Annotated in this window: 50 protein-coding genes, 2 tRNA genes and 1 pseudogene (2 of these 53 only partly in view); 23 read left to right on the top strand and 30 right to left on the bottom strand. The window is 64.0% G+C overall.

The window, feature by feature from the left end; genetic code table 11:
* Window positions 1-237 carry the 3' portion of a methyltransferase domain-containing protein gene (locus V4R08_RS09915; protein ID WP_335579202.1) on the top strand. The gene continues 504 nt to the left of window position 1, outside the view, so 237 of the gene's 741 nt are visible here — the last part of the coding sequence; the start codon falls outside the window, past its left edge; the stop codon is at window positions 235-237.
* A 57-nt stretch (window positions 238-294) separates the two neighbouring features.
* Here the strand turns inward: V4R08_RS09915 and V4R08_RS09910 are convergent, their stop codons facing one another.
* The 5 genes from V4R08_RS09910 to V4R08_RS09890 all read right to left on the bottom strand — a co-directional run bounded on the left by V4R08_RS09910 (window position 295) and on the right by V4R08_RS09890 (window position 7,538).
* Complete coding sequence (locus tag V4R08_RS09910) at window positions 295-1,023, bottom strand: DUF4167 domain-containing protein (RefSeq protein WP_335579201.1); 729 nt, start codon at window positions 1,021-1,023, stop codon at window positions 295-297.
* Between the two features lie 505 nt (window positions 1,024-1,528).
* Window positions 1,529-2,413, bottom strand: coding sequence for a peptide chain release factor N(5)-glutamine methyltransferase (gene prmC / locus V4R08_RS09905; RefSeq protein ID WP_335579200.1), 885 nt, complete (start codon window positions 2,411-2,413; stop codon window positions 1,529-1,531).
* A gap of 172 nt (window positions 2,414-2,585) precedes the next feature.
* The gene (gene prfA, locus V4R08_RS09900) at window positions 2,586-3,671 is read right to left on the bottom strand and encodes a peptide chain release factor 1 (RefSeq protein ID WP_335579199.1); all 1,086 of its coding nucleotides are present in this window, start codon (window positions 3,669-3,671) and stop codon (window positions 2,586-2,588) included.
* A gap of 48 nt (window positions 3,672-3,719) precedes the next feature.
* Entirely contained in the window at window positions 3,720-5,987 is a 2,268-nt protein-coding gene (gene ptsP, locus V4R08_RS09895; protein ID WP_335579198.1) for a phosphoenolpyruvate--protein phosphotransferase, read from the bottom strand.
* Window positions 5,988-6,284: 297 nt separating this feature from the next.
* Window positions 6,285-7,538: an aspartate kinase gene (locus V4R08_RS09890; RefSeq protein WP_335579197.1), complete on the bottom strand. Its 1,254-nt coding sequence runs from the start codon at window positions 7,536-7,538 to the stop codon at window positions 6,285-6,287.
* Between the two features lie 203 nt (window positions 7,539-7,741).
* On the opposite strand from V4R08_RS09890, the gene V4R08_RS09885 reads away from it, so the two are divergent.
* From V4R08_RS09885 to V4R08_RS09875, 3 genes are read left to right on the top strand one after another with little or no spacing between them, the layout of a single operon-like run.
* Window positions 7,742-8,209, top strand: coding sequence for a PH domain-containing protein (locus V4R08_RS09885; RefSeq protein WP_335579196.1), 468 nt, complete (start codon window positions 7,742-7,744; stop codon window positions 8,207-8,209).
* A 15-nt stretch (window positions 8,210-8,224) separates the two neighbouring features.
* Window positions 8,225-8,998 (top strand): bifunctional 2-polyprenyl-6-hydroxyphenol methylase/3-demethylubiquinol 3-O-methyltransferase UbiG, encoded by a 774-nt coding sequence (ubiG, locus tag V4R08_RS09880; RefSeq protein ID WP_335579195.1) that lies wholly within the window; start codon window positions 8,225-8,227, stop codon window positions 8,996-8,998.
* 47 nt (window positions 8,999-9,045) lie between these two features.
* Window positions 9,046-9,945 carry an EamA family transporter gene (locus V4R08_RS09875; RefSeq protein WP_335579194.1) on the top strand — a complete coding sequence of 300 codons (900 nt, stop codon included), beginning with the start codon at window positions 9,046-9,048 and terminating at the stop codon, window positions 9,943-9,945.
* A 102-nt stretch (window positions 9,946-10,047) separates the two neighbouring features.
* On the opposite strand, the gene V4R08_RS09870 is transcribed toward V4R08_RS09875, so the two are convergent.
* From V4R08_RS09870 to V4R08_RS09850, 5 genes and pseudogenes are all read right to left on the bottom strand, one after another.
* Window positions 10,048-10,488 (bottom strand): EamA family transporter, encoded by a 441-nt coding sequence (locus tag V4R08_RS09870; RefSeq protein ID WP_335579193.1) that lies wholly within the window; start codon window positions 10,486-10,488, stop codon window positions 10,048-10,050.
* Between the two features lie 6 nt (window positions 10,489-10,494).
* Window positions 10,495-10,938 (bottom strand): DUF1178 family protein, encoded by a 444-nt coding sequence (locus V4R08_RS09865; protein WP_335579192.1) that lies wholly within the window; start codon window positions 10,936-10,938, stop codon window positions 10,495-10,497.
* 47 nt (window positions 10,939-10,985) lie between these two features.
* Window positions 10,986-11,177 (bottom strand): annotated as a pseudogene (locus V4R08_RS09860) (DUF1178 family protein); the annotation flags it as partial.
* Window positions 11,174-12,055, bottom strand: coding sequence for a carbon-nitrogen hydrolase family protein (locus V4R08_RS09855; protein WP_335579191.1), 882 nt, complete (start codon window positions 12,053-12,055; stop codon window positions 11,174-11,176). The pseudogene V4R08_RS09860 and the gene V4R08_RS09855, both read right to left, overlap by 4 nt.
* Window positions 12,056-12,106: 51 nt before the next feature.
* Window positions 12,107-12,916, bottom strand: a complete 810-nt coding sequence (locus V4R08_RS09850) for a ComF family protein (protein ID WP_335579190.1) — start codon at window positions 12,914-12,916, stop codon at window positions 12,107-12,109.
* A gap of 245 nt (window positions 12,917-13,161) precedes the next feature.
* Between V4R08_RS09850 and V4R08_RS09845 the strand changes: the two genes are divergently transcribed.
* Window positions 13,162-14,010: a methyltransferase domain-containing protein gene (locus V4R08_RS09845; RefSeq protein ID WP_335580235.1), complete on the top strand. Its 849-nt coding sequence runs from the start codon at window positions 13,162-13,164 to the stop codon at window positions 14,008-14,010.
* 121 nt (window positions 14,011-14,131) lie between these two features.
* Here V4R08_RS09845 and mutT read toward each other — a convergent pair whose 3' ends face one another.
* The 3 genes from mutT to V4R08_RS09830 all read right to left on the bottom strand — a co-directional run bounded on the left by mutT (window position 14,132) and on the right by V4R08_RS09830 (window position 16,978).
* Complete coding sequence (mutT, locus tag V4R08_RS09840; RefSeq protein ID WP_335579189.1) at window positions 14,132-14,533, bottom strand: 8-oxo-dGTP diphosphatase MutT; 402 nt, start codon at window positions 14,531-14,533, stop codon at window positions 14,132-14,134.
* Window positions 14,534-14,720: 187 nt separating this feature from the next.
* Window positions 14,721-15,962: a bifunctional glutamate N-acetyltransferase/amino-acid acetyltransferase ArgJ gene (gene argJ / locus V4R08_RS09835; RefSeq protein ID WP_335579188.1), complete on the bottom strand. Its 1,242-nt coding sequence runs from the start codon at window positions 15,960-15,962 to the stop codon at window positions 14,721-14,723.
* A gap of 89 nt (window positions 15,963-16,051) precedes the next feature.
* Complete coding sequence (locus V4R08_RS09830; RefSeq protein WP_335579187.1) at window positions 16,052-16,978, bottom strand: peptidylprolyl isomerase; 927 nt, start codon at window positions 16,976-16,978, stop codon at window positions 16,052-16,054.
* 414 nt (window positions 16,979-17,392) lie between these two features.
* On the opposite strand from V4R08_RS09830, the gene secA reads away from it, so the two are divergent.
* Entirely contained in the window at window positions 17,393-20,248 is a 2,856-nt protein-coding gene (gene secA / locus V4R08_RS09825; protein ID WP_335579186.1) for a preprotein translocase subunit SecA, read from the top strand.
* Window positions 20,249-20,461: 213 nt separating this feature from the next.
* On the opposite strand, the gene V4R08_RS09820 is transcribed toward secA, so the two are convergent.
* From V4R08_RS09820 to V4R08_RS09805, 4 genes are all read right to left on the bottom strand, one after another.
* On the bottom strand, window positions 20,462-21,913 hold the full coding sequence (locus V4R08_RS09820; protein ID WP_335579185.1) for a L,D-transpeptidase family protein: 1,452 nt from the start codon (window positions 21,911-21,913) through the stop codon (window positions 20,462-20,464).
* Window positions 21,914-22,171: 258 nt separating this feature from the next.
* A complete protein-coding gene (locus tag V4R08_RS09815) occupies window positions 22,172-23,134 on the bottom strand; it encodes an acetyl-CoA carboxylase carboxyltransferase subunit alpha (protein WP_335579184.1) in 963 nt (320 codons plus the stop codon).
* Between the two features lie 211 nt (window positions 23,135-23,345).
* Window positions 23,346-24,305: a site-specific tyrosine recombinase XerD gene (gene xerD, locus V4R08_RS09810; protein ID WP_335579183.1), complete on the bottom strand. Its 960-nt coding sequence runs from the start codon at window positions 24,303-24,305 to the stop codon at window positions 23,346-23,348.
* A gap of 208 nt (window positions 24,306-24,513) precedes the next feature.
* Window positions 24,514-24,660, bottom strand: coding sequence for a histidine kinase (locus tag V4R08_RS09805; protein WP_335579182.1), 147 nt, complete (start codon window positions 24,658-24,660; stop codon window positions 24,514-24,516).
* Between the two features lie 149 nt (window positions 24,661-24,809).
* Between V4R08_RS09805 and V4R08_RS09800 the strand changes: the two genes are divergently transcribed.
* From V4R08_RS09800 to V4R08_RS09790, 3 genes are read left to right on the top strand one after another with little or no spacing between them, the layout of a single operon-like run.
* Window positions 24,810-25,484 carry a shikimate kinase gene (locus V4R08_RS09800; protein ID WP_335579181.1) on the top strand — a complete coding sequence of 225 codons (675 nt, stop codon included), beginning with the start codon at window positions 24,810-24,812 and terminating at the stop codon, window positions 25,482-25,484.
* On the top strand, window positions 25,481-26,632 hold the full coding sequence (aroB, locus tag V4R08_RS09795; RefSeq protein WP_335579180.1) for a 3-dehydroquinate synthase: 1,152 nt from the start codon (window positions 25,481-25,483) through the stop codon (window positions 26,630-26,632). Before V4R08_RS09800 ends, aroB begins: the two co-directional genes overlap by 4 nt.
* 49 nt (window positions 26,633-26,681) lie before the next feature.
* Window positions 26,682-28,034, top strand: a complete 1,353-nt coding sequence (locus V4R08_RS09790; protein WP_335579179.1) for a hemolysin family protein — start codon at window positions 26,682-26,684, stop codon at window positions 28,032-28,034.
* A 66-nt stretch (window positions 28,035-28,100) separates the two neighbouring features.
* Here V4R08_RS09790 and V4R08_RS09785 read toward each other — a convergent pair whose 3' ends face one another.
* From V4R08_RS09785 to V4R08_RS09775, 3 genes are all read right to left on the bottom strand, one after another.
* Entirely contained in the window at window positions 28,101-28,418 is a 318-nt protein-coding gene (locus tag V4R08_RS09785) for a PilZ domain-containing protein (RefSeq protein WP_335579178.1), read from the bottom strand.
* 3 nt (window positions 28,419-28,421) lie between these two features.
* On the bottom strand, window positions 28,422-29,555 hold the full coding sequence (locus V4R08_RS09780; RefSeq protein ID WP_335579177.1) for a DUF2336 domain-containing protein: 1,134 nt from the start codon (window positions 29,553-29,555) through the stop codon (window positions 28,422-28,424).
* A 249-nt stretch (window positions 29,556-29,804) separates the two neighbouring features.
* Complete coding sequence (locus tag V4R08_RS09775; protein WP_335580234.1) at window positions 29,805-30,080, bottom strand: BolA family protein; 276 nt, start codon at window positions 30,078-30,080, stop codon at window positions 29,805-29,807.
* Between the two features lie 111 nt (window positions 30,081-30,191).
* Here V4R08_RS09775 and V4R08_RS09770 point away from each other — a divergent pair, with 111 nt between their 5' ends.
* The gene (locus V4R08_RS09770) at window positions 30,192-30,842 is read left to right on the top strand and encodes a J domain-containing protein (RefSeq protein WP_335579176.1); all 651 of its coding nucleotides are present in this window, start codon (window positions 30,192-30,194) and stop codon (window positions 30,840-30,842) included.
* 10 nt (window positions 30,843-30,852) lie between these two features.
* Here V4R08_RS09770 and V4R08_RS09765 read toward each other — a convergent pair whose 3' ends face one another.
* Window positions 30,853-31,509, bottom strand: coding sequence for a DedA family protein (locus V4R08_RS09765; protein WP_335579175.1), 657 nt, complete (start codon window positions 31,507-31,509; stop codon window positions 30,853-30,855).
* Window positions 31,510-31,791: 282 nt separating this feature from the next.
* On the opposite strand from V4R08_RS09765, the gene cobS reads away from it, so the two are divergent.
* From cobS to V4R08_RS09750, 3 genes are all read left to right on the top strand, one after another.
* Window positions 31,792-32,790, top strand: coding sequence for a cobaltochelatase subunit CobS (gene cobS / locus V4R08_RS09760; RefSeq protein WP_335579174.1), 999 nt, complete (start codon window positions 31,792-31,794; stop codon window positions 32,788-32,790).
* An 84-nt stretch (window positions 32,791-32,874) separates the two neighbouring features.
* Window positions 32,875-34,782 (top strand): cobaltochelatase subunit CobT, encoded by a 1,908-nt coding sequence (gene cobT / locus V4R08_RS09755; RefSeq protein ID WP_335579173.1) that lies wholly within the window; start codon window positions 32,875-32,877, stop codon window positions 34,780-34,782.
* A 236-nt stretch (window positions 34,783-35,018) separates the two neighbouring features.
* Window positions 35,019-36,110 carry an esterase-like activity of phytase family protein gene (locus V4R08_RS09750; protein ID WP_335579172.1) on the top strand — a complete coding sequence of 364 codons (1,092 nt, stop codon included), beginning with the start codon at window positions 35,019-35,021 and terminating at the stop codon, window positions 36,108-36,110.
* Window positions 36,111-36,143: 33 nt separating this feature from the next.
* On the opposite strand, the gene V4R08_RS09745 is transcribed toward V4R08_RS09750, so the two are convergent.
* Both V4R08_RS09745 and V4R08_RS09740 read right to left on the bottom strand, forming a co-directional pair.
* On the bottom strand, window positions 36,144-38,258 hold the full coding sequence (locus tag V4R08_RS09745; protein WP_335579171.1) for a putative bifunctional diguanylate cyclase/phosphodiesterase: 2,115 nt from the start codon (window positions 38,256-38,258) through the stop codon (window positions 36,144-36,146).
* Window positions 38,246-38,785: a heme NO-binding domain-containing protein gene (locus V4R08_RS09740; RefSeq protein ID WP_335579170.1), complete on the bottom strand. Its 540-nt coding sequence runs from the start codon at window positions 38,783-38,785 to the stop codon at window positions 38,246-38,248. The genes V4R08_RS09745 and V4R08_RS09740 overlap by 13 nt, the downstream gene beginning before the upstream one ends.
* Before the next feature lie 486 nt (window positions 38,786-39,271).
* Here V4R08_RS09740 and V4R08_RS09735 point away from each other — a divergent pair, with 486 nt between their 5' ends.
* The gene (locus tag V4R08_RS09735; RefSeq protein WP_335580233.1) at window positions 39,272-40,141 is read left to right on the top strand and encodes a patatin-like phospholipase family protein; all 870 of its coding nucleotides are present in this window, start codon (window positions 39,272-39,274) and stop codon (window positions 40,139-40,141) included.
* A gap of 121 nt (window positions 40,142-40,262) precedes the next feature.
* On the opposite strand, the gene rpmB is transcribed toward V4R08_RS09735, so the two are convergent.
* Window positions 40,263-40,556 (bottom strand): 50S ribosomal protein L28, encoded by a 294-nt coding sequence (rpmB, locus tag V4R08_RS09730; RefSeq protein WP_335579169.1) that lies wholly within the window; start codon window positions 40,554-40,556, stop codon window positions 40,263-40,265.
* A 508-nt stretch (window positions 40,557-41,064) separates the two neighbouring features.
* Between rpmB and V4R08_RS09725 the strand changes: the two genes are divergently transcribed.
* The 5 genes from V4R08_RS09725 to V4R08_RS09705 all read left to right on the top strand — a co-directional run bounded on the left by V4R08_RS09725 (window position 41,065) and on the right by V4R08_RS09705 (window position 47,860).
* The gene (locus V4R08_RS09725; RefSeq protein WP_335579168.1) at window positions 41,065-41,907 is read left to right on the top strand and encodes a DUF3108 domain-containing protein; all 843 of its coding nucleotides are present in this window, start codon (window positions 41,065-41,067) and stop codon (window positions 41,905-41,907) included.
* A 375-nt stretch (window positions 41,908-42,282) separates the two neighbouring features.
* The gene (locus V4R08_RS09720) at window positions 42,283-45,840 is read left to right on the top strand and encodes a helicase-related protein (RefSeq protein ID WP_335579167.1); all 3,558 of its coding nucleotides are present in this window, start codon (window positions 42,283-42,285) and stop codon (window positions 45,838-45,840) included.
* A gap of 78 nt (window positions 45,841-45,918) precedes the next feature.
* Window positions 45,919-46,194: an RNA-binding S4 domain-containing protein gene (locus V4R08_RS09715; RefSeq protein ID WP_335580232.1), complete on the top strand. Its 276-nt coding sequence runs from the start codon at window positions 45,919-45,921 to the stop codon at window positions 46,192-46,194.
* A gap of 88 nt (window positions 46,195-46,282) precedes the next feature.
* Window positions 46,283-46,621, top strand: a complete 339-nt coding sequence (gene fdxA, locus V4R08_RS09710) for a ferredoxin FdxA (RefSeq protein WP_335580231.1) — start codon at window positions 46,283-46,285, stop codon at window positions 46,619-46,621.
* Window positions 46,622-47,020: 399 nt separating this feature from the next.
* Complete coding sequence (locus V4R08_RS09705; protein WP_335579166.1) at window positions 47,021-47,860, top strand: CarD family transcriptional regulator; 840 nt, start codon at window positions 47,021-47,023, stop codon at window positions 47,858-47,860.
* Between the two features lie 201 nt (window positions 47,861-48,061).
* On the opposite strand, the gene V4R08_RS09700 is transcribed toward V4R08_RS09705, so the two are convergent.
* From V4R08_RS09700 to V4R08_RS09685, 4 genes are all read right to left on the bottom strand, one after another.
* Window positions 48,062-49,555, bottom strand: a complete 1,494-nt coding sequence (locus V4R08_RS09700) for a M48 family metalloprotease (RefSeq protein ID WP_335579165.1) — start codon at window positions 49,553-49,555, stop codon at window positions 48,062-48,064.
* Window positions 49,556-49,675: 120 nt separating this feature from the next.
* Complete coding sequence (locus tag V4R08_RS09695) at window positions 49,676-50,332, bottom strand: thermonuclease family protein (protein WP_335579164.1); 657 nt, start codon at window positions 50,330-50,332, stop codon at window positions 49,676-49,678.
* Between the two features lie 164 nt (window positions 50,333-50,496).
* A complete protein-coding gene (locus V4R08_RS09690; RefSeq protein WP_335579163.1) occupies window positions 50,497-50,775 on the bottom strand; it encodes a GlsB/YeaQ/YmgE family stress response membrane protein in 279 nt (92 codons plus the stop codon).
* Between the two features lie 91 nt (window positions 50,776-50,866).
* Window positions 50,867-51,448 carry a YidB family protein gene (locus tag V4R08_RS09685; RefSeq protein WP_335579162.1) on the bottom strand — a complete coding sequence of 194 codons (582 nt, stop codon included), beginning with the start codon at window positions 51,446-51,448 and terminating at the stop codon, window positions 50,867-50,869.
* 384 nt (window positions 51,449-51,832) lie between these two features.
* On the opposite strand from V4R08_RS09685, the gene V4R08_RS09680 reads away from it, so the two are divergent.
* Window positions 51,833-51,909 (top strand) — tRNA-Arg (locus V4R08_RS09680).
* Window positions 51,910-52,220: 311 nt separating this feature from the next.
* Here the strand turns inward: V4R08_RS09680 and V4R08_RS09675 are convergent.
* Both V4R08_RS09675 and V4R08_RS09670 read right to left on the bottom strand, forming a co-directional pair.
* Window positions 52,221-52,310 (bottom strand) — tRNA-Ser (locus tag V4R08_RS09675).
* Between the two features lie 570 nt (window positions 52,311-52,880).
* Window positions 52,881-54,020: an ROK family protein gene (locus tag V4R08_RS09670; RefSeq protein ID WP_335579161.1), complete on the bottom strand. Its 1,140-nt coding sequence runs from the start codon at window positions 54,018-54,020 to the stop codon at window positions 52,881-52,883.
* A 393-nt stretch (window positions 54,021-54,413) separates the two neighbouring features.
* Here V4R08_RS09670 and rplU point away from each other — a divergent pair, with 393 nt between their 5' ends.
* The 3 genes from rplU to V4R08_RS09655 form a co-directional block, all read left to right on the top strand.
* On the top strand, window positions 54,414-54,821 hold the full coding sequence (gene rplU, locus V4R08_RS09665) for a 50S ribosomal protein L21 (RefSeq protein ID WP_335579160.1): 408 nt from the start codon (window positions 54,414-54,416) through the stop codon (window positions 54,819-54,821).
* A gap of 85 nt (window positions 54,822-54,906) precedes the next feature.
* Window positions 54,907-55,179 (top strand): 50S ribosomal protein L27, encoded by a 273-nt coding sequence (gene rpmA, locus V4R08_RS09660; RefSeq protein WP_011509109.1) that lies wholly within the window; start codon window positions 54,907-54,909, stop codon window positions 55,177-55,179.
* 142 nt (window positions 55,180-55,321) lie between these two features.
* Window positions 55,322-55,527, top strand: partial view of a GNAT family N-acetyltransferase gene (locus tag V4R08_RS09655; protein WP_335579159.1) — the start only. The gene runs 397 nt beyond the window's last position; 206 of the gene's 603 nt are visible here — the first part of the coding sequence; the start codon lies at window positions 55,322-55,324; its stop codon lies beyond the right edge, outside the window.

Genomic DNA, 55,527 nt, shown 5'->3' with positions numbered 1-55,527 from the left:
CCGTCGGCCTGGGGCGAGGCGCTGTTCGTCCCGCCGATCAATGGCGGCTGGTTCCTGCGCTCGGCCGTGGCGTGGGAGCGTGTCGGCGCGGCGCTGTCGCTGCCATTCGCCGGCGTTCATATTGTGGAGGCGACCAAGCAGGTCTATCGCCCCATTGCCGCAAAGCGGGCGCACAGCCGGTTGATCCCGGCCTTGCCGCCTGCGCTCGCGCCGTCGTCATGCAGTGCCGAGGAGTGATATCCGGTCGCGGGTTCCGACGCTTTCACCCCATCCGGAAGAGGGTGAAACGCACTGCTATTCGTTGCCGGAGTTGAAGTCCTCGCCGGGGACGGGCGGTTGCACCATGCCGTCCGGGCGCGGACCATGCGGGCGACGGCGACGGCGCGGGGGGAAGCGGTCGGTGCGCTCACTGCCCTGATGGCCGTTGCCTTCGAACCGGCCGCCGCTCACCTGAGGTTGCGATCCCGTGATGAACGACGGCAGGCGATCGACGCCGCCATCGTCGGCGGGCTGGATTGCCGGTTGCGGCTGATATTGCGGTTGCGGTTGACGGTGCTCGCGAGGCTGCTGCTGGTCGCGCTGTAAGGGTTGCTGGTCGCGCTGATGATTGTCGCGCGGCTGCTGAACCGGAACGAAGCCGGGCTCCGCCCCGAAATTCGAGTAGCTTTCGCTGTCGTCGTCGCCGCCCGCATCGTCCGGCGTGTCGACGTCGATCCGCGGCTGTTGCTGCGGCTGACTCTGGCGAAACTGTTCCTGCGCCGCGGCGATCAGGCGGAAATAATGCTCGGCGTGCTGATAGTAGTTCTCGGCGGCCACCGGATCGCCGGATGAGCGAGCGTCGCGGGCGAGCTGGACGTATTTCTCGGCGACGTGGGAGGCGGTGCCGCGGATCTTGATGTCGGGGCCGCTGGATTCGAAAACCCGCGTCATCGGATTCTGGCCGCGCCGGTTGTTATTGTTATTATTATTATTGTTGTTGTTCCGGCTACGCATCCGCTTGTTGTTATTCTGACCGTTTCTCATGTCCCGCCTTCGGTTATCAGCCTTGAAGTTTCCAGCCTTGACGTTTTCAGCTTGACGTTTTCAGCCTTGGGAATCGTCTTGACGTTTCGTCGTAATGGCCGCCGCCGACACGGCCTGCGCAATGCGCATCGGCGCCGCTCATCTCCATGACGGATTCGTCGTTCGTTGCGCTCAGCAAAGACGCGTTCCCAAGTCGCCGGCAGGCGCATCACGCCCGCACGGCCAGATCATTCAGCCAGAGACACCAAACTCAGGTTTTCTCGCGTGAGTCTTCAAGCGCAATATAGGCTTTCGTTCGCTTCGCGGTCGCAAGCAGCGCAGCTCTCGCCCATCGCGCTTGATGACCTGCCCTTAAGAACCGTTCACTCGGGCCGGTTCTCGTCCCAGAACTTTAGGCTCACCTGCAACAATGCTGCGGGGCCAGCAACCCGGGACCGATGTTATGTCTGAAACGTAATCGCTCCCGAGGGATATTCCAAGTGGTTTTTTATGGCTCAATCGGGCTTTAAAAGGGCAATTTCCGGGCTGCGACGGCCCGGCCGATGCCCGCGAGGTCGGCCCTTGCAGGCTCCGCGACCGTTAACCCTGCGGCGGCCACCAGTCGGACGACGTCGCCGTCCTGACCCTGCCCGACCTCCAGCACGAGGAGGCCGCGGGGCGATAGCAGCCCCGCCGCTTGCGTCGCGATCCGGCGATAGGCATCGAGCCCGTCGCGGCCGCCATCCAGCGCGAGATGCGGATCGTGGTCGCGCACCTCCGGCGCGAGAGACGCGATATCGGCCGAGCGGATATAGGGTGGGTTCGAGACGATCAGGTCGAACGGATCGGACAGGCCCCACGCATAGTCGCTGACCATGAAGTCTGCGCGCGGCGCGAGACCGAGGTGTTGCGCATTGGCTTTCGCAGTGTCGAGCGCCGCTGCGCTCAGATCGGTGCCGACGCCGGTGGCCTCCCGCAGTTCGCTCAGCAGCGCGAGCAGGATCGCACCGCTGCCGGTGCCGAGATCGGCGATGCGCAGCGGAGCCCTGGTCCGGCCTTCGGCACGGAGAATTTCGAGTGCGGCCTCGACCACGGTTTCGGTATCCGGCCGCGGCACCAGCGTGTCCGCCGACAGCTTGAGCGGCAGCCCCCAGAATTCCTTCGTTCCGAGAATGCGCGCCACCGGCTCGCCCGCGAGACGGCGTCGCGCGAAAGCGTCAAGGCGCGTCACGTCATCCGCGGTGAGCTGGCGCGGGCCTTGCGCGATCAGCCCGGTGAGATCGAGGTGCAGCGCCGCGCCGGTCAGCATTCGAGCGTCGAGTGCGGCGCTGTCGATCCCGGCGGCCTCGAAGCGCGCCGCCAGCGATCGTCGCGCGGTCTCTATGGTCTGTGCGGCGAATGATTCGGCCACATGCACCTCTTTTCCCCTCTCCCCTTGCGGGAGAGGGTGGCTGCGAAGCGGCCGGGTGAGGGGGTATTTCCGTGAGGAAACCCTTCACCCAGCTCGCATTTAACGATGCTCGCCATCCTAAGAGCGAGCTTCGCTCGTCTCGGCTCCTACAAGGGGAGAGGGAAGTAAGTACTCACGCGCCGCCGCCTTCGGTTGCGAGCTGCGCCGCCTGATGTTCGGTGGTCAGCGCATCGATCAGTTCATGCAATGCGTCGCCGGCGATCACCTGCGGCAGCTTGTACAGCGTCAGGTTGATGCGGTGATCGGTGACGCGGCCTTGCGGAAAATTGTAGGTGCGGATGCGCTCGGAACGGTCGCCCGATCCGACCTGATCCTTGCGGTCGGCCGAGCGCGCGGCATTGATGCGCTGGCGCTCGGCGTCGTAGATGCGGGAACGCAGGATGTTCATCGCGGAGGCGCGGTTCTTGTGCTGCGAGCGGCTGTCCTGCATCATGACGACGATGCCGGTCGGGATGTGGGTGATGCGGATCGCCGATTCCGTCTTGTTGACGTGCTGGCCCCCCGCGCCCTGCGCGCGCATGGTTTCGATGCGCAGATCGTCGGTCTTGATCTCGACGTCGACCTCCTCGGCTTCCGGCAGCACCGCCACCGTCGCCGCAGAGGTGTGGACGCGTCCCTGCGTCTCGGTATCGGGCACGCGCTGCACCCGGTGCACGCCGGATTCGAACTTCAGCTTGGCGTAGGCGCCCCGGCCCCGCACTTCGGCGACGATTTCCTTGTAGCCGCCCATGGTGCCTTCGCTCGCCGATACCGCCTCCACCTTCCAGCCCTGCAAGCCTGCGAAGCGCTCGTACATCCGGAACAGATCGCCGGCGAACAGCGAGGCTTCGTCGCCTCCGGTGCCGGCGCGGATTTCGAGCATCACGTTGCGCTCATCCATCGCGTCTTTCGGCAGCAACGCGACGCGGATCTTCTGCGCGAGCTCGTCGCCGCGCGCCTCCAGCGCCGGACGCTCGGCTTCCGCCATCGCCCGCATCTCTGCGTCCGTGGCCGGATCGGCGATCATCGCGTCGATGCCGGAGATTTCGGTCCCGACGGCGCGCCAGTTCTTCACGGCCTCCACGACGGGATTGAGCTCGGCCAGTTCGCGCGTCATCTGCACGTACCGCTCGGCACTGACCTGACTCAGCAGTTCGGCTTCGAGCGTGGCGTGACGGGCGAGAAGGATATCGAGTTTGGCTTCGGGCAGGGAGGACATGGCTGAAATTCCGGGATGCAAAGGGGATGGCGCGCGGCAAAAGGCTCGCTACAACGCAAGGCCCTCGGCTTCGGCGAATTCCTTAAGCTTGTCGCGGATCGAAATGCTGCCGGAGGGCGCGTCGAGCAGCGGCATGATCGTCGCTTCCGCCTTTTTCGCGTCGAGATCGAGAATCATGGCCTTGACGGGACCGTGCGCGGTGGCCGACAGCGAAAGCGAGCGGTAGCCGAGCGCGATCAGCACCAGCGCGCCCAGCGGCTGCGACGCCATTTCCCCGCACAGCGAGGCGCTTTTCCCCGCTGCCTTGGCCTTGGTCACGATGTCGCGCAATGCCCGCAGGATCGGCGCCGAGAGCGTATCGAAGCGGTTCGACACCTTACTGTTGCCGCGATCGACCGCGAACATGAACTGAAACAGGTCGTTCGACCCGACCGAGACGAAATCGACCTTCCTGAGCAATTCGTCGAGCTGGTACAAGAGCGCGGGCACCTCGACCATGGTGCCGACATCCACGCGCTCCGGCAGCGCGTGGCCGTGCTGGCGCAGATATGTGAGTTCGCGCTCGATGATCGCCTTGGCCTGATCGAATTCGGCGACTTCCGAGATCATCGGGAACATGATGCGCAACGCGCGTCCGCCGCCGGCGCGCAGCAGCGCGCGGATCTGGCCGCGCAGCAGACCGGGACGGTCGAGCCCGAGCCGGATCGCGCGCCAGCCCAGCGCGGGATTTTCTTCCGCCACGGTTTCCATGTAGGGCACCGCCTTGTCGCCGCCGATGTCGAGGGTGCGGAAGGTCACCGGCTTGTCGCCGGCGGCGTCCAGCACCGCGCGGTACAGCGCAAGCTGCTCGCTCGTGCGCGGCAGGTTTTGTCCGACCATGAATTGCAGCTCGGTCCGGAACAGGCCGATGCCCGAGCAATTGGTGTCCTCGATATGCGGCAGGTCGATCAGGAGGCCGGCATTGATCATGAGGTCGACCGGCTGGCCATCCCTGGTGATGCAGGGCTTGTCGCGCAGCGCGATGTACTGCGCCTGCCGCCTTGCGCGAAAGCGCACGCGCTCGGCGTAAGCCGATTCGACTTCCGCCGATGGCCGCACGTAGATCGCGCCCGAGGTGCCGTCGACGATGATGGCGTCGCCGGGGTCGGCGATTCCAGGCGCGTTCGGCACCTCGCCGACGGCGGGGATGCCCAGCGCGCGCGCGATGATGGAGACGTGCGAATTCGCGGTCCCCTCCTCCAGCACCAGCCCGCGCAGCCGCTTGCGGTCGTAGTCCAGCAAGGCCGCCGGCCCCATGGCGCGCGCGATCAGGATCGCATTCTCCGGGAGCTGCTCGCGGGAAGGTGCGTGGTCCTGTCCGACCAGTTGCCGCATCAGGCGGTGGCCGAGATCCTCGAGGTCATGCAGGCGATCGCGCAGATAAGGGTCGGTCGAGCGCAGCATCCGCGCGCGGGTGTCCGATTGCACGCGCTCGACGGCGGCCTCGGCGGTGAGACCGGTTGCGACCGCCTCCTGCAGCCTGTGCGACCAGCCGTGATCGTTGGCGAACATCCGGTAGGCCTCGAGCACCTCGCGATGCTCGCCGCCGTCCGCAACGTCGCCGCGCTCCAGCATGCGGTCGAGGTCGGCGCGCAGCTTGGTGAGCGCCGCTTCCAGCCGCCTGATTTCCTTCGGCAGATCCTCGGCGATGTAGTTGGTGATGACGACGCGCGGTTCGTGCAGCACCACATGGCCGAGCGCGATGCCGTCGGACAGGATCGCGCCGGTCTGGCGGATCGAGTGGCGCGCGGCGGGCTCGAGGCCGGGCTGGGCGAGGGCGGCCAGTTCGCCCGAGGCGATCATCTCGGCGACCACCATCGCCGTGGTCTGGAGCGCTTCGACCTCTTCCTCGACATAGGTGCGTCTGGCGCGGTTCTGCACCACAAGCACGCCGAGCGTGTTGCCCGCGCGCAGGATCGGCACGCCGAGGAACGAATTGTAGATTTCTTCGCCGGTTTCCGGGCGGAACGAGAACGCCGGATGGGTCTGCGCGTCCGACAGATTAAGTGGCGTCGCTTCGCTCGCGACCAGGCCGACAAGGCCCTCGTGCGCGGTCAGCACGGTGCGATGGACGGCGTCGCGATTGAGGCCTTCGGTCGCGTAGAGTTCCAGGGTGTTGTCGACGCGCAGCACGTAGGTCGAGCAGACCTCCGCCACCATGTTGGCGGCGATCAGCACCACGATCTTGTCGAGACGCTCCTGTGCGCTGACCTGCTCCGCCATGACTTCGCGGAGCCGTCTCAACAAGACGCGGGGGCCGCTCGACGCGCTCCGCATGTCCCGGTATCCTCCGCTGCGAGGCCGTTTCGATAAGCCTCAGAAAAACAATGACTTTACCGCGTCCGAAGCGCAGCCGCGCGGTCGACGACCGAATGATTGTTTGAAGCCGTGGCGTTAGCCGCAACGGCCACGTCATGAGGCCGTATAACCAATCGACATCCATTTTGCCAAGCAAAACGCCTGCCATCGAGGGCGGCGGTTTGGAAAAGCCGCAACCGGCGTGCGTGTCGCGACGGGTGAGGCCACGACCGCGTTGCGCCGGCTCAGCCGGAGGATGATCGACGCTGCATCCCCTCAGGTGTGATCGAGTCCGTACAGCGTGTGCAGGGTGCGCACAGCGAGTTCGGTATAAGCGGTGTCGATCAGCAGCGAGAACTTGATCTCGGAGGTGGTGATGGCGCGGATGTTGATACTCTTCTCCGACAGCGCCTTGAACGCCTGCGCCGCGACGCCGGCGTGGCTGCGCATACCCGAGCCGATCACCGAGATCTTTGCAAGATCGGTGGCGCTGTCGAGACGCGCATAGCCGATCTTGTCTTTGGCGCGGGTGATGGTCTCCCTGGCGCGGGCATAGTCGGCCGCCGGCACCGTGAACGTCAGGTCGGTGGTCTTGCCGTCCTCGGAGACGCTCTGCACGATCATGTCGACATTGATATTGGCGTCGGCGAGCGGGACGAAGATCGAGGCGGCGACCCCCGGCTTGTCCTCGATCTGGCGCAGCGAGATCTGAGCCTCGTCCTTGGAGAAGGCGATGCCGGTGACGACGTGGCTTTCCATGATTTCCTCCTCGCCGCAGATCAGCGTACCCGGCGGTGTGCCATGGGGGTCGATGTCCTCGGGTTTGTCGAAACTGGAGCGGACGAAAATCGGCATGTTCTGGGTCATGCCCAGTTCCACGGAACGAACCTGCAGCACCTTGGCGCCCTGCGACGCCAGCTCCAGCATTTCCTCGAACGCGATCCTGTCGAGTCGGCGGGCTTTCGGAACCACGCGCGGATCGGTGGTGTAGACGCCGTCGACGTCGGTATAGATGTCGCAGCGGTCGGCGCGGATGGCGGCGGCGATCGCCACCGCCGAGGTATCGGAGCCGCCGCGGCCGAGCGTGGTGATGCGGCCGGTCTGCGGGTTGATGCCCTGAAATCCGGCGATCACGGCAACCTCCTTGCGCTCCGTGAAGCGGTTGACAAGCTCATTGCCGTCGATCCCGAGGATGCGCGCCGAGGCGTGGGCATCGCTGGTCCGAATCGGGATCTGCCAGCCCTGCCAGGAGCGCGCCTGAATGCCGAGCGCCTGCAGCGCGATGGCCAGAAGCCCCGAGGTGATCTGCTCGCCGGAGGCCACCACGGCATCGTATTCGCGCGCGTCGTGCATCGGCGAGGCGTCTCTGCACCATGCCACCAGATCGTTGGTCTTGCCCGCCATCGCCGACACCACCACCGCGACGTCGTGGCCGGCATCGACCTCGCGTTTGACATGCCGCGCGACGTTGCGGATGCGGTCGAGATTGGCAACGGAGGTGCCGCCGAATTTCATCACAAGCCGGCTCATGACGGATGGTGAGTTCCCAAGGCAAACTGGATAGAAAAGGCCACCTGAATAGAATGGCTAACTGGATAGGATATCGTGCGAAAAGCGGGGCGCACGGGCGAGAAGGCGCGTATACATACCGGCGCGGTTGCGGGCAGGCAACCCGGCTTCCAGCCGTTCCAGGGGCGGCCGGATGATCCAGGGAAGGCGCGTGAGGCAGGCCGATGGGGCGTTATATCGACGATATTCTGCAACCGGGCGAGAAGGTGTTGTATTCGACCAACGTGCACTGGATTTTCTATCTGCCGGCTATCGCTGCCTGGATTGGGGCGGTCGTTCTTCTCATGGTATCGAGAATGTTTGTGACCCAGACGCCGATGCTGCTGTGCCTGGCGCTGGCCGTCATTGCGGCGCTTGTGGCATTATACCGGATGCTGGGGGCGTGGTTTCACCGCTGGACCACCGAGACCGACGTGACCAATTTGCGGGTCGTGCACAAGACCGGCTTCATCAAACGGCGGACCTTCGAGATGAGCCTGGACAAGGTCGAGAGCGTGGATGTCAATCAGAGCATTCTCGGCCGTATTCTCAACTACGGCGACGTGATGGTGCGGGGGGTCGGCGAAGGGGCTGAGAGGATCAGAACCATCGCCTCGCCGCTGGCGTTCCGCAGCCACATCACGGCGCGATAGGAGCCGCGCGCAACCATGGCCATGCAAGTCAACCCTTCCGCGAATTCTTCAGCCGCTCCGGGATCGACGGTCGATCCCGCCGAGATCGCGAAGTTTTCGAAACTGTCGCAGGAGTGGTGGGATCCCAACGGCAAGATGGCGCCGCTGCACAAAATCAACCCGCTGCGGCTCCAGTTCATCCGCGACGCCGCCTGCCGAAAGTTCGAGCGCAGCGCCCGCAGCCTGAACTGCCTGGCGGACCTGAGGCTGCTCGATATCGGCTGCGGCGCGGGCCTTCTGTGCGAGCCGTTCACGCGGCTCGGCGCGCAGGTGATCGGCGTCGACCCCTCCGCGACCAACATCGCCGCGGCGAAACTCCATGCCGAGAAAGCCCATCTGTCGATCGACTATCGCTGCACCACCGTGGAAGACATGGATGTGCGCGAGCGCTTTGACATCATACTCGCGATGGAGGTGGTGGAGCATGTCGCCGATGTCGGCCTGTTCCTCGACCGCTGCGCTGCGATGTTGAAACCGGGCGGCATGATGGTGGCCTCCACCCTCAACCGCAACTGGAAGAGCTTCGCGCTCGGCATCGTTGCGGCGGAATACGTGCTGCGCTGGCTGCCGCGCGGCACCCATCAGTGGGACAAGTTCGTCACCCCCGATGAGCTCGCGCGTCACCTCGAGCGCAACAGGCTCGGCATCACCGAGCAGAGCGGCGTGGTCTACAGTCCGTTCGCGGACAAGTGGAGCCTGTCGTCCGATATGGACGTCAACTACATGGTGGTGGCGGAGGCGGTGGGGTGAGATTTTCTTCACCCTCCCCTTAAGAGAAGGGTGAAGAGACACCTTTCATGTTCACCGTCGCCTCGCTCTGGATACCCTTCACCGTCACGGCTGCGCTCGGACAGGTGGCGCGCAACGCGATGCAGCGGTCGCTGACCGGACCGCTGGGTACGTGGGGCGCGACCAACATCCGCTTCCTGTTCGGCTTCCCGTTTGCGCTGATCTTTTTCGCGCTTGTGATCGTGTTCACCGGCGACGCGGTCCCGTGGCCCGTCGCTGCCTTCTGGCTGTGGCTGTTGCTCGGCGCGCTCACACAGATCGTCGCCACCGGCTTGATGCTGCTCGCGATGAACGACCGCTCGTTCGTGGTGACGACGGCGTATCTCAAGACCGAAGCGATCCAGACCGCGATCTTCGGATTTGTTTTTCTCGGCGACCACCTCACCTTGCTGAAAGTGGTCGCGATTCTGATCGCCACCGCCGGCGTCGTCATCACCGCGCTCCGGCCCGGCGGCGCCAAGGGCTTTGCCGATTTCAAGCCGACGGCGCGGGGACTGGTCGCAGCCGCCGGCTTCGCCCTGTCCGCGGTCGGCTTTCGCGGCGCCATCATCGCCGTGCCCGACGTATCCTTCGTCACCGCGGCGTCCTACACGCTGGTGTTCGGGCTGTTCGTGCAGACGGCCGTGCTGACGGCGTATCTGCTGCTGCGCGCGCCGGACGTGCCGAAAAAGATTCTCGGCCTGTGGCGGCCGTCGATGGTCGCGGGCTTTTTGGGCGCGTTCGCCTCGCAATTCTGGTTCCTGGCGTTCGCGCTCACCGCCGCCGCCGACGTCCGCACGCTGGCGCTGGTCGAGGTGCTGTTCGCGCAGGCGGTGTCGTATTATTCGTTCAAGCAGCCGTTCTCGTTCCATGAACTCGGCGGCATCGTGCTGATCCTGATTGGGGTGGGATTGTTGGTGGCGGTGTAGTCGAAGCGCTTACCTTTTGATGGAATCAGAACGGGCGCTCTAAACTGTTGAGTGGTCGCATTTCTTTACGGTGAGCCGGTGTCCACTTCACCGGGAAATGCTCTAGCGTTTGAGAGCGATGACGACCGCGCCGGCTGCGATCAGGGCGATTCCAATCCAGCCATTCAGCGACGGGCGCTCGCCAAGAAAGACGACGCCGAACAAGGCCACCAGCACGACGCTCAGCTTGTCGATCGGCGCGACCAGCGTGGCCGGACCGAGCTTGAGCGCACGAAAATAGCAGAGCCAAGACGCGCCGGTGCCCAGTCCCGACAGCACGAGAAAAATCCAGCTCCGGGTCGGGATTGGGCCGGGATGGCTGAACTGTCCCGTCGCCAACAGGATCAGGCCGAGACTGACGAGGACAACGATGGTGCGGAGGAAAGTGGCGAGATCCGAATTGATGCCCTCGACACCGACCTTGGCAAAGATGGCGGTCAGCGCTGCGAAGGCTGCCGACAGCAGCGCCCAGAACAGCCAGGACGGAAATGTGTCCGGCGTCATCGCCAGTCAGTTCCGGTCGTCCCGCAGCACCGGCAGCGAACCGACCTCGACGCCTTCCTCGATCAGCGATTTCGCTTCCTCCGGCGACGCTTCGCCGTAGATCGGGCGATGCTCGATATCGCCATAATGCATTTTGCGGGCTTCGTTGGGAAACCGTGCGCCGACATTATCGGCGTTCTTGACGAGATGGTCGTGCAGTTCCCTCAGCTCGGCGCGCAACTCGCGCTCCTGCGCCATCGTCGCCGGCGTGGACGAATCCGCAGGCACAGGCCCGCCGCGCTTTTTGGAGCCGGCGATCTGCGGCGCCATGATCGCCTTCTCGACCTTCGCCGAGCCGCAGACCGCGCAGGTGACGAGCTTGCGCTTGACCTGCGAATCGTAGGCCGATGAACTCTGGAACCAGCTTTCGAAGCTGTGGCCGCGGTCGCAGCGTAGGTTGTAGCGGATCATGCCGAACCTCGCTCGGGAGGGTCGTCCATCATGAATGCGGGAGCGGCCGCGAGCCTCGGCGTGCGGCGCTTTTTGGAGCCGGCGATCTGCGGCGCCATGATCGCCTTCTCGACCTTTGCCGAGCCGCAGACCGCGCAGGTGACGAGCTTTCGCTTGACTTGCGAGTCGTAGGACGACGAACTCTGGAACCAGCTTTCGAAGGTGTGGCCGCGCTCGCAGCGCAGGTTGTAGCGGATCATGCCGAGCCTCGCACAAGATGCAGATGATCGCTCGCCGACTTATGATCGGCGACGGAAAAGCGTCGCCCGTGCTGCAATGAGGGTACGGTCTTGCGCGCGGTCGCGACTTTGGCCGGGTCGATCGTTGCCAGCACGATGCCGGGTTCGGTGCCGCCGCCTTCGGCCAGCACCGCGCCCCAGGGATCGACGATCAGCGAATGGCCGAACGTTTCGCGGTTGTTCTCGTGTCGCCCGGCCTGGGCGGCGGCGAACACGAAGCAGCCGTTCTCGATAGCGCGGGCGCGCAGCAGCGTGTGCCAATGCGCCTCGCCGGTCTTTTTGGTGAAGGCAGAGGGCACCGTAAGGAACGATGCGCCGGCTTCGGCCAGCGCGCGGTACAGCGCCGGAAAGCGGACGTCGTAGCAGATCGTCATGCCGAGCCTGCCCCAGGGCAGGTCCGTTATCACGGCGGTCTCGCCCGGCTGGTAGTTGGCGGACTCCCGATAGCTTTCGCCGCCTCCGAGATCGATATCGAACATGTGGATCTTGTCGTAGCGCGCGAGGATGTCGCCGGACGGCCCGATCAGGAACGAGCGGTTGACGGCTTTCTCGGGCGTGGCCTGCAATGCCAGCGAGCCGATGTTGAGATGGATTCCCAATTCGCGCGCCAGATCGCGATAACCGGCGAGCGAGCGGTCATCGTCCTCGCTCCGGAGATGCTCGAACAATGCAACGCGATTGGTCTGCATCATGTTGCTGACTTCGGGGGTCTGCACGAAGCTAGCCCCCTGTGCCGCCGCATCGCGGATCAGCCTTACGCCCTGATCGAGATTTGGCTCCGGCAGGAGACCGGCCCGCATCTGAACCATCGCCGCGATGAACGTGGTCTCGGTGTCCATGTGTTGCCTTTCGCCCGCGAGCAAGAACAAGGCTTCGGGTCCGAGCCTCAATTATATGGGAGCTTTCATGGTGTCGACAACCCGGGCGAACACCAGCACGTCCACCTGTGCGGCTTTGGCGCGCAGCAGGACGCGCGCGCAGGCGTCCACCGTCGCGCCCGAGGTCAGGACATCGTCGATCAGGACGACCCGGCGGCCCTGGATCCGACTGGTGCGCTCAGTCGCGACCTTGAACGCGCCCTGGACGTTGCGGGCGCGGTCGTTTTTCGACAATCCGACCTGTTGCCGGGTCGGGCGGATGCGCCGCAGCGCGTCCGGCACGATCGGAACGCCGGATTGTCCGGCGATGATGCGCGCCAGCGCCCCGGACTGGTTGTAGCGGCGGCTCCAGCCGCGCTGCCAGTGCAGCGGCACCGGGATCAGAGCATCGGCGCCGTCGAGCAATTCGGTGCCCGCGCGCGCCATCCAGCGGCCCATCGCGGGCGCGAGATCGGTGCGGTCCTGATACTTCAGCGCATGGACCAGTACCTTGGCGACGTCGTCATAGCGGACCGCGGCGCGGGCACGCTGATAGGCCGGGGGATTGGCGATCGCCTCCATCGACAGCATGTTGGAGCCGGGATCATAAACAAACGGGGTGCCGAGACGGGGACAATAAGGCCGTTCGATGAACGACAGTTTGGTCCAGCAATCCGCACAGACGCCAACGCCCGCGACCGGTTCGCGGCAGCCGACGCAGAGTGTCGGCAGCGCGACGTCGAGCGCCGTTCGCGCCGCGTGGGATGCCGCGTCAAAACATTGCCGCAGCGCACCGTGCAGGCGGCCGACCATGGAACGTGACGGTGCGGTCTCTGCGTCCATGGGACGGGAGGCTAGCGCGCGATTTAACCGCGCTCAAGCAAACCTTGCGCGTCATGTCGTCCCGGCCAGCGAGCGTTTGCGAGCATGCGCCGGGACCCATACACCGAGGATTTTCGGCTTTGCAATGAGGCAAACGCCTTCCGCAATCGCAAAGGCCGGGGCGTATGGGTCCCTGCGTTCGCAGGGACGATCGTTGGTGAATGCTTCCGATTGCCAGTGGCGGGGAGATCGGCGTACCAAGCCGCATGGCTCCGAACCCGTCGTCTCCGCCCGTTCTGTTCGACCGCGCGCTGCTGCGCGTGCGTCAGCGCCGCGCCGCCAAAATGGGAGCGGTGCCGTTTCTGCTCGACCGCGTCGCGGAGGATATGGCGGAGCGCTTGCAGGCCGTGTTGCGGGTGTTTCAACACGCGGCGGATATCGGCACGCCCGGCGATCAGGTGCGCGGCGCGCTCGCGGCGCGGGTCGCCGAGCTTGTATGCGTCGATCTTCCCGTCGACGAGAGCGATGCCTTGGGTTTGTCGCCGGAATCGCTCGATCTCGCCGTCTCCGGGCTTGCATTCCAGTTTGTCAACGATCTGCCGGGCGTGCTGGCGCAGATTCGTCGCGCGCTGAAGCCGGACGGATTGCTGCTCGCAGCCACCATTGGCGGCGAGACGCTGACCGAATTGCGTCAGGCATTCGCTGCCGCCGAGTCCGAGCTTGAGGGGGGCATCTCGCCGCGCGTCGCGCCGTTCGCCGACCTCCGCGACGCCGGTGCGCTGCTGCAACGCGCCGGCTTCGCGGTGCCGGTGACGGACGTCGATCGCGTCGTGGTGCGCTATGGCGATGCTTTCGCACTGATGCACGATCTGCGCCGCATGGGCGCGGCCAATGCCCTGATTGCGCGGCGGCGGACGCCCTTGCGCCGGGCAACGCTGCTGCGGATGGCGCAAATCTATCACGAGCGCTTCGCCGACCCCGACGGCCGCATCCGCGCCACCTTCGATATCGTCTGGCTGTCGGGCTGGGCGCCGCATGAGAGCCAGCAGAAGCCATTGCAGCCGGGTTCGGCGAAGGCGAGCCTGGAAGAAGCGGTGAAGGGACGCAAGTCCTAATTTTCGTCATTGCGAGGACCGATAGCGACGAAGCAATCCATCTCTTACTCTTAATCTCTGGATTGCTTCGCTCAGCGCAAAATTGGCAAGAGCCAATTTGTCGCGAGCTCGCAATGACGGTTTACATCAGCAGATCGATCAGCGGCGGGATCAGCGGGATGTCCGCCGGCGGCATCGGATAATCGCGCAGCTTGTTGGCGCGAACCCACTTTAGCGCCTGCCCCTCTTCCGCGGTGACATCGCCTTGCCAGCGCCGGCAGATGTAGAGCGGCATCAGGAGATGGAAGTTCTCATAGGCGTGGCTTGCAAAGGTCAGCGGTGCGAGGCAGGTCTCCTGCGTCACGATGCCGAGTTCCTCGCGCAACTCGCGGATCAGCGCCGCTTCCGGCCGCTCGCCGGGCTCGAACTTGCCGCCGGGAAATTCCCACAGCCCTGCAAGCTGCTTGCCTTCGGGCCGCTGCGCGATCAGCACGCGGTTGTCGGCATCGATCAAGGCGCAGGCGACGACCAGGGTGAGTTTCATGCGGGCACCCCAGCCAGCCCTCGAACAAGAATGGAAGGCTCTTCATTTGTCGTCCCTGCGAAAGCAGGGACCCATGACCACTGGCGCAGATGATCGCGCCGAGCCTTTGTCCTGTTCTCAAATCGAGACGACACAGCCTATGGGTCCCTGCTTTCGCAGGGGCGACGATACATCGGAGTGTGTCCCATCACGACCGATAATCGCCGTTGATGGCGACATACTCCTTGGTGAGGTCGCAGGTCAGCACGCGGTCGCGGCCCTTGCCGAGGCCGAGCGTCACCTTGATCCGGATGGTCGGGCTCTTCATCGCCATTGAAACCTCCGCCTCGTCATAGGAGGGATCGCGGGCGCCGCGGGTCGCGACGCGGATGCCGTTGAAGGCGATGGAGAGCTTGTCGCGATCGGCCGGCTCGCCGGCCTTGCCCACCGCCATCACCACGCGGCCCCAGTTGGCGTCCTCGCCGGCGATCGCGGTCTTCACCAGCGGCGAATTGGCGATCGACTTGGCGATCCTGCGCGCCGACAGCTTCGAGGTCGCGCCCTCGACGATGATCTCGACCAGCTTGCGCGCGCCCTCGCCGTCGCGCGCCACCTGCTCGGCGAGATCGGCCAGCACGCCCTGAAACGCTTTGACAAAAGCTTTCAGGCGCGGATCGCTGGCGCGGGAGATTTTCGGTGCGCCATGGGCGCCCGCGGCCCCAGTCGCGAACGCCAGCAGCGTGTCGGATGTCGAAGTATCGCTGTCGATGGTGACGGCGTTGAAGGTGTCCTCGACGCCGCTCTTCAACAGCGATTGCAACGCGGTCGCTGAAATCGGCGCGTCGGTGAAGACGAACGACAGCATGGTCGCCATGTCGGGCGCGATCATGCCGGCGCCCTTGGCCATGCCGTTGATGGTGACGGTCGCCTTGCCGAGCTTCACTTTCGCAGTCGCGACTTTCGGGAAGGTGTCGGTGGTCATGATGGCGCGCGCCGCGTCCATCCAGCGGTCGGGCGCGGCATCGCGCGCCAGCGTCTCCAGCACGCCGTTGAACCTGGTGGCGTCGAGCGGTTCGCCGATCACGCCGGTCGAGGCGAGATAGATATCGGTTACCTTGCAACCGGCCGCTTTGGCGGCGATGTCGGTGGTCAGTTTGACGGCCTGGCGGCCGGTCTTGCCGGTGAAGGCGTTGGCGTTGCCGGAATTCACCACCAGCGCCCGCGCGCTCCCGCCTTTCAGCCGCGCGCGGCACCACTCGACCGGCGCCGACGGGCATTTGGATCTGGTGAACACGCCGGCCACCGTCGTGCCCTTGTCCAGCAGCGCCAGCAGCACATCGGTGCGGCCCTTGTAGCGGATGCCGGCGGCGGCGGTCGCCAGTCGAACGCCTGCGATCGCGGGCATGTCCGGGACATCGGTGGGGGCGAGGGGTGAGATGGCGGTGGACATGGCTTTCTCGTCATTGCCGGACTTGATCCGGCAATCCATCGAATGAGATGGATGCGCGGGTCAAGCCCGCGCATGACGAAATCGCAGATTTACTTCTTCGCCGGCGCAATCTTGCTATCGGCGGGTTTGGCGGGGCTCGTCTTGTCCGCGCCGGTCTTCGCCGGTTCGGCCGGCTTGTCCATGCGCTCGACCTTGGCCGTCTCGCGCAGCTTGGCGACGTAGTCGGCCTGCGCCTTGCGCGTCACAAACTGCTCGATTTGCGGTTTCACCTGATCGAAGGTGGGAGCCTTGCGGGCGCGCTTCTCCTCGACCTTGATGATGTGCCAGCCGAACTGGGTCTTGACCGGATCGGAAATCTTGCCGGGCTCCAGCGCGAAGGCGACCTTGGAAAATTCCGGCACCATCTGTTCCTTGGTGAAGAAGCCGAGGTCGCCGCCGTCGGAGGCGCCGGGATCCTTGGACTCCTTCTTGGCGAGTTCGGCGAAGTCCGCGCCCTTCTTCAATTCGGCCTCGATCTTCTTGGCCTCTTCCTCGGTAGGCACCAGGATGTGGCGGGCATGCACTTCCTCTTCGCTGGTGATCTGCTTGGAGGCGTCCGCATAGACCGCCTTCATGGCCTCGTCGGTGATCGCCGCCTTGCCTTCGGCCGCCAGCAGCTTGTCCATCAGCAGACGGTCGCGGGCGAAGGCGAGCCGTTTTTTGAAGTCCTCGCTGTTTTCGAGCTTCTTGTCTTCGGCGGCCTTGGCGATGATCTTCATGTCGATCAGGAACGACAGCACGTTCTCCTGCTTGGCCGACGGGTCCATCTGCGCAAGGCTCGGACCCAATTCCTCTTCGGCGACATTGACGTCGCTCTGGCGGATCTCGGAGCCGTTAACCTTTGCCAGCACGCGATTCGAATCATCTGCGCGGACCGGCGTGCCGACGAGCAGGGTCAAGGCCAGGCAGCCGCCGAGGGCAGACAAGGCCAGGCGAACGCGCAGGCTGTGTTTCGTTGCGGGCAATGAGGTGGTCATGGGAAGTCCTTGATCTCCAGGAGGAGGGGTTTTTGGGACGGCGGACACTCGCTCAATCATCCGGCCTTGGCAACGCGAAAACTCTGTCAAAATCATGAATTCCCTGACAGGTAGGCGGCTGCGGTTTCCGCCGCGGACGCTTGGGATCGGCAGTCCGGCGACCGTTGACAACCCACGGGGTGGGCCATATCTCTGCCGGACCGGGCCGGCAGCAAAGGCGGGTTTTGGCTGTGCTTTTGCGATTGAACCCCGGGTCGCCGAAACCCAACCCATGACGCGGATGCTCGGCTTCCGGGACTTTGACAGCCCTGATGCGTCACCCAGCCCTGATGCGTCACGATGAGTTGAGTTGATGGGCGGCCGGGGAGACCACCACATGGCTGCAACGCCGAACCGTGAAGACAGGAATTTGGCATGATCGGCGCGCTTGCCCGCAAGTTTTTCGGTTCCGCCAACGATCGGCGGGTCAAGGGATATCAGTCCCGCGTCAATGCCATCAATGCGCTCGAACCCGAGGTCGCCGCGCTGTCCGACGAGGCGCTGCGGGCGCGCACCGCCGAGTTCAGGCAGCAACTCGCCAACGGCAAGACCCTCGACGACATCCTGGTTCCCGCCTTTGCGACGGTACGGGAGGCGGCCAAGCGAACCCTCGGCCAGCGCCACTTCGACGTGCAGTTGATCGGCGGCATGGTGCTGCACGAGGGCGACATCGCCGAGATGAAGACCGGCGAAGGCAAGACGCTGGTCGCGACGCTTGCGGTCTATCTCAACGCGCTCGCCGGCAATGGCGTCCACGTCGTCACCGTCAACGACTATCTCGCCAGCCGCGATGCCGGCTGGATGGGGCAGATCTACTCCTTCCTCGGGCTGACCGCCGGCGTGATCGTCCACGGCCTCGACGATGTCGAGCGCAAGGCGGCCTACGCCTGCGACATCACCTACGGCACCAATAACGAATACGGCTTCGACTATCTGCGCGACAACATGAAGTACCGGCTGGAGGACATGGTCCAGCGCGAGCACTTCTTCGCCATCGTCGACGAGGTCGACTCGATTCTGATCGACGAGGCGCGGACGCCGCTGATCATTTCCGGCCCGCTCGACGACCGCTCGGAATTCTACAACACCATCGACACCTTCATGCCGAACCTCGAGAAGCTGGCCGACTACGAGGTCGACGAAAAACAGCGCACGGTTGCGCTGACCGAAGCCGGCATGGAGAAGATCGAGACGCTGCTGCGCGACGCCGGCCAGCTCAAGAGCGACTCGCTTTACGATATCGAAAACGTCTCGGTGGTCCACCACGTCAACCAGGCGCTGCGCGCGCACTCGCTGTTCACGCGCGACAAGGACTACATCGTCCGCGATGACGAGGTCGTCATCATCGACGAATTCACCGGCCGCATGATGCAGGGCCGCCGCTATTCGGAAGGCTTGCATCAGGCGCTCGAAGCCAAGGAACACGTCTCGGTCCAGCCGGAGAACCAGACGCTCGCCTCGATCACCTTCCAGAACTACTTCCGTATGTACAAGAAGCTCGCCGGCATGACCGGCACGGCGCTGACCGAAGCCGACGAACTGGCCGACATCTACAAGCTCGAGGTCGTCGAAATCCCGACCAACCTGCCGATCGCGCGCCTCGACGAGGACGACGAGGTCTACCGTACCCAGAACGAGAAGTACGCCGCGATCCTGGCCGAGGTCGAGCGCGCCAACGCCCGGATGCAGCCGGTGCTGGTCGGTACCGCCTCGATCGAGAAATCGGAAGTGCTCGCCGACTATCTGAAGAAGAACGGCTACAAGCTGATCGACTTCGGCGATCCCAAGTCGATGCGGAAGCTGTACGCGGCGGCCCGCGCCGGCAAGCCGGCGAAGCTGTTCGCGGTGTTGAACGCCCGCTTCCACGAGCAGGAAGCCTATATCGTCGCCGAGGCCGGTGTGCCCGGCGCGATCACCATCGCGACCAACATGGCCGGCCGCGGCACCGACATCAAGCTCGGCGGCTCGCTGGAGATGCGTGCCCAGTTTGAGACCGCCGATCTCGCCGACGAGGCCGCGAAGGACGCGAAGATCGCGGAAATCAAGGCTGATATCGAACGCTTCCGCGAAATGGTGCTCAAGGCCGAGGACGTCGTCGAGGTCGAGCCGGCCAAGGGCTCGAAGCCGGCCAAGACCGTGACCAGGCCCGGCGGCCTTTACATCATCGGCTCCGAACGCCACGAGTCGCGCCGCATCGACAACCAGTTGCGCGGCCGCTCCGGCCGCCAGGGCGATCCGGGCCGCTCGAAATTCTTCCTGTCGCTGGAAGACGATCTGATGCGGATCTTCGGTTCGGACCGGCTCGACACCATGCTGCAGCGGCTTGGCCTCAAGGAAGGCGAGGCGATCACCCATCCCTGGATCAACAAGGCGTTGGAGAAAGCGCAGCAAAAGGTCGAGGCGCGCAACTTCGACATCCGCAAGAACTTGCTGAAATACGACGACGTGCAGAACGATCAGCGCAAGGTGATCTTCGATCAGCGGGTCGATCTGATGAAGAGCGAAAGCGTCGCGGAAACCATCGCCGACATGCGCCATGCGTTCGTCGACGACCTCGTCGCCAAGCACGTTCCGGAAAACCAGTATGCCGAGCAATGGGACGTCGCCGGCCTGAAAGAAGAGTTGAAGCGCGTGCTCGACATCGACTTGCCGGTCGACGAATGGGCCGCGGAAGAGGGCATCGCCGACGAGGAATTGCTGTCGCGTATCGAGAGCCGCGTCGACGAGCATATGGCGGCCAAGGTCGGGCAATGGGGTCCCGACGTCATGCGCTACGTCGAGAAGACCATCCTGCTGCAGACCCTCGATCATCTCTGGCGCGAGCATCTGGTGATGCTCGATCATCTGCGCCAGGTCATCGGTTTGCGCGGCTACGGCCAGCGCGATCCGCTGCAGGAATACAAGTCGGAAGCCTTCTCTCTGTTCGAGGCCTTGATTGCCCATCTGCGCGAGGCGGTGACGGGGCAACTGATGCGCGTGGAGATTGTGCCGCCCGAGGAGGAGCAGCCGGTGCTGCCCGCGATGGAAGCTCACAAGCTCGATCCCCATACCGGCGAGGACGAGATGGCGTTTGCTCAAGGCAACTTTGCCCAGGCCTCGCTGGCGCCGGTGGTGAATGCGGATCGTTCCAGCCGCGATCCGGGCAATCCCGCGAGTTGGGGCAAGGTCGGCCGCAACGAGGATTGTCCCTGCGGCTCGGGCAAGAAGTACAAGCATTGCCACGGTCGCTAAGCCTGAGGGCGGGCGGGCTCCCCTAAGCGAACGGGCTCCCCTGAGCAAAGCAATTGCTGCGCCGAGTGGGGAGGGTCGACACCAGCCCCATATGGATGTCGTCATCATCCGCGAAAGCGGATGATGGGATGATGACGTACATCGCGATATCTGCGTCTATTATCGGTGCTTCGGAATACGGGATGCCCGCTTTCGCGGGCACGACCGCATTGGTTACCGGAATGCCGAGAAGCGGCTGTCGAACGAACCCGTTGACGCCACCGGCGCCGTACCCGGATTGGAGGTCGGCGCATCCGCGGCGATTGTTGGCCTGGACGGCGGCCGCGCGGTCGCGACGTGCTCGGGCTTGGCTGCCTTGCCAGCCGCCGTTTCGGTCGTCTTCCTGGGCGTTGCGTGCTTCGCCGCAACGGCCCGGCGATGCGAAGCGCTGCGCGCCGGAGCGGCCATCTTCGTCTTGGCCGGAGCAGGCTGTCTGGTGGTGGCGGTGGTGTCGGCGACTCCGAAACCGATCTTGCGGGCGAGGTTGGTGAAGACGTTGTTTGGCGGGGAGGGAGCGAGCAGCGATGACGCCGGCCTCGTCACGTCGGCCTCCGGTTCGAATGAGGTCGCGACCGTTGCCGTTGCCGAAGTGCGCGGCGGATTGACGGTCGGCGGAATGGTGCCTGGCGCCGGCGAGAAGGCCATGTTTTTCAGACCGGGTTCGACCGGATCCGACAATCCCGTCTGACCCTCCGGAAGCTTGGCGGCGAACACGCGGTTCATGCCGCCGTCGATGCCGGTGTTGAGCCTGGCCACCGGCGTTCCCTTCGAGATCAGCCTGGCGAGCTCGGCGTTGTCCCGTTGTTGCTTCGCGCGCACCGCGCTCGCGATGTCGTCGGGGACCACATAGGCCGGGCACGCCGCCGAGGCATTGAACTCCAACGGCCTGGTGGAGCCGGGCGGCGGTGCCGGATCGAATACGTATTTGTGCTCGCAGAACTCGACCTTCGGCGCCTGATGCGTGACCTCGAAGTGATCGTTGCCTTCCTTGATCATCTTCCAGAACGGCATGTTCGGATTGTTGCGATGCTTCGCAAGATTCACCGGCGTCATGTGGAACGGATAGGCCTGAAACTGGAAGGCGTGCTGGCCGCCGAAGAACGACTCGCGGCCGAGCGCATAGATTTCCGCAATCTGCTCGTCGGTCATGGCATAGCAGCCGCGCGAGGAGCAGTCGCCGTGCACCATCAGCTCGGAACCGGTGCGTCCCAGCGACTTGTCGAAGGCGTTGGGATAGCCGGTATTGAACGAGAGATAGTAGGCGGAGCGCGGATTCATTTGCGCTGGCGTGATGCTGTAGAATCCTTCCGGCGCCTGGCGATCACCCTCGCGCATCTTCGGGCCGAGATCGCCGGACCAGCGGCAGATCGGGTAGGTCTTGAGCAAGGCGAACTTGCCGGATCGGTTCTGCTTCCAGACCTCGAGCTCGGCTTCCTGCTTGAACAGGCGGATCAGGATCGGCGACTGCAGCTCCATGTCCTTTGCGGTCATGGCGGCGACGAGCTTTGGCGGGACGGGCTGGTTGGCCTTGGCATTGCTCTCGAGTGAAGCGTCGTTGCCGTTGCAGCCGGCAAGAAGCGCGCCGCACGCCAGCACAGCCGACGCCATGACCGCGCGAACGATCATGCGCCGGGTCAAAGCAACGCTCCGCAAGCAACGGGCAAACCTGTACCCCAAATCCATGGCGTCCGTGCCCCAAGCCATTGAATCAAATATTATCCTCAAGCCTGCGGCCCCGCAAGCCGGGTCTGCCGGGACGACAGGGTCCATGGCGGAGATGGTGAACGGAGGTTAAATAGTCCGCGCGGGGCTGAATTAGGGCGGGTCGGCCGGAGCCCGGAAAAAGCCTTGTTTTGCGGCGACGCCGAAAAAATGCGGCGCGTCTCAGCCCAGTTTGCGCCCGATGTCGAGGAATTTCTGGCGGCGCTGCTTGCGAAGCGTGTCGCGGTCGAGATTGCGCAGGTCGTTGAAGGCCTCGGCGATGGCGCCGCCAGTGAGCGCGACGGTCGCTGCCGGGTCGCGATGGGCGCCCCCCGGCGGCTCCTTGAGGATGGCGTCGATCACGCCGAACCGCAGCAGGTCCTGCGCGGTGATTTTCATGTTGGTCGCGGCTTCCTGCGCCTTGCTGCTGTCCCGCCAGAGAATCGACGACGCCGCTTCCGGCGAGATCACGCTATAGATCGCATGTTCCAGCATCAGCACGCGGTTGGCGGTCGCGATCGCGATCGCGCCGCCGGAGCCGCCCTCGCCGATGATGACGGCGACATTGGCGACGCCGAGCGACAGGCAAGTATCGGTCGAGCGAGCGATCGCCTCGGCCTGACCACGCTCTTCGGCGCCGATACCGGGATAGGCTCCGGCGGAATCGATCAGCGACAGCACGGGAATGTCGAAACGATCGGCCATTTCCATCAGCCGGACCGCCTTGCGGTAACCTTCCGGTCGCGCCATCCCGAAATTGTGCTTCAGCCGGCTCTCGGTGGTTGCGCCTTTTTCCTGGCCGATGACGCAGATGCTTTCGCCGCGGAAGCGGCCGAAGCCACCGATCAGCGCCTCGTCCTCACCGAACTTGCGGTCGCCCGCCAGCGGCGTGAACTCGGTAATCAGCCCCTTGATGAAATCGGAGAAGTGCGGTCGCTGCGGGTGCCGCGCTACCTGGGTTTTCTGCCAGGGCGTCAGATTGGCATAGAGGTCCTTCAGTGCTTGCGCGGCCTTGTCCCCGATGCTCGAAATCTCCTCGCCGATGTCGCTGCCGGAGGCGGCGAGCGCACGGAGTTCGTCGATCTTGGAATCGAGTTCGGCGACGGGTTTTTCAAAATCGAGGTAACTGCGCATGGGGTCCGGCATTCCAGCAATATAGGGGCGAAGACGCTCGGGGGCGAAATCTATCGGTGAGGACGGAAAAAAACCTTTAATTCAAGTGTTTAGGAGATCTGGCGGCGGGCACTAGGGTCGGTCGCGGGCGGGACGGCGCAGCGCTCTTTCGCGGCTGATCGCGCCGGTGTCAAGGCGGCCCGAAGCCACTGGAAGAAGAATTGGGCCTGCTGTGACGGCGTCATCAGGCCTCCGCTAGCGGGTGCAGGTCGCGCACCAGGCTTTTCAGCCGCTCTTCCACGACGTGCGTGTAGATTTGCGTGGTCGAGATGTCGGTGTGGCCGAGCAGCGTCTGCACAATTCGCAGGTCCGCGCCGTTATGCAGCAGGTGGCTTGCGAAGGCATGACGCAGCACGTGCGGCGAGACCAGCCGGGGCGCGAGCCCGGCCGCCGCCGCCAGCTCTTTCAGCTCGCGCGCAAAGTGCTGGCGCGTCAGGTGGCCGCTTTCGCCGAACGACGGAAACAGCCACTTCGGCCGCGCTGCGGCGGCCGTGTCCGCACCGCGCTGATGGTCCATCGCGGCGAGATAATCGGCCATCGCCTGCCGCGACGCATCGTTCAGCGGCACCAGCCGCTCCTTGTTGCCCTTGCCGCGTACCACGATCATGCGTGTATCGCGCCGCGCGGCCGACAGCGGCAGCGAGACCAGTTCAGATACGCGCAGGCCGGTGGCGTAGAGCACTTCAAGCAGGCAATACAGTCGCGCGGCGCGCAATCGCCGGGCGGGTGAGGCGTCCGGCGTATCGATCGCGGCCTTCGCGCGCGCCAGCAGGCGATCGACGTCCGGTATCGACAGCACTTTCGGCAGGCTCCGTCCGCGTTTCGGACCCGACAGGATGGCCGCGGGATCGTCGTTTCTGACGCGTTCGCTCAGCAGGAAGCGAAACAGGTGGCGCATTGCCGACAGACGGCGAGCGACGCTCGATGACTTGAAGCCCCTGATGTCGAGATCGCCGAGATAGTCCCGCAGCGTCTGGGTGCAGGCGGTGACGAAATTCCGGCCCGCGCGTGTGAGGAAAGCCGAAAGGTCCTCAAGGTCGCGACGGTAGGCGTCGAGCGTGTTGTCGCCGGCGCCCTGCTCGGCCGCCAGCATGTCGAGGAACAGATTAATCAGCTTCGCGTCGGATGAAGGTCGAGTGCTCATGCCGCGATGTTAAGCTGGATTTCCGTTCCAGCGGGTTAATCATGAGCGCAAGTCGTCATTCCCGATGCGCAATGGCGCATCTGTGGGCGCGAGCCGCTTGCGAGCGCGCCCGGAATCCATAACCCCTGCATCAATGCATATCGATAGACAGGGATTATGGATTTCGGCCCGCGCGAAGACGCGCGTCCCGGAATGACGAACCAGGAGTTCACTTCTTGAGAAATTTGTCCGGGTGGACGGTTACCGTCATTTCCCGCGGCGTCGGGTTGACGAAATTCGCCAGCGCGAAAATCACGCCGTAGCCGATCGCGCCGAGCACCGCGACGACAGTCAGAAAGCGGAGAAGGCTAGGCATTTGCGGTCCCGGGGCACGATATTAACCTTTGGGGCGAATGCTTCGAGTACCAACATGTTCGCAGGCCAGGTGCAAGAGTCTCTGGCAACCCCCTCGACGGGAGTAGTATAGCTGGCGGGAAGGGCCAACCGCATTCCGACAGGTGTCTTTTGACGTCAGAGACCGTTTCACCGGCCAGTGCGGGCACATTGCCGGAGACCGCAATCGTCGCGGCGCTCGGCGGGCGTTCGCTGGTGCTCGTCGGCATGATGGGGGCCGGAAAGTCCACAATCGGACGGCGTCTGGGGGCGCGCCTCGCGATGCGGTTCGTCGACGCCGATGCCGAGATCGAACGCGCTGCCGGAATGTCGATTCCCGAAATTTTCGAAACCCACGGCGAGCCGCATTTCCGCGATGGCGAAGCGCGGGTGATCGCGCGGCTCTTGGGCAATGGTCCGATGGTGCTCGCCACCGGCGGCGGCGCCGTGCTGCGCGAGGAGACCCGCGCGCGCATCGCTGAGCGGGCGATCTCGATCTGGCTCAAGGCGGACGCCGAGGTGATCCTGCGTCGGGTCAGGCGCCGCGCCGATCGGCCGCTGCTGCAAACGGCTGATCCCGCCGCGACGATCGGGCGTCTTATCGCCGAGCGCGAGCCCGTCTACCAACTGGCGGATATCATGGTTGTCTCGTGCGACGTGCCGTATGAACGAATCGTCGATGAATGCATCGGCCTGCTTCACCGCAGGCTTTGTCGCGGCGGAACGACGGAGTTGAAACCGCCGGAGGCTCGCGACGAACGACCTGACGAGGGATTTGACACTAAAGGATTGGGCACCACGCGATGAGCGCTCCGTTGAAAAATTCCGACCCGGTCACGGTCGATGTCGCGCTCGGCGACCGTTCCTACGACATCGTCATTGGCCGGGGCATCCTGCCGTCGCTTGGCGAGCGGATCGCCGCGCTGCGTCCCGGCGCGCGCGTGGCTGTTGTCACCGACGAATATGTTGCGACCCATTGGCTGCGCGCGACGGAGGCGTCGCTGCTCGGTGCCGGCATCGCAACCTCGCGGATCGTCGTCGACGAAGGGGAGGTCTCGAAGAGCTACGAGGGCATCGAGTTTGTCTGTGAGGAACTGATCAAGGCCAGGATCGAGCGCAACGATCTCGTCGTCGCGCTCGGCGGCGGCGTGGTCGGCGACCTCGCGGGCTTTGCCGCCGCGATCGTCCGCCGCGGCGTGGATTTCGTGCAGGTGCCGACCTCGCTGCTGGCGCAGGTGGATTCGTCGGTGGGCGGCAAGACCGGCATCAATTCGCCGCAGGGCAAGAACCTGGTCGGCGCCTTTCATCAGCCGATCCTGGTGGTCGCGGACACCGCGGTTCTGGATACGCTGTCGTCGCGCCAGTTCCGCGCCGGCTATGCCGAGGTCGCCAAATACGGCTTGCTCGGCGACGAGGCGTTCTTCGCGTGGCTGGAAACCAACCATGCGGACATCGTCAAGGGCAGCGCGGCGCGCGAGCACGCGGTCGCCGCCAGTTGCCGCGCCAAGGCCGCCATCGTCGCCCGCGACGAACGCGAGACCGGCGAGCGCGCGCTGCTCAATCTCGGCCATACCTTTGGCCACGCGCTGGAAACCGCGACCGGGTTTTCCGACCGCCTCTATCACGGCGAGGGCGTGTCGATCGGCATGGTGCTGGCCGCCGAGCTTTCGGCGCAACTCGGCATGATCGCGGAGGCCGACGTGGCCCGTATCCGAAGGCATCTGGCGGCGGCGGGTCTGCCGACGCGCCTGCAGGACATCGCCGGCTTCAAGCAGGAAGGCCTGGCCGACGCGGACGGGCTGATGGCGCTGATGGCGCAGGACAAGAAGGTGAAGCGCGGCCGGCTGACCTTCATCCTGCTGAAGGCGATAGGTCAGGCGGTGGTCTCCACCGACGTGGAGCCGGCCACGGTTCGCGATTTTCTGGCCCGCAAGCTCGCCGGCGCGCCGGTCTAGTTTCCGCTTTCGGGGTCATGCTCTAGTTTGACATGGTCATGGGACCGCAATGAGTTCGACGCTCTTCCAGATACTGCTCGCGGTGCTGCTGCTTGCCGCCAATGCGTTTTTCGTTGCTTCCGAATTCGCGCTGGTGAAGAGCCGTGGTTTTCGCGTCAAGGCCATGGTCGAGCGTGGCGCGTTCGGCGCGCGGCTGGTGCGCGACATCATGGGCAACATCGAGGCCTATCTCGCCTGCTGCCAGCTCGGCATCACCATGGCCTCGCTCGGCCTCGGCTGGGTCGGCGAGCCGGTGGTGGCGGCGCTGCTCGATCCCCTGCTGCGGCCGCTCGGTATGCCGCAATCAGCGCTGCATTTGATCTCGTTCCTTACGGGATTTCTTGTGTTCTCGTCGCTGCACATCGTGATCGGCGAGCAGGTACCGAAGACGCTGGCGATCCGCCAGCCGGAGCCGGTGTCGCAGTGGATCGCCTATCCGCTCCACGCGTCCTATGTCGTGTTCTATCCGCTGAACTGGCTGCTCAATTCGGCCTCGCGCGCCATCCTGCGCGCGCTTCGCGTCAAGGAAGTCTCGCAGCATGAGGTGTTGAGCGGCGCGGAGATCGAAGGACTGGTCGGCGAATCCGCCGAGTACGGCGGAATCGAAAGCGGCGAGGCCGAATACATCCAGAATGTGTTCCGCTTCGGCGATCTCGCGGTGTCGGACGTGATGGTTCACCGCACGGCGATGGTGACGGTCAATGCCGACCTGCCGCCGGAGGAGCTGGTGCGCGAGGTGCTTGCCAGCGAATACACCCGCGTTCCACTCTGGCGCGACAAGCCGGAAAACATCGTCGGCGTGCTCCATGCCAAGGATCTGTTGCGGGCGATCGACGCCTCCAAAGGCGATATAGCGAGCATCGACGTCAGCGCGATCGCGTTGCCACCGTGGTTCGTGCCGGAAATGCGCCCGGTCTCCGATCAGCTCAAGGCGTTTCGCCGCCGCAAGACCCACTTCGCGCTGGTGGTCGACGAATACGGCGAGGTCGAGGGCATGGTGACGCTTGAAGACGTTCTGGAGGAGATCGTCGGCGACATCTCCGACGAGCACGACGTGGTGGTGGCCGGTGTTCGGCAGCAGGCCGACGGATCGGTGGTGGTGGACGGCTCGGTGCCGATCCGCGATCTCAACCGCGCCATGGACTGGCATCTTCCCGACGAGGAGGCGACCACGATCGCGGGCCTCGTGATTCACGAGGCACGCTCGATCCCCGAGCGCGGTCAGAATTTTACGTTTCACGGTTTTCGCTTCAGGGTTTTGCGGCGCGAGCGCAACCGCATCACCGCGCTGCGCATTCAGCCGGTGCCACGCGAAGCGGAGGCGATGGAGAACAGGCCGAGGCGGGCCGGAACGGCGTTCTAGAGCGCTTGCTGTTCTAATGGAATCAGAACGGGCTATTGAGTGGTCGCATCGCGGGGCACGACCTCATCACGAATCGGATCTGGCGAGCGCGCGGCTTTTCTTCTTGCCGGGAACCTTGTCCTCAACGAATTTGACGCCGATCTCGTCGCCATTGACACGGACGAGCTCGCAACGACGAAAAGCGAGGCCGGTCGAGGATAGCAGCAGGAAGAATTCCTTGAGGTTCAGTCCTTCGATCGAATCCTTCACCTGAAGCAGCGCGCCGCTGTCCGAGATGTCCAGCAGGGTGCAGGGCCGTTGCCATGTTCCGTCGATTCCCATCATCAGGACGGAGTAGCCGGTGGCAAACGTCACCCGATCCGCTTTTCGGTTGCCCCAGCCCATGGCTCAGATATCCGAAATGGCGACTGCCGTATCCGGAGCGTCGGCTTTTCTCGCCGAGCCGCGCGCGGACCAGAACCGGATCGTGCGTTGCGCTGATGACAGCGAGAGTGCGTCGAACACCTCCCGGCCAGCTTCGAGTTCCTGCCTGGTGAGGGGACGGCAATGCGGGCGATTGCGCAGGATCATGTTGGCCGTCGACCAGTCCAGCCGGGAGGCCTTGCAGGCGACGATCAATCCGTCGGGGCGGGGATTGGCGATCAGCGGCTCGATCGCTTCGATTTTCACCGAGGTCAACAGCGAGAGCGCGGCAATGATGTGCGTATACTCGCCCTGGGTCGCAAAGCGGTTGATGGTCTGATCGCCCAGCTTTCCCGCGCGGTTCAGGGCAAACACCATCGCCTCCGATTCCGTGTAATCGGTCGGCGCGAGAGCCGGGGAAGCAATCTGTTCCACGATCGAGCGGATCGCCTCCTGAATCTTCGCTCGCATCTCCGGCGGCGCGGCCTTGAGCAGGCGGTTGCGAACCGCCGCGCCGGCTCTGGACAGAAGCTCGCGCAGTACCCTGATCGGAAGGTCTATCCGCAGTCCGAGCTTCTCGGCGAGCGCGTCGTCTTTTGCGGAGCTTTCGACCAGGGTGGCGTAGCCGAATTCGGAAAAGCAGGCACCCATATTCCTGGCCAGCGCGTGGGAGACCTGCGAGTCGCCGCGCTTGAGCAGCACGTCGGTCACGCCCTCGCTTAAGGCGTTCCGGTTTGAAATCGCCAGCAGGTGCTGCGGTCCGCGCAGATTCGCGATCGCGATCAGGTCGCCCTCGGACAGTCTGGCGGACTTTGACAGAACCGGCGCCGCAACGGACACTTCCTGATGATACGCAAGCTGCCGGACGGTCTCCTTCGGAGCAAGACTTGAGCCCGAAAGCGTGGTGCTGAGTTGCTCCAGCGCGCGCGCCTCCATCTGCTCCGTGAGCCGGACGAGGACGTCATCGAAGACGCTGATCTGGTTTTCGTTCAGCCGGTCGGCGTCGGACAGGAACAGGTCGGTAACCTGGCGAAGCATCTGGAGCCGGCGCTCGGGTGAGCCGCCCTTCACCGCGCTTTCCAGTTCCACGATGAGCGCCGTTGAGGCTGTTTCGGACATGATGATTCCAGCGAGTCAAATCCGGACGCGCATAACGCATTATCGCGTTCGCGTTTTGCCGTAACGGCGGCGGTATTTCACTCCGATGTTCTTAGACGCCGGTTAATATCCGATAAAAGCGATCGAAATTCTACAACGGTCCAGAGTTCCAGCCCCCGACTTGAATGACGCGCAGCGATTTGAATGACGCGCAACTCATCGTGGCGATGGATCGCCGGCTCCGGTGGGGGCGGTCGTCTCACCCGGCGTTCAGCGCCCCTGTTCGCCCGGCGTCAGCGCCCGGATCGCCAGCGCGTGAACGCTGCCCGCCAGTTCCTCCGCCAGCAGCATATTGATCATGCGGTGGCGATCGATCCGGCCCTTCCCTTCGAACGCCCGCGATACAATATTAATTCGGAAATGCGTTCCGCCGCCTGGCCGATGGCCCGCGTGTCCCTCGTGAAGATGTGATTCATCGGCGACGTCGAGGCTCTCCGGCATGAAAGCTTCGCTTAGCTTCTTTGTGATGCTATCCTTGACGCTCATGGCGAGCGACTTAACGCCCATCGTCCATGTCCGTCAATGGCGCGCAAGCCTAACGGAATAAATGCGATGTCAAGACTTGAAGCGTGGAGCATTGCGTAGTCAAACATGGTCATGCCGATCGATGCATCGAAATTCTTCGACAGTATCCGCATCAAGCCCACCCGGGCCGGTGCGAAGCAGCCGCGCGTGCGCGAGGAAGCGGTCGGCTGCGAGTGGCCGGACTGTCAGAACAAGGGATCGCACCGCGCGCCGAAAGGCCGCGGCAACGAGCGCGAGTATTTCCACTTTTGCCTGAACCATGTCCGCGCCTACAACCAGTCCTACAATTTCTTTCAGGGCATGAACGCGGACGCGGTCGCGCGCTATCAGAAAGATGCGCTGACCGGTCACCGCCCGACCTGGAAGATGGGCGCCAACGGCACCAAGGGCAAAGGCAAGTCCGGCGATATCGATCTCGAGGGCATGGCCGATCCCTTCAGCGTGTTCGGCGAACTCAATGGGCGCGGAAAGTGGCGTCCCGGTCCGGGGTCGGGATCCGAAGCCAAACCCGAGACGCGCAAGATCTTCAATGCCGAGCGTAAAGCGCTGCAGGTGATGGGGCTCGGCGTCGACGCCACGCTCGAAACCGTCAAGGCGAAATACAAGCTGCTGGTGAAGCAGCATCATCCCGATGCCAACGGCGGCGACCGCTCGACGGAGGATCGCCTGATCGAGATCATCAAGGCGTATAATTACCTGAAGACGGTGGTGCGCGGCGCCTGAGCCGGCATGATCAGGCCTGTCGCTTCGCCGGCGCATTGATGCCGCGCCGGCGGCGGACGTACCAGACCACGAGCCCTGCGATCAGTCCGGCGCCGAGAACGGTCGGCAGCCAGTAGTGGCGCACCAGCGCCGCGGGGTGATCGATGCCGCCATAGCGGTGCAGCACCGACACCGCCACTATCCCGGGCAGGATATGGGCCGATGCCCAGAGGACGATCGCGGCGATATTCACGCCGTAAAAGCGCTGCGGCGGCATCCCCAGCGCGCCGGCCGTCAGCGGAACGAAGGCGCGGACCGGCGCCACGAAGCGGGCGAAGAACACCGCGAGCGTGCCGTAACGATTAAAAAACGTCTCGCTTTGCGCGACCACGCCGGGATAGCGTGCCATCGGCCAGGCGCTGAGGATGTCCCGCTGCGAGCGATGCCCAATCCAGAACGCGCTGCCGTCGCCGATGACCGCTCCGATGATCGCGGCCAGCATGACCGGCAGGAATTCCAGTTCGCCGCCGCCGATCAGGGCGCTCAGCGCCAGAATGATCGTCGATCCCGGGATCACCGAGCCGAACACCGGAATGGCCTCGAGCAGGGCGGCAAGAAAGACGGTGAGATAGGCGAGCCCGGCATGGGCGGCGACGAGGCCGGTCAGTTGCGCTATGTAGTCAGTCACGAAATCCGTCCTCGCGCAGTTCGCTGACGCCTGGGTCAAATGCCGTCGGCGATCTTCGGTTCAATAGCTTGCCGCAGCAAATTTTGCCCAAACGCGCCCTGATTCGCAGGGCAGCCTTTCAAAATTCGCAGCCAGCGCCTATCTTCATGATATCCCAACGGAACTTTGATTGTGCGGTGGGCTTCTGCCGGCCGCCGCTCTCTGCTAGTTTCGCGTGCGCCCCTCATCCGCAGCCATGCGCAGTTCTGGTTTCGGGAGCGCGCCCCGAACCTCGGAGGATCGATGACGACCGCCGCCATGCCCAAAACTGAAACCCCCGCCGGTTTGCCAGACATGAAGGTGTCGGTGCGGCAGGTGTTCGGGATCGACAGCGATCTCGAGGTCCCCGCCTATTCCGAAGCCGATCCGCACGTGCCCGATGTCGATCCGGACTACCGCTTCGATCGCCCGACCACGCTCGCAATTCTCGCCGGCTTCGCCAGGAACCGCCGCGTCATGGTCACCGGCTATCACGGTACCGGTAAATCGACCCATGTCGAGCAGGTGGCGGCGCGGTTGAACTGGCCCTGCGTGCGCGTCAATCTCGACAGTCACATCAGCCGTATCGATCTTGTCGGCAAGGACGCGATCGTGATCAAGGACGGCAAGCAAATCACCGAATTCCGCGACGGCATCCTGCCGTGGGCCTACCAGAACAATGTGGCGCTGTGCTTCGACGAATACGATGCCGGCCGTCCGGATGTGATGTTCGTGATCCAGCGCGTGCTGGAATCCTCAGGGCGCTTGACGCTGCTCGACCAGAGCCGGGTCATCAAGCCGCATCCGGCGTTCCGCCTGTTCTCGACCGCCAACACCATCGGTCTCGGCGACACGTCGGGCCTCTATCACGGCACCCAGCAGATCAATCAGGCGCAGATGGACCGCTGGAACATCGTCACCACGCTGAACTATCTGCCGCACGACAACGAGGTCGAGATCGTGCTGGCCAAGGCCAAGCCCTACCGCACGCCGGAAGGCCGCGATACCGTCGGCAAGATGGTGCGGCTTGCGGATCTCACGCGCAACGCCTTCGCCAACGGCGATCTTTCCACGGTGATGAGCCCGCGCACGGTCATCACCTGGGCGGAGAACACCGAGATCTTCGGCGACCTGGGCTTTGCCTTCCGCGTCACGTTTCTCAACAAGTGCGACGAGCTCGAGCGCCCGCTGGTCGCGGAGTTTTATCAGCGCTGCTTCAACGTCGAACTGGCGGAATCGGCGGTCAACGTGGCGCTGAGCTGAGGACCAGACTTCCCACACGTTAGCGGCGGGAATGTTTCGACATGAGCGGCGTCGCCTTCGCGGAGACGACAGACGTAGGGTTCGATGAGCACCACACCGCCGAGCAACAGGTTCCGTACCGGGTCGAAGGAAGCGCCGAGCGAGCCGTTCAAGCGCGCGGTTGCATCCTGCCTGCGCGCCATCGCCCGGCAATCCGAGCTTGAGGTGACGTTTGCCGCCGAGCGGCCGGGCCTGTCGCCGGGCAAGGCGCGATTGCCGGAGCCCGGGCGCAAAATGAGCAAGCGCGACGCCGCCGTCGTACGGGGGCATGCGGATTCCATCGCGCTGAAGCTCGCCTGCCACGATCCGAAGGTGCACCGCAAGCTGATGCCCGGCAATCCGCAGGCGCGCGGCGTGTTCGACGCAGTGGAGCAGGCGCGGGTTGAGGCCATCGGCTCACGCCGGATGACTGGCGTCGCAAAGAATCTGACGGCGATGCTCGACGACCATTTCCATCGCGGCAAGTATGACGAAATCACCGATCGCGCCGACGCGCCGCTGTCGGATGCGCTGGCGATGATGGTGCGCGAGCGGCTGACCGGCCTGCCGCCGCCCGCCGCCGCGCGCAAGATGGTCGATCTGTGGCGTCCGTTCCTGGAAGACAAGATCGGCCCGCGGCTGGACCGGCTCAGCCGCCTCAGCGAGGATCAGGCGAAGTTCGGCGACGTCGTGCACGACCTGCTGGCAGCGCTCGATCTCGGCGGCGACACCAACGCCGAGGCCGACAAGGACGAGACCCAGGACGACGACCGCGAAAGCGAGAGCGATCAGTCCGGGGCGGAGGGTTCGGCCGACAGCGACGCCGTGCAGGAGATGAGCGCGGATCAGGCGCAGGAGACCACCGACGAGATGTCGGACAGCGCCATGGAAAGCGCGCAGGCTTCCGCGAGCGATAGCTTCGACGACGGCGATCTTGGCGACGACGAGACGCCGGGCGAGGCGACGCGGCCCAACGCCAGGGGCGCCAACGAGCCGCGCGGTCCGGAATATCACGCTTTCGCGCCCAAGTTCGACGAGGTGATCGCGGCGGAGGATCTCTGCGATCATGACGAACTGGAGCGACTGCGCAGCTATCTCGACAAGCAGCTCGCGCACCTGCAGGGCATCGTGGCGCGGCTTGCCAATCGCCTGCAGCGCCGCCTGATGGCGCAGCAGAACCGCGCCTGGGAGTTCGATCTCGAGGAAGGCATTCTCGATCCGGCGCGGCTGGCGCGTGTGGTGATCGATCCCTACCAGCCGTTGTCGTTCAAGCACGAGAAGGAGGCGACCTTCCGGGACACCGTGGTGACGCTGCTGCTCGATAATTCCGGTTCGATGCGCGGGCGGCCGATCACGGTGGCCGCGACCTGCGCCGACATTCTGGCGCGAACGCTGGAGCGTTGCGGCGTCAAGGTGGAGATTCTCGGTTTCACGACACGGGCGTGGAAGGGCGGGCAGTCGCGCGAGGCGTGGCTCGTCGCCGGCAAGCCGGTCGCGCCGGGACGTCTCAACGATCTCCGCCACATTATTTACAAGTCGGCGGATGCCCCCTGGCGGCGGGCGCGGAAAAACCTCGGGCTGATGATGCGCGAGGGCCTGCTTAAGGAGAACATCGACGGTGAGGCGCTGGACTGGGCGCACAAGCGGCTGCTGGCGCGCGGCGAACAGCGCAAGATTTTGATGATGATCTCGGACGGCGCGCCGGTCGACGATTCCACGCTGTCGGTCAATCCCGGCAACTATCTCGAGCGCCACCTGCGCTGGGTGATCGAGGAGATCGAGACCCGCTCGCCGGTCGAACTGATCGCGATCGGCATCGGCCACGACGTGACGCGCTACTATCGCCGCGCGGTGACCATCGTGGATGCGGAAGAACTCGGCGGCGCCATCACCGAACAGCTCGCCGAACTGTTCAGCGAGACGCACGATCCGCCGGAGCCTCGGACGCGGCGGCCGCGAAGGCTGCATTCGTGACCGTTCTGTCGTCCCCGCGTACGCGGGGACCCATACGCCGCGGTGGCTCATCAAGTCGATGAAACCGCCACCGGCTCGGTCATGAAGGTCGGAGATTATGGGTCCCTGCATTCGCAGGGACGACTCACAGGAATTGTCGGAGGAGTCCGACCGATTTCTTCTCCCCCAGGGGGAGGGTTTGGGGTGGGGGTCGTTTGCGAATAATGTGGCAATATTGGACCCTTTCCCGGTGGCCTATGGCAGCCGACCTCCCCCTTGCCGGGGGAGGTAAAGGAAGCGTCGCATCCAATCGTCGCCACGTTCTCGCACTCGGTGCAGCGGCTGCCTCGCTCGCGTTAATTCCAGTCTCCGCCCGCGCGCAATTCGCAACGCAGCCGCCGCCGGACATACTGACGCCTCCGGCACCGGTGTCGATCACAGTCAACGCGCGTCCGATCGCGTCGTTCGATCTGCGCGACCGCTCGCGTACCCGCTTCGGCGCGCTCGCCTTTCGCAGTGGCCTGATCCTGACCTCGTCCTTTCGCGGCTTCGGAGGACTGTCGAGCCTGCGGCTCGATCCGAAAGGGCAACAATTCATTTCCGCCAGCGACAAGGGCACCTGGTTCACCGGCCGCATCGTCTATGGGGCCAGAGAAATGACCGGCCTCGCCGATGTCGAAGCCGCGCCGATGCTCGCCGCCGACGGCAGGACGATCACCGGGCGCGGCTGGTTCGATACCGAGTCGATCGCGCTCGACGGATCGCTGGTCTATGTCGGCATCGAGAGGGTCAACCGGATCATGCGGTTCGATTTCGGCAAGGGATTTACGCGGGCGTGCGGCGAGGAGGTCGAGGTGCCGCCGGCCATTCGCAAGTTGCCGTTCAACCGGGGGCTGGAGGCGATGGTGGTCGTTCCCCACGACAGGCCGCTTGGCGGCACACTGATCGCGATCTCCGAGCGCGGTCTCGACGCCGGCCGCAATATCATGGCGTTCCTGATCGGCGGGCCGTCGCCGGGCCGGTTCTCCATCCGCCGGACCGACAATTTCGACATCAGCGATGCCTGCCTGCTGCCCTCGGGCGACCTGTTGGTCCTCGAACGCAAGTTCTCGCTGACCGGCGGCATCGGCATCCGCATCCGGCGAATAGCGCTCACAGCGATCGCGCCGGGCGCGCTCGTGGACGGCCCCTCGATCTTCGAGGCGGACCTCGGGCAGGAGATCGACAATTTCGAAGGCCTGGATGCGTTCGCGAACGATAGCGGCGACATCGTCGTGACGCTTGTGTCCGACGACAACTTTTCGCTGATCCAGCGCACGCTGCTGCTGCAATTCACGCTGGTCGAGTAGAGCCTCGCTTCTGATGGAATCAGAAGCGAGGCTCTATTTTTGAATTGACGCGTTTTCTTCATGCGAACCGGTGCCCACTTCGCTCGAAAACGCTCTAGCCGGCAGCGGCAGCGCCTCCACCGTCGCAACCTTGGCCGACAGCATCTCGGTCGACAGTATCTCGATCGCCGCGGTTTCGTTCAATGGGCGCGAGAAGAAATAGCCCTGCGCATAACCGCAGCCCATCTCATGCAGGATGTTGACATGCTCCTCGGACTCGGTGCCCTCGGCGACGACATCGAGATTGAGGTTCTTCGCGAGGTCGAGGATGGTCTGAACGATCTGCCCGCCGTCGCTGCGCGATTGCAGCGCCGAGACGAACGAGCGATCGATCTTCAGGGTGTCAAATGGCAGTTGATGCAGATAGCTCAGCGAGGAATAGCCGGTGCCGAAATCGTCGATGCTGACGCGTACGCCGAGCTGGCGCAAGCGTTGCAGAATTCCGATGGCATGCTGGGCGTTCTGAATGGTGACGCTTTCGGTGATTTCCAGCCGCAGCGTATGTGGCGGGACGCCGCTGGCGGTCACCGCATCGACCACCTGCTCGACGAAGTCGGTCTGGTGAAACTGGCGCGGCGAGACGTTGACGCTCATGGTCAGCGGTTTGGCCCGCGGGAAATCCTGCTGCCACCTCGCTAGCGTTTTGAGCGATTGTTCCAGCACCCAACTGCCGATGAAGACGATAAGACCGGTTTCCTCGGCGAGCGGAATGAAATCCGACGGCGGGATGATTTGCCCGTCACTTTTCTGCCAGCGCACCAGCGCCTCGAAGCCGGTCACTGCCCGTGAACCAAGGGCGATGATCGGCTGATAGTGCAGCACGAATTCTTTCTTCTTCAGCGCATTGCGTAGGTCGCTCTCCAGCATCAGGCGCCGCTTGGCTTCGACGTGCAGGCTTTGATTGAAGATTTCGACGCGGGCACGGCCTTCGGCCTTGGCGCGGTACATCGCCAGATCGGCATCGCGCATGATGTCCGCCGCGCAGGTGTATCCGGCCTCGCTGGAGGCGACGCCGATACTGGCCGACGAATACAGTTCCTGACCATCGATGAACAGCGGGTTGCGCAGCGAATCCTGCAACGATTGCGCGACATCGACAGCGAAGGAGCTGCGCTCGATGTCTTCCAGCAGGATGGTGAATTCGTCGCCGCCGAGCCGGGCCAGCGTCACAGCCTCGCCGGCGGCGAGCTTGTGGCCGGATTCGATCAGCGCCTGGCGGAAGCGATGGGCGATTTCCTGCAGCAATACGTCACCGGCGGAATGGCCAAGGCTGTCGTTGACCAGCTTGAAGCGGTCGAGGTCGATGAAAATTACCGCGAAGCCGATGTCCGGCCGGCGCAGGTGCGTCGCAACCGCGCGCTCCAGCCGGTCGGAGAACAGCAGGCGATTCGGCAGTCCGGTCAGCGGATCGTGCGTCGCATCGTGCATCAGTTTTTGTTCGGCCCGGCGGCGTTCGACGACTCGGCCGAGCTGGGTGCCGATTTGTGCCAGCACGCCAAGGAACTGATTGTCGGGGTGGACCGTACTGTGATGAAAAAATTCCAGGACGCCGAGCACGTCGTTGCCGACCAGCACCGGAAATGCGAACGCGGCGCGGCAGCCGGACAGCGTCGCAGCCGCGGCGCGCGGAAAGTTGCGGTCCAAGGTCAGGTCGGCAATCCAGGCCGGCTTGGCGGATTGGTAGACGCGGCCCGGCAATCCTTCGCCGGTGGCGAAGCCGGTTTCCAATGTCAACGAAATGAAAGCAGCGAGAAGCTCCGGGTCGGCGGCATGCCAAATGCCCGCCGGCGCGAGATAGTCGGGGATGGTTGCCGATGGCAGGTAGACATTGCCGAAGCCCCAGCCGGTGTGCTGGCAAATGGCGTCGAGCGCAAAACGCATGGTGTCGTCGATCGAACTGCTCTGGTTTGCCGCCGTCGCGATGGTCTCGAGCAGCGCAAGCTGTTGCTGCCTTTCGTACAGATCTCTCAACCCCTTTTCCGCTATCTCTTCCGCCTTCAGCCGCGCCACGCGCTCGCGCTGCAGGCGATTTTCGAGCTTCAGTATCTTGAGATTGAGCTGATCGAACGGATCGGCGGACTCAGCTGCAAAAGGGGTCAGGGTGCCCATTTGATTTCCATCAAACATTTGTCCGCACCATGGTTCATGCAAGTATGGTGCGTAATATCGACTTTCTCGCAAAAAATGCCTGCGGCGCCTTTGATGAAGCCATGCGCCAGGTCGCACATCCGGCGCGACGATTTATAGCCCATCGTTACGTTGCCTTCCGGAGTTTCGCGGAAGTGGAAGTCGGGGCACTTGGCGCCGGGATAGAGCTTGCGGACTTCCGGGTGGATGATGTTGTTGACGCTCAGAACGAAGCTGCGCGATGAACTATGGGGCAGGAAGAAGTCCGGGTATCGCTGCTTGAGCAGCGGCATCGCCTGTTCGCCGAACCATCGCAGGACATCGCCGCTGGTCATATCCAGCTTGGCGGCCGCGGCGTCGACCAGGGCGATCATCTCTTTGTCGGAGTAATTGCCGAGCGAGGTGTAGGCGCCGGTTACGCCGGCATCGTCGAGCAGATCGTCCCAGGTATCGGCGCCAAATTTCTCGACGACGGCCTCTTCGAGCAGATTGTAAACCACGCCCTTCATGGGGAGACTCCACGAATTCGATGGCCGCGAAATCGCGATCCGGGACCGGACCGTATTTTCAGACCTTGAACGATGAGTAAAATCACGGACGCGCACTGGAGTGACGGTTACCGAACCGCTAATTGGGTGAAGCTAGCCGGGTGGATTGGATGGCGGCCGGGACCGCAGGCGCTCGACGATGTTGGCCTCGACCGCATTTGCAAAGCCTTTCGGTACATCGCGCGGCGCGCGCGGCGGACTGTCTTCGACGCGGTGGCGATATGACCACCGCCTGCACGATCGAGAGCGATCCTTCCCGCGAGGGGGCGACGTGGATACCGCACAAACTGAAGCTGCGTCAGCAATCCCGGTTAGTACAGGGTTAGCGCGGCCGGTTTCGGGACCGATCCGGATTGCGCCGGCTTGGGCAGCGTTGATATACAGCGCCAGGCCGTGGACAGCCTGTTGTTACGGCGCAAGAGGAGCTGCGGATCGTTGTCAGCCTCAATGCCTTCGTCCGGCAATTTATTCCGCAAAACCGCCTTCGTGTTCGCGGGCGGCGGCAGTTTCGGCGCCATCCAGGTCGGCATGATGCACGCGCTTGCCGCCCATGGCGTCGTCGCGGACATGGTGGTGGGATCGAGCGTCGGGGCCTTGAACGGCGCCTATTACGCCGGCGTCCCGACCCTCGACGGCGTGAAGCATCTCGCGGACATTTGGCGCCGCCTGCGGAACAAGGACGTGTTCCCCATTTCTGTCCTGACCCTGTTCGCCTTCCTTCGTCACCGCGATTTCCTGATTTCCCATGACGGCGTGCGCAGGCTGATCGACGATTACCTGCCGTACAGGAACTTGCAGGAGGCGAAGCTGCCGCTTCACATCGTGACTACCAACATCGTGACCGGTGACAGCGTCGTGCTGTCGGACGGCCCGGCGGCCGAGGCAATCATCGCGAGCACAGCCATCCCCGGCGTTTTCGCTCCCGTCCTGCACAAGGGCATGTATCTCGCGGACGGCGCGATTTCCAGCAACACACCGGTCAGGGTTGCGGTCGAAAAGGGCGCACGGCGGCTCATCATCCTGCCGACCGGATTCGCCTGCATGGGCGATGCTCCGCCCAAGGGCGTGATCGCCAACGCGCTGCATGCCGTGACGCTTCTGATCTCGCGGCAGATCATCGACGATCTCGAAGAAATCGATCCGTCGATCGAGTACCGCGTCGTGCCGCCGCTCTGTCCGCTGGTCGGCTCGGCCTATGACTTTTCGCGGACCGACGAACACATCGAGCGCGCGATCAGGAAGACCGAGCAATGGATCGCCGAGGGCGGGCTCGAGCAGCACGGCATTCCCGGCGAATTGCGGCCTCACGCGCATTGAGCCGCATAAGCCGCACGACCGGCACGACCAAAAGTTAAAGGCCGGGTTCGGGGCGTCCGATCCGGCCTTCCTGTTCTCGGTGGCGACGATGAGTTCGAGCGAACCAACAAGCTCGCTGCTATCAGCCCGCTTTGGCGACCTGCTTCTTTTCGATCCGACGCTTGATCTCGATCGCTTTCGGCGACAGCTCCGAGTTCTTTGCCTTCAGCAGGAAGGCATCGAAGCCGCCGCGATGGTCCACGCTCTTCAGCGCATGGGTCGACACCCGCAGCCGCACCGGGCTGGCCAGCGCTTCGGACTGGAAGGTGACGTTCACCAGGTTCGGCAGGAAGCGCCGCTTGGTCTTGATGTTGGAATGGCTGACCCTGTGGCCCACCATGGGAGCCTTGGCCGTCAGTTCGCAGCGCCGGGACATGGCGAAAATCCTCTGTCGTCCCCGGCATCGGCCCTTTAAGGGCAGGCTCGGGGTTCGAAATCGCGTCCATTTCAGGAACCGCGGTTGTATAGGGGGAGAGCGGCGGGACGTCAAGGCATGGGAGAGCCGAAGTCGGGTTGTTTGCGGCGCAAAATCAACGCCAACTGCTTCGTTTCGGCCCGTTTTCGACGAACCGCCGTCCGGTCCCTCCATCATATAAAGGGCGCAATCCGTACCGACATCATGGCACTCGACCGGCCGTGCGCCGGCGTTGCCCGGTTGGAGGCCGGATTTGCCAGTGCGCGAAACCGCGAGTCCGAGGCGACCATTTTGACGCGCTCGCAGACCTGCCGCGTTTGACGGTATGCGATTCCCGTTTGGATGAGTATCTATCGGCTGCCACAAAGACATTGACCCGCAAGCCTGATTAAAAGCCGCGTGAGCCCGAACCGTGACGTGCAGGACCACCCCTTAAGTGAGCATATTCCGTATGATGTTGCCCCGGTCGATGCCCGTTTCGGTCCGGACCCTGGTTGGCGCACCGCTGGCACTCCTTGCCGCGATGTTGGCGCTGACCAGCCCGGCGGCCGCGCAGGGCAAGCTTGAGGCTCACTATGACGTCACCCTGGCCGGGATTCTTGTCGGTACCGGCACCTGGGCGGTCGATATCCTTGATGATCAGTATTCGGCTACGGCAGACGGCGGCGCTACCGGACTTCTCAAGGCGTTTGCCCACGGCGCCGGCACCGGCACCTCCCAGGGTCGTGTCGTCAACGGCGCGCTGGTTCCCGCGAACTATACCGCGACCATTTCGTCGTCGAAGAAGTCGGAGACCATTCGCATGTCGCTGGCCGGCGGCAATGTAAAGGATTTCGTCATTGAGCCGACCCCGCCGGTCGACGCCAAGCGCATTCCGGTCACCGATGCGCACAAGCGCGGCGTGTTCGATCCGATGAGCGCGACGCTGCTGCAGGTATCCGGCACCGCCGATCCGCTCGGTCCGGAGGCCTGTCACGCCACGACCGGTATCTTCGACGGCCGGATGCGCTACGACCTGCGCCTCGACTTCAAGCGCATGGAAACGGTGAAGTCGGAAAAGGGCTATCATGGCCCGGTCGTGGTCTGCGCGATCTATTTCTCGCCGGTCTCCGGCTACGTCCCCGACCGCTTCGCGATCAGATATCTCGCCGCCCAGCGCAACATGGAGATCTGGCTGGCGCCGATCGCCGGCACGCGCGTGCTGGTACCCTATCGCCTGACAATCCCGACACCGCTCGGTGTCGGCAAGCTGGAAGCGACCCAGTTCATCACGACCGCCATACCGCCGAAGACCGCAGCCAGGGTCCGATAGCAGCGGGCTTCGGCGCGCGCGGCCCGCTTCGTGCGCTGTTTTGAGTTTGCCGCGACGGATTCGCGGGGCAGTCCGGCGAAAATCGAGGTACCCGACGTTATGGAATCCTGTTGACTCTTGGCTCGCGATTCATGCGCCCGGTGGATTCATAATTGAGGAGAAATATCCGCTCTTGTTGATATCGTCGGAACTTGATCTAGTGCCGGATATCGATCTGAACGCGAGATATTGCGGTGAACGAAGCCGGAGAGATCTGGAGTCAGCGATTCGGGCGCGATTCGTTCCGGACTCGTTCCAAAGCTTAAGCCGCGGCCCTGCAAGCGTCGCATTGTGAAACACATCTGATCGCCAGTGCCGCGAAAACCCTCGGAACACATGGCCTTTTCGTCTTCGATATCTCCGCCCGGCAACGGTCGTGCGCCCGGTGCGGGCGTGACGGCGGTGCTCGGCCCGACCAACACCGGCAAGACCCATCTCGCGATCGAGCGGATGCTGGCGCATTCGTCCGGCATCATCGGCCTGCCGCTGCGGCTGCTCGCCCGCGAGGTCTACAACAAGATTGCCGACCGCGCCGGCGCGGATTCCGTCGCGCTGATCACGGGCGAGGAGAAGATCAAGCCGGCGCGCCCGCGCTTCTGGGTTTCGACCGTCGAAGCGATGCCGCGCGATCTCGACGTCTCGTTCCTTGCCGTCGACGAAATCCAGATCAGTGCCGATCTCGAACGTGGCCACGTTTTCACCGATCGCATTCTGCATCGGCGCGGCCGCGACGAGACGCTGCTGCTTGGCGCCGCGACCATGCGCCCGATCATCGAGCGGTTGTTGCCGGGGGCGAGCATCGTCACGCGCCCGCGGCTGTCGCAGCTTGAGTTCGCCGGCGACCGCAAGATCACCCGGCAGCCGCGCCGCACCGCGATCGTCGCCTTCTCGGCGGACGAGGTCTATGCCATCGCCGAACTGATCCGCCGCCAGCACGGCGGCGCGGCGGTGGTGCTGGGATCGCTCAGCCCACGCACCCGCAACGCGCAGGTCGCGATGTTCCAGTCCGGCGACGTCGATTATCTCGTCGCCACCGACGCGGTCGGCATGGGACTCAATCTCGACGTCGATCACGTCGCTTTTGCCTCCGACCGCAAATACGACGGTTACCAGTTTCGCAGGCTGACGCCGGCGGAGTTCGCGCAGGTCGCTGGTCGCGCCGGCCGCGCCACCCGTAACGGCACCTTCGGCACCACCGGACGCTGCGCGCCGTTCGAGCCCGAACTCGTGAACGCGCTGCAGAACCACACTTTTGAGGCCGTCAAGACGTTGCAATGGCGCAATTCCAATCTCGATTTCTCCTCGCTCGGGGCGCTGCAGGTGTCGCTGGCGCTGACGCCCTCGCACGAGACGCTGACCCGCGCGCCGATCGCCGAGGACCTGCGCGTGCTCGATCACGCCGCGCGCGACGCCGACGTGCGCGCCATGGCGCAGGGCGCGGCGGCGGTGGAGCGGCTGTGGGACGCCTGCCAGATTCCGGACTATCGCAAGATCGCGCCGGCCGCCCATGCCGAACTGGTCACGACACTGTTCGGCTTCCTGATGCGCGAGGGCCGGGTTCCTGACGACTGGTTCGCGGCCCAGGTGGCGCAGGCCGACCGGGTCGACGGTGGTATCGACACCCTGTCGGGGCGAATTGCGCAAATCCGGACCTGGACCTTCGTCGCCAATCGTCCGGACTGGCTGGCTGACCCCGATCACTGGCAGGGAATTTCGCGAGAAGTCGAAAATAAATTGTCAGATGCGCTGCACCAAAGGCTCACAGAGCGTTTCGTTGATCGCCGGACCAGTGTATTGATGCGCCGCCTGCGGGAAAACACGATGCTGGATACGGAAATTGGCAAGACCGGCGAGGTGATCGTAGAGGGCCATGTGATCGGCCGTCTCGACGGATTTACCTTCGCGCCGGATGCGGCAGAGGCCGGCTCGGAGGCCAAGGCCTTGCAGGCGGTCGCGCAAAAGGCGCTGGCCGGCGAAATCGAGGCGCGCGCCGAAAAACTGTCCGGCGCGCCGGACGATCAGTTCGTGCTGACCTCGGACGGCACCATCCGCTGGACCGGCGACGCCGTGGCGCGACTGGTCGCGGCGGATGACGCGCTGCATCCGCGGCTGCGGATCATTTCGGATGAGCGGCTGACCGGCGCGCCGCGCGACGCGGTGCAGGCCCGGCTCGATCTGTGGCTGAAGACCCATATCGAGAAGCTTCTCGGGCCGCTGTTTGAGTTGTCCAAGGCGGAGGATGTCACCGGCATCGCGCGCGGTATTGCATTCCAGTTGATCGAGGCGCTCGGCGTGCTGGAGCGATCGAGGATCGCCGCCGAAATGAAAGATCTCGATCAGCCGTCGCGCGCCAGCTTGCGCAAGTACGGCGTGCGCTTCGGCGCCTACCACGTCTATTTCCCGGCGCTTCTGAAACCGGCCGCGCGGTCGCTGGCCTCGCTGTTGTGGGCGCAGAAGCAGGACAACGTCGACCTGTCGGCGTTGTCGAGCGCGCAGCATCTGGCAGGCAGCGGCCGCACCTCGTTCCCGGCCGACAAACTGCTCGATCGCGACGCTTATCGTACGCTCGGCTATCGGCAATGCGGCGAGCGGGCCGTCCGCGTCGACATCCTCGAAAGGCTGGCCGATCTGATCCGTCCGGCGCTCGCATGGCGGGAAGCGGCGCCCGGCGAAAAACCGGCCGGCGCATTCGATGGCCGCGGGTTCGTCGTGACCCAGGCCATGACATCGCTCGCAGGCACCGCCGGCGAGGATTTCGCCTCCATCCTGCGCGCGCTAGGCTATCGCATGGAGCGGTGTCCGGTTCCCCCGCCCGTCACAGATACCGGCCCCACGACGGATGCTGCCGCGGAAACGGTTTCCGCCGAAGCGGCGGAGAGCGCGCCGCAGGAATCGGCCGCGCCGGACGCCATGCCCGAGGGGCAGGAACCCGCGCTGGATAGCGCGGGTGCGCCCGATGCCGGATCGGCTGCTGAACCGGCGCCTGCCGCGGATGCGGGTTCATCGGACGATATCGCTACGGCGACCGAAGCCTTGGCGACCGAAGTCTTGGCTGAGGTGGTCGAGGAAACGTCGCCGTCGGCGGCGTTAACGCCCGACATCGCGGTCTCGGCGGCCTCCGGTGATGCCGTCGAAACCGCACCCGCCGATACCACGCCCGATGAGTCCGTGCCGATCGATGCCGTGAGCGCGCCCGAGGGCGCGGCATCCGCCGAGATCGTTGGAGCGGATGCCTCGGCGGCTTCCGATGATGCCGTCGAAACCGCATCCACGCCGGATGAGTTCGCACCGGTCGATGCCGTGAGCGTGTCCGAGGGCGCGGCATCCGCCGATATCGCCGCAGCGGATGCCTCGCCGGCTCATGCTACGGACGCCGCGTCCGCAACGGTCGAGGTCTGGCGGCCGGGCGGCCGGGCCGCCGATCGGCGGCCGCGCCACGACCGCAACCGTCATCGCCGGCAACAGCCTCGGCAGGATGGCGCGCAACCGGTTGCCGCGGACGGCGAAGCGGGCGAGGGGGCGCAGAAGCGCGAGCGGCATGGACGAGGGCGGCGCGAGCGTCAAAAGGAGGCCCGCCGGCCCTCCACCGGTGTGGCCGCCGAAGGCGCGTCCGCCGGGAGCGCGAGCGCGCCCGGCCGTGAGCCGCGCGAGGGCAAGGGGCGTCCGCCGCGCGATCACTTCCAGGGCAAAGGCAAAAACAGGGACAGGGATCAGGAGAAGGGCCGGTTTCAGGGCTCCCGCAAGGGCGGCCGCGAGGGACGTCCGGACGCCGGACCGTCGCATCGCCCCTACGCCAGCAGCGCGCCGCGCGAGCGTGAGCGTCCGATGGACCCGAATTCGCCGTTTGCGAAACTGGCCGCACTCAGGGAGCAGCTTGCCGGTCGCAAGGATTGAGGCGGGGGCGAACGATCCGGGTCTTGTGGGTTGGATCGCTATTGGTATGTCTTGTTTGGTGTGATCCTTTAGGTGTCCTTGGAACGCCAGCGTCTCGACAAATGGTTATGGCATGCGCGGGTGGTCAAAGCCCGGACCCATGCTGCGGCGCTGGTCGAGGCCGGCCATGTCCGCATCAACGGCATCCGCGAGAAATCTCCAGGGCATCCGCTCAAGGTCGATGACGTGCTCACGATCGGACTGGACCGTTGCGTCCGTATTCTCAGGGTCACCGGATTTGCCGAACGGCGAGGTAACGCGACCGACGCAAGAGAACTCTATGACGATGTGTCGGATGCTTTCGGATCGTCATGACCTGCACAGGTCGCGTGTTTCCGCCGCTTGCGGCAACGCTGTTCCTGCGCTACGCCAGCCTGCAAAACTCATCCTCCTGGAGCCCTGGATGACTTACGTCGTCAATGATGCCTGCATTAAATGCAAATATACCGACTGTGTTGAGGTTTGCCCTGTCGATTGCTTCTACGAAGGCGAGAACATGCTCGTCATTCATCCGGATGAGTGCATCGATTGCGGTGTCTGCGAACCGGAATGCCCGGCCGAGGCCATCAAGCCGGACTCCGAGCCGGGGCTGGAGCAGTGGCTTGAGTTGAATGCGGAGTACGCCAAAAGCTGGCCCAACCTTACGCAAAAGAAGGACGCTCCGCCGGACGCCAAGGACTTTGAGGGCCAGGAAGGGAAGTTCGAAAAATATTTTTCGCCAAATCCGGGTACCGGAGACTGATTTCGTCCCTGGAGCGGCATTCGGTGCGGGCGCGAGGCCAGGACCGGCGCCCTGCTTTAACCCTGTTAGCAACCGGGACCGCCCAAAAGCCGTTCTGAACGCGGGTTGTTGGGTATAAATCATTGATTTTTGCGGAAAATGTGCTATATTGAGCATGTTTTCGAAGCTGGGCTACGTTTTACCCGCTTGTGGCCCGGAAGGGCTCCCGTGAAAACACCCAACAGGGCGTGGCATGTCCACGCGCAGGCTGTGTCACAGAAAACGCGTAAAAGGAATACATCCAAGGCGTCTGCGGCTAACCGCGGTGCAAAAAGAACTCGTGCCCGGACTGCCACCCGGGTCACTCGAACGGCTGCTAAGGGCTCGGCCGCCAAATCCTCAAGACGTAAAAGAGGCGAGATGCCAAGCAAGACTGCCAGAATTCCCGCCAAAGCCACTGCTTCGAAAGCCACTGTTTCTAAAGCCGCCGCTTCGAAAACCGCCGCTTCGAAGGCTGCCGCATCGAAGACCGTCGCGGCCTCGAAGGTGGCCAGGACCGCGACCAGGCCGGCTGTAAAACCCGCAGCGAAAACGGCGCTGGCCGGCAAGGCCGCCGCAAAGTCTGCCGCCAGGGCCGGTGCGCCCCGTGTCGAGGAACCGAAGAAGGTTCTGACCCAGCGACAGGGGTTCAGGACGAACGAGTTCGTGGTCTATCCGGCGCACGGCGTCGGCCAGATTCTGGCGATCGAAGAACAGGAGATTGCGGGCGCCAGGCTCGAGCTGTTCGTCATCAATTTCATGAAGGACAAGATGACCCTGCGGGTGCCGACTGCGAAGATCGCGAATGTCGGCATGCGCAAGCTGTCGGAGCCGGGGTTGGTCAAGCGGGCGCTCGAAACGTTGAAGGGCCGTGCGCGCATCAAGCGCACCATGTGGTCGCGGCGTGCGCAGGAATATGAAGCCAAGATCAATTCGGGGGACATCGTTGCGATCGCCGAAGTGGTCCGCGATCTCTATCGCTCGGAATCGCAGCCGGAGCAGTCCTACAGCGAACGTCAGCTCTATGAAGCCGCGCTCGACCGCCTGTCGCGCGAGATCGCGGTCGTCCAGCACGTGACGGAAACCGAGGCGGTCAAGGAGATCGAAGGGCAACTCGCCAAGAGCCCGCGCCGCGGCGCCAAGGCGGAGTCGGACGCCGAGACCGACGGCGATGCTGACGCCGATGGCGACGACGCGGCGGTTGCCGACGAGGCTGCATAGCCGGGTTTTGGCGGACAAAGGACAAAAAAGCCCGGCCGAAAGGCTGGGCTTTTTGCTGTCGTCGTTTTCCGGAAGGCAATTGTCCCGATGCGCAACTGTCCATCTGTGTGGACGGGTTTTCTTGACGCGAAACCGGTATCCACCACCAGGTCAAGCCCGAGGACATGCTTCGCTCGAAAACGCTATAGAAGACGCTTCGCGTCAATCCACCACGATCTTGACCCGACTGCGCACCTTGACCTGCGCATGCGGATCGAGGCCGTTGAGCACGCGAAAACGCTCGGCGGGATGATCGACGCCCGCCATGCGGTGCGACAGCGATTCCACGGTATCGCCGGGCTGCACGGTGATGACCTTGATCCGCAGCGGCCGAGCCGCCTGAATCTCGTCCAGCGTCAGGCGGCGGAACGAGGCGACCGTTTCGCGGGCGTTGCGCTCGCTTTCCGTCGTCTTGTGGCGGGTTGCGAAGATAAAGCGATAGACGTCGCTGCCGAAGCGCAAGGCATAGACCCGGAACTGCCACTGCTCGCCACGGGCAACCGCCGAGGCGGCCGGAAAACCGTTGATGGTCAACTCCTCGGTCGAGGCCTTGTCGACGTTCTCCATCCAGCCGGAGTTGAGGTATTCGGTGAGCTTCTGTTCCGCGGGCACCCGGACGACGTCGAAGCGCATGGCCTGACTGCCACCCTCGCGGACGCCGATCACCGCCTGAGCCGTATTGTCGAGCGTAAAACCTTCCGGCGCCTGGAACGTAAAGCCGAGCTTTGGGTGCAGGAAGCGCCGGCCTCGAACAAACCCCTCGCTCGGATCCTCGCCGTAGACGATGTTGTCGATTGCGTCGAGATAGACCTCGCGGTCACGCTCGCCATGCGCGGGAGAACTGTATTGGCGCGCATTGGCCCGCGCGTTCTCGACGCGCTCCGGCGTTGCGGGATGCGACGACAGGAAGTCCTGCGAGCGCGGGTCCAGCGACGGCTTGCCGGCCTTGAGCGCCGCATTGCGCTCCATTGCCGTCAGGAAGCGCGCCGCGCCATAGGGATCGAAATGGGCTCGTGCGGAAATCCCGACGCCGATGCCGTCGGCCTCGAATTCCTGGGCGCGCGAAAAGCTCGCCATCGTCAGTTTGGACTTGGCGAGCGCCAGCGCCGTCAGATCCGGGTCGGTGCCCATCTCGGTGACGACGTGGCTGACGAGGGCGGCCTGCCGCGCCTGGTCCTCGCGGATCGCCGCGTGCTTGGCCAGAACGTGCGCCATTTCATGCGACAGCACCGAGGACAGCTCTGAGGTGTCGTTGGCGAGCGCGACCAGGCCGCGCGTTACGTAAAGCTGGCCCGTCGGCAGCGCGAACGCGTTCACCGCGCCTGAATTGAGGATCGTGACCTTGTAGGCGAGGTCGGGCCGCTCGGACACCGCGACCAGCCGCTGGACCGTCTTGTTGATCAGCGCTTCGAGGCGAGGATCGTCGTAGACGCCCCCGTAAGAGGCGAGGATGCGCTCGTGCTCGCGTTCGGCCGCCGGGGTATGGACCGCCGTTCGCGCCGGTTTCGCATGCGTAGCGGCGGATGGGTGGGACGCGGTCTGGAACCGGCTCATGTCGCCGCAGCTGGCAAGGGCCAGCGCCGCGCACAGCACAGCAGGAGCAGCCAAAAGGCGGCGGCTCACTCTCGTCCCGCGCCGTTCCGCACACCCTGTCATGGTCGTAACGTCTCCGCCCGGCCAGCGTTTTGATTCTAACATTCTTTTACGCAGGCAACTTTGCGAATGTTGGAATCAAAAACCACTAGCAACTTATGATTCCAGCGCGGCTTGGGTTTACTAATCGCCGACCACTTCTATCTGCCCCACCCGGAGCACCTCGATCCGCGGTCCGCCGCGCCGTTCGACCCAGCCGCGGACACGAACCCGCCGGTTTTCGAAAGACGCCGGGACGACACCCGCCGCCTCGAAAGATGGCATTATGCGCCTTGAAATAGTCGCAGCAAAGTCTCGTGTCCAGCGCCGGCCGAAATTGAGATATATCGTTCCGCCGGCCTGCCTGACCGACAGGACTTTGCCCTCGACGACGGCGAATTGTCCAATCCGAGTCAAAATATCACCCGGATTGTCGGCGCTTTTTACGATGAACGAGCCCGCCCAGGTTCCACGACGGGCCTGCCGCGCCGCCGCTTCCGCAGTCGCAAGTTCCGCCGCGCAGGCTTTATTGGCGACGTCGGCGGATGCTAACGCTTTGCCGCGCGCCAGAAGCTCGCTCTGTACCGAAGTCGCGGAGGGATCGAGATATATGAAGGCGGATTGCCGGCCATAGCGATCCGGATCGTCGCGCTGGCCGCGCAGGATCACGTGCCGGCCGATCAGCGCCGCCAGCGCCGGCCGGCGATCGTCCGAGTCTGTTGCGACGACTTCGATGCCGGCGAGGCGGACGTCACGGCCATCGTCGAGACGGAGCGTCCGCGCGTCGATGACGGCGCTCACGACGCCATCACCCTGAATGTCGAATCGACAGCCGGCCGCGACCGACGGGACGGTGACGCCGAACGCTATTGCGCAGAGCAACGCTACGGCAGCAGCACGCCGCGCCGCTTGCGAGCGTTCGGATCGTTCGGGCCCTCGGAGCATTGTCCGACGGCCGGGTTGCATTATTTCGATCCGGGACCGGAAATCGCGCGGCGTGCAACCAGCCTGTTCCAGATGAACAGCACCACCAGCGCGCCGATGGTCGAGGTGATGAAGCCAGCGCCCTGATTGGGGCTGTAGTGGCCGATCGACTGCCCGATGAAGGTGGCCAGGAACGCACCGCCAATACCGAGGGCCGTGGTGAGGATGAATCCGCTGGGATTGTTCGGGCCGGGCGATATGAGCTTTGCGATGACCCCAGCGACGAATCCGACGAGAATGATCCAGAGAATGCCGCCCATGATGAAAATCCTTCCTCGGAATAACCGTGTTGAAACTTCCGCGAGATCGGTCGGGTTCAGGCGGCTGCTCCCGCGGCGAGCAGCAATTCCATCAGAGCCGCTGTGACAGCTCGTCCTCGGTCGGCACACGCCCGTCCGGTGTCAGATGGTCGACGACCTTGGGCAGATGCTGACTCAATCCGGCGAGCAATTCGTCCCGCGACAGGCCGGTTTGCGCTGTCAGGGCATTGATCTGGTCGGCACCGAGCGCGTCGGCGAGGTCACCCGGCGCGATCTGCTTGTTCGGCCCCGGGCTGACCCAGGAATTCGCAGTCTCGCCGTGGCCTTTCTGTTGAAGCTGGTTCAGCAGGCTGCCGAGGCCGCCGCTCAGAATGCTTCCGGCGGCGCCGCCCGCCAGCAGGCCGCCAAGCCCGCCCTTGAGCAAGTCACCGAGGCCGCCGCCGGCGCTGCCGGGCAGGCCGGCATTGACGGTGCTTCCAGGCGCGGGAGCCGGAGGCGAGGACGGGTTGGCTTCTGGCTGGCTTCCGGTGAAATGTTTCAGCGCCTTGTAGCCAAGCACGGCGAGGATCGCCATTGTGATCGGCGACATGCCGCCGCTTTCGCTTGGCGCACTGGGATCGCTTGGACCGCGCGGGCCGTTCTGCATTCCATTGAGGACATCGAGCAAACCCATGATCGTCTCCTGATTACGCTCCAGCCCCCGCGGCAAGAGTAACGTCGCCACATGGCGGTCACAAGGCACATCTGGCGGGCAAGAGGCGCCCCGCTCTCCTTTCTGCTATTCTGCTATCGAAACGAAAATGACTGCGGGATGAATGGCGAGGCCGAGGTATGGGCCGCGGGGTAGGGTTAGCGGGTCCGGTGCCGCGTCGATATGGGCTTTCGGGGAAACCGCATTTGCCGCGAGGTATCCGGCCGCGCTCGATCCGGGAGAGTGACGGTCCAATCGGATGCTCTTGAGACTCAGAACGCAATTCGGATCATCGTCAGATCGTGCGCTTTGGGCTTGCCCGACGCGCCTGAGTACCGGATAAGTACCGAGATCGCGTGGCGCTCAGTCCCGGTAGCTCAGCTGGATAGAGCACAGGTTTCCTAAACCTGGGGTCAGGGGTTCGACTCCCTTCCGGGACGCCATTTTTCCTTATCGAAGCTTGTTTTTTGCCAGCCGTGCGGACAACATGATGCGCGGGTGGTAGCCGAACGTGAACGACGATGTTCGAACGGCTATGCCCGGATTCCGTGCTATTGAGAACCGCTTTCGGCACGATGAGCCTTTTCGCGGAAAGATCGGGCGTGGAATCACGCGGCCCGCCGGACCTTGGGTTTAGCAAAAAGCGGCGAGAGCGCTATTCGGTGACCCCGCAACGATCACGGCCAGCACGTCGATCCCGCGTTCAGCCGCGGCGGTCCAAATCTGGCCGCGCAAGCCATAGAGCTGCGTGAATTGGCGGAGAGGGAGGGATTCGAACCCCCGATAGGCTTGCACCTATGCCGCATTTCGAGTGCGGTGCATTCGACCACTCTGCCACCTCTCCTAAGGTGCCACGCAGGCGGCGGACCGCCTTTAGCGCGTTTTCAAGCGAAGAGGAAACCGGTTCGCGTGAAGAAAACGCGCTCATTGATACATGGGCGCGCACTCGAACGCAAAACCGGAGCCGCTTTTGCTGAATGCGCTCCGAGTCAGGCCGTGTTCTAGGTGAGGATGCCGGGGCAGACAAGGCGCGGGGCGAGGAAATTCCGACGCTCAAGGGCCCGAGCTTGCGGGGGCACGCCGCTGCCGGAAAGGTGGGACCGCCGGACGCGATAATAACCGGCGGTCCCGTGCCGCGTCATTGAAATCGTGGCCGGAAGTGCGGCTTCGCGGACCACTTGCGCGACTACGCGACCGTAGCGGTCTTTACGAAACCGGCAACGCGATCCTGGTTTTAACCTCACCAATCAAGGTTACTTCGTCGTGAACGCGGGGCGTGGTCGCGGTCGGCGCAGCGGTGACGAAATCGCGGCGGATGAGGGGACCCAGCGCTCACGTGAAGAAAATGCTCTCAATCAATAGCTTGCGCGTATCCTGATCGCAAAACCGGTATCCGCTGTTATGGGAATAGGCGCTAACGGTCGTCCCTGGCTTTCCTGTCCTTCTTGTCTTTGTTCTTGTCCTTGCCGTCGTCGGGCTTCTTTTCTTTCTTGTTGTCTTTCTTGCGGTTGGTGAACCGCGCGTTGCCAAGGCCGGTGCCGATGGTCAGTACGCCCCAGCGGCTGACGTCCTGCATGTAGGGCATTTCGCTCAGGCCTTGCGCCACGCCGTCATTGTGCATCAGCACGGTGGTGTCGTGACCGCCGATCTCCGGAATGGCCTCGATCAGCGACCCCGGCAGGTTGAACTTGCTGCTTTCCCAGTTGCCCGGAAGATTCTGCGCGCCTTTCTCGATCGATCCGTCCTCCTCGATCACGCCCGGACAGGAAATGCCGATGAACGGCGCGAGCTTCAGCCCCTGCTTTTCCGCCTGCGAAATGAGGTCCTTCAGCATCTTCACGAGCTTCTTCACCGCGCTCTCGCGGGTCGGCTCGTCGTCGGCGTGGCGCCATAGCTCGGACTTCCACACCCCGGCCTTGGAGAGGTCGGCGGCCTTTTTCCAGCGGGTCTCGACCACGCCGCAGCGGATGTTGGTGCCGCCGATATCGACCGCCAGAATGCTGTCGAACGCCTCGAAGATCCATGAGGGCGCCAGATGCAGGCAACCGATTAGTCCGGCCTCGTCGGGATCGAAGCGGATCGGGATCAGATGGACCTTGTGGCCCTCGCTTTTCAGCAACAGGTCGGCGCGCGCGATCGCGATCTCGCCGACCCGGCTCTTGCGAAAGCCGCCGCCGACCACGATGCATTCGGTGTCGGCCCATGCCTTGGTCTTGAGGAAGCGTCCCGTCACATAGGCCAGTTCCTGCGCGAACTCCTCGATGGCGCTATGCACCAGGGCGGCGGCCTCGATGTCATCACCGACCAGCGCCTCGTCGAGCGAGCCCTTGGCGATCTCCTCCGACGGGGTCTTGCCGAGCGGATCGTCGCCGTTTTTCTTCAGCGGCTTGCGCAGGCCGTCGAGGATTTTCCGGAATGCGCCCTTGCTGGCGCGGTCGCCGAGAAAACCCTCGTCGTCCTTCAGTTCGATGTTGTAGCTGTCGATATCCACCGACGGCAGCCGCGCAACGCCGTGCTTGCCGATGCCCGCCGTCGTCAGGGTATCTTCCGCCATGATAAGTGTGCCCCTTTCCCGGTGTGGTCCTGCCGGCAACAACGACGGGGGAACCCGTTGGTTTCATGATGGATGGCGGCTTGCCGACTCAAGGCGAAACCGGTCCGAAAACGCCGGTATTGTTGACATTTGGCCGCTTTCAGGAGCGCTTCGCCTTGACTCCCGGTCTTCGGCGGCTATAAGTCCCGCAATCGGCGCGGGAATTCCCAGCGCCGCTTGTTTTTGCGCGGCCGGCGGGCGGTTTCCCCTCGAGAGCGTGGAATTAAACCCATTCAGCATTTTCAGGCAAAGCGGAAACCGGTTTGTCGTTGGAAGATGCTGCGATTTAACGACTGACCAAAAAGCCGGCCCGGACCTGTCCGAGGCCGGGATCGAACACGAAGGAATAAAACGATGTTCGCAGTCATCAAAACCGGCGGCCGGCAATACCGCGTCGTTCCGGATGATGTGCTTGAGATTGGCAAGATCGCCGGCGATGTCGGAACGATCGTGCAGCTCGGTGAAGTTCTGCTGCTCGGCGGCGATACGCCTGTGCTCGGTGCGCCGACGGTGCCCGGCGCCTCGGTCGCGGCGGAGCTGCTGCAGCACAAGCGCGGCCCCAAGGTGATCGCGTTCAAGAAGCGCCGCCGCAAGCATTCGAAGCGCAAGCGCGGTTATCGCGACGAGATCACGGTGCTGCGCATCACCGAAATTCTCGCGGACGGCAAGACCCCGACCGTCGGTCCGCGCCCCAAGAAGGAAAAGGTCGTCAGGCCCGCCGAAGCCGAGGGTGACGACGAGGCGCCGAAGGCCGATAACTAAGAGCGATTAAAAATCTCCGTGAGAAAAAGTGAATGATTCCGTCACGGAATTGATCTAGAGAGACGGACGAGGTTGGAGACGGGCTATGGCTCACAAAAAAGCAGGCGGTTCATCGCGTAACGGTCGGGATTCGGCCGGCAAGCGTCTTGGGGTCAAGGCGTTCGGCGGTGAGCATGTAATTCCCGGTAACATCATCGCCCGTCAGCGCGGCACCACCTGGCATCCCGGCCTTAATGTCGGCATGGGCACCGACCACACTCTGTTCGCCAAGGTCGAAGGCCGAGTCGAGTTCCGTGCGAAAGCCGGCGGCCGCACTTTCGTATCGGTCCTCCCGATGACGGAAGCCGCGGCCGAATAAACGGTGGATGACATCGCGTCCGCCGGTCCCTGTCGAACCGGCGGAGCATCGAGGGCTCCAAGGGGGAGGCGGGAAACCGGCCTCCCTTTCTCAGTTTTTGCGTTTGCATGTGGACCTGCGTTCGCATCACGGAGCCCGACTCATGTTGCAGGATATCCCAACCCCGACGCCCCTGCTGCGCCAGACGCGGCCGTTCGTCCTCGAGACCGAGCGTCTCACGTTGCGCAAGCCGACGCTCGCGGACGTCAAGGGGATCGCCGCTCTCGCCAACGACCGCCGCATCGCGGAGATGACGCGCCGCCTGCCGCATCCCTATACGCAGGACGACGCGGTTCATTTCGTCAGAGC

It is taken from the genome of Nitrobacter sp. NHB1 (assembly GCF_036964665.1).
In the GTDB taxonomy this organism is placed as follows: Bacteria; Pseudomonadota; Alphaproteobacteria; order Rhizobiales; family Xanthobacteraceae; genus Nitrobacter.
The sequence above is the reverse complement of the archived record's forward strand: the minus strand, read 5'-3'. Positions and strand labels throughout refer to the sequence as shown.

What these genes read in the sequence shown, in the direction of transcription:
- V4R08_RS09910 (WP_335579201.1), bottom strand. Translation starts at nt 1,023, where the DNA reads ATGAGAAACGGTCAGAATAACAACAAGCGGATGCGTAGCCGGAACAAC.
- prfA (WP_335579199.1), bottom strand. Translation starts at nt 3,671, where the DNA reads ATGTCCTCCCTGCCCGAAGCCAAACTCGATATCCTTCTCGCCCGTCAC.
- ptsP (WP_335579198.1), bottom strand. Translation starts at nt 5,987, where the DNA reads ATGCGGAGCGCGTCGAGCGGCCCCCGCGTCTTGTTGAGACGGCTCCGC.
- V4R08_RS09890 (WP_335579197.1), bottom strand. Translation starts at nt 7,538, where the DNA reads ATGAGCCGGCTTGTGATGAAATTCGGCGGCACCTCCGTTGCCAATCTC.
- V4R08_RS09885 (WP_335579196.1), top strand. Translation starts at nt 7,742, where the DNA reads ATGGGGCGTTATATCGACGATATTCTGCAACCGGGCGAGAAGGTGTTG.
- ubiG (WP_335579195.1), top strand. Translation starts at nt 8,225, where the DNA reads ATGGCCATGCAAGTCAACCCTTCCGCGAATTCTTCAGCCGCTCCGGGA.
- V4R08_RS09875 (WP_335579194.1), top strand. Translation starts at nt 9,046, where the DNA reads ATGTTCACCGTCGCCTCGCTCTGGATACCCTTCACCGTCACGGCTGCG.
- V4R08_RS09870 (WP_335579193.1), bottom strand. Translation starts at nt 10,488, where the DNA reads ATGACGCCGGACACATTTCCGTCCTGGCTGTTCTGGGCGCTGCTGTCG.
- V4R08_RS09865 (WP_335579192.1), bottom strand. Translation starts at nt 10,938, where the DNA reads ATGATCCGCTACAACCTACGCTGCGACCGCGGCCACAGCTTCGAAAGC.
- V4R08_RS09855 (WP_335579191.1), bottom strand. Translation starts at nt 12,055, where the DNA reads ATGGACACCGAGACCACGTTCATCGCGGCGATGGTTCAGATGCGGGCC.
- V4R08_RS09850 (WP_335579190.1), bottom strand. Translation starts at nt 12,916, where the DNA reads ATGGACGCAGAGACCGCACCGTCACGTTCCATGGTCGGCCGCCTGCAC.
- V4R08_RS09845 (WP_335580235.1), top strand. Translation starts at nt 13,162, where the DNA reads ATGGCTCCGAACCCGTCGTCTCCGCCCGTTCTGTTCGACCGCGCGCTG.
- mutT (WP_335579189.1), bottom strand. Translation starts at nt 14,533, where the DNA reads ATGAAACTCACCCTGGTCGTCGCCTGCGCCTTGATCGATGCCGACAAC.
- argJ (WP_335579188.1), bottom strand. Translation starts at nt 15,962, where the DNA reads ATGTCCACCGCCATCTCACCCCTCGCCCCCACCGATGTCCCGGACATG.
- V4R08_RS09830 (WP_335579187.1), bottom strand. Translation starts at nt 16,978, where the DNA reads ATGACCACCTCATTGCCCGCAACGAAACACAGCCTGCGCGTTCGCCTG.
- secA (WP_335579186.1), top strand. Translation starts at nt 17,393, where the DNA reads ATGATCGGCGCGCTTGCCCGCAAGTTTTTCGGTTCCGCCAACGATCGG.
- V4R08_RS09820 (WP_335579185.1), bottom strand. Translation starts at nt 21,913, where the DNA reads ATGATCGTTCGCGCGGTCATGGCGTCGGCTGTGCTGGCGTGCGGCGCG.
- V4R08_RS09815 (WP_335579184.1), bottom strand. Translation starts at nt 23,134, where the DNA reads ATGCCGGACCCCATGCGCAGTTACCTCGATTTTGAAAAACCCGTCGCC.
- xerD (WP_335579183.1), bottom strand. Translation starts at nt 24,305, where the DNA reads ATGAGCACTCGACCTTCATCCGACGCGAAGCTGATTAATCTGTTCCTC.
- V4R08_RS09805 (WP_335579182.1), bottom strand. Translation starts at nt 24,660, where the DNA reads ATGCCTAGCCTTCTCCGCTTTCTGACTGTCGTCGCGGTGCTCGGCGCG.
- aroB (WP_335579180.1), top strand. Translation starts at nt 25,481, where the DNA reads ATGAGCGCTCCGTTGAAAAATTCCGACCCGGTCACGGTCGATGTCGCG.
- V4R08_RS09790 (WP_335579179.1), top strand. Translation starts at nt 26,682, where the DNA reads ATGAGTTCGACGCTCTTCCAGATACTGCTCGCGGTGCTGCTGCTTGCC.
- V4R08_RS09785 (WP_335579178.1), bottom strand. Translation starts at nt 28,418, where the DNA reads ATGGGCTGGGGCAACCGAAAAGCGGATCGGGTGACGTTTGCCACCGGC.
- V4R08_RS09780 (WP_335579177.1), bottom strand. Translation starts at nt 29,555, where the DNA reads ATGTCCGAAACAGCCTCAACGGCGCTCATCGTGGAACTGGAAAGCGCG.
- V4R08_RS09775 (WP_335580234.1), bottom strand. Translation starts at nt 30,080, where the DNA reads ATGAGCGTCAAGGATAGCATCACAAAGAAGCTAAGCGAAGCTTTCATG.
- V4R08_RS09770 (WP_335579176.1), top strand. Translation starts at nt 30,192, where the DNA reads ATGCCGATCGATGCATCGAAATTCTTCGACAGTATCCGCATCAAGCCC.
- cobS (WP_335579174.1), top strand. Translation starts at nt 31,792, where the DNA reads ATGACGACCGCCGCCATGCCCAAAACTGAAACCCCCGCCGGTTTGCCA.
- cobT (WP_335579173.1), top strand. Translation starts at nt 32,875, where the DNA reads ATGAGCACCACACCGCCGAGCAACAGGTTCCGTACCGGGTCGAAGGAA.
- V4R08_RS09750 (WP_335579172.1), top strand. Translation starts at nt 35,019, where the DNA reads ATGGCAGCCGACCTCCCCCTTGCCGGGGGAGGTAAAGGAAGCGTCGCA.
- V4R08_RS09745 (WP_335579171.1), bottom strand. Translation starts at nt 38,258, where the DNA reads ATGGGCACCCTGACCCCTTTTGCAGCTGAGTCCGCCGATCCGTTCGAT.
- V4R08_RS09740 (WP_335579170.1), bottom strand. Translation starts at nt 38,785, where the DNA reads ATGAAGGGCGTGGTTTACAATCTGCTCGAAGAGGCCGTCGTCGAGAAA.
- V4R08_RS09735 (WP_335580233.1), top strand. Translation starts at nt 39,272, where the DNA reads ATGCCTTCGTCCGGCAATTTATTCCGCAAAACCGCCTTCGTGTTCGCG.
- rpmB (WP_335579169.1), bottom strand. Translation starts at nt 40,556, where the DNA reads ATGTCCCGGCGCTGCGAACTGACGGCCAAGGCTCCCATGGTGGGCCAC.
- V4R08_RS09725 (WP_335579168.1), top strand. Translation starts at nt 41,065, where the DNA reads ATGCCCGTTTCGGTCCGGACCCTGGTTGGCGCACCGCTGGCACTCCTT.
- V4R08_RS09720 (WP_335579167.1), top strand. Translation starts at nt 42,283, where the DNA reads ATGGCCTTTTCGTCTTCGATATCTCCGCCCGGCAACGGTCGTGCGCCC.
- fdxA (WP_335580231.1), top strand. Translation starts at nt 46,283, where the DNA reads ATGACTTACGTCGTCAATGATGCCTGCATTAAATGCAAATATACCGAC.
- V4R08_RS09705 (WP_335579166.1), top strand. Translation starts at nt 47,021, where the DNA reads ATGCCAAGCAAGACTGCCAGAATTCCCGCCAAAGCCACTGCTTCGAAA.
- V4R08_RS09700 (WP_335579165.1), bottom strand. Translation starts at nt 49,555, where the DNA reads ATGACAGGGTGTGCGGAACGGCGCGGGACGAGAGTGAGCCGCCGCCTT.
- V4R08_RS09690 (WP_335579163.1), bottom strand. Translation starts at nt 50,775, where the DNA reads ATGGGCGGCATTCTCTGGATCATTCTCGTCGGATTCGTCGCTGGGGTC.
- V4R08_RS09685 (WP_335579162.1), bottom strand. Translation starts at nt 51,448, where the DNA reads ATGGGTTTGCTCGATGTCCTCAATGGAATGCAGAACGGCCCGCGCGGT.
- V4R08_RS09670 (WP_335579161.1), bottom strand. Translation starts at nt 54,020, where the DNA reads ATGGCGGAAGATACCCTGACGACGGCGGGCATCGGCAAGCACGGCGTT.
- rplU (WP_335579160.1), top strand. Translation starts at nt 54,414, where the DNA reads ATGTTCGCAGTCATCAAAACCGGCGGCCGGCAATACCGCGTCGTTCCG.
- rpmA (WP_011509109.1), top strand. Translation starts at nt 54,907, where the DNA reads ATGGCTCACAAAAAAGCAGGCGGTTCATCGCGTAACGGTCGGGATTCG.